General features: G+C 64.7%; 51 protein-coding genes, 2 tRNA genes and 1 pseudogene (1 of these 54 running past the window's edge). 24 read left to right on the forward strand and 30 right to left on the reverse strand.

The genetic code is table 11. The features are described 5' to 3' along the window. Positions 1–109: 109 nt before the first annotated feature. The 4 genes from aroQ to accC all read left to right on the forward strand — a co-directional run bounded on the left by aroQ (position 110) and on the right by accC (position 2961). Positions 110–556 carry a type II 3-dehydroquinate dehydratase gene (gene aroQ, locus NYR97_RS05090; RefSeq protein WP_104592407.1) on the forward strand — a complete coding sequence of 149 codons (447 nt, stop codon included), beginning with the start codon at positions 110–112 and terminating at the stop codon, positions 554–556. Between the two features lie 103 nt (positions 557–659). Beyond that, positions 660–1145 carry an acetyl-CoA carboxylase biotin carboxyl carrier protein gene (gene accB, locus NYR97_RS05095; protein ID WP_205393555.1) on the forward strand — a complete coding sequence of 162 codons (486 nt, stop codon included), beginning with the start codon at positions 660–662 and terminating at the stop codon, positions 1143–1145. Positions 1146–1221: 76 nt separating this feature from the next. Next, positions 1222–1551, forward strand: a complete 330-nt coding sequence (locus NYR97_RS05100) for a four helix bundle protein (RefSeq protein WP_316696958.1) — start codon at positions 1222–1224, stop codon at positions 1549–1551. Between the two features lie 42 nt (positions 1552–1593). Continuing rightward, the gene (gene accC / locus NYR97_RS05105) at positions 1594–2961 is read left to right on the forward strand and encodes an acetyl-CoA carboxylase biotin carboxylase subunit (RefSeq protein WP_006451537.1); all 1368 of its coding nucleotides are present in this window, start codon (positions 1594–1596) and stop codon (positions 2959–2961) included. Between the two features lie 80 nt (positions 2962–3041). On the opposite strand, the gene NYR97_RS05110 is transcribed toward accC, so the two are convergent. After that, positions 3042–3410, reverse strand: a complete 369-nt coding sequence (locus NYR97_RS05110) for a hypothetical protein (protein ID WP_205393553.1) — start codon at positions 3408–3410, stop codon at positions 3042–3044. Further along, entirely contained in the window at positions 3407–4333 is a 927-nt protein-coding gene (locus NYR97_RS05115; protein ID WP_316696959.1) for a hypothetical protein, read from the reverse strand. Before NYR97_RS05115 ends, NYR97_RS05110 begins: the two co-directional genes overlap by 4 nt. A gap of 430 nt (positions 4334–4763) precedes the next feature. Between NYR97_RS05115 and prmA the strand changes: the two genes are divergently transcribed. Further along, on the forward strand, positions 4764–5684 hold the full coding sequence (prmA, locus tag NYR97_RS05120) for a 50S ribosomal protein L11 methyltransferase (protein ID WP_316696960.1): 921 nt from the start codon (positions 4764–4766) through the stop codon (positions 5682–5684). Positions 5685–5691: 7 nt separating this feature from the next. Here prmA and NYR97_RS05125 read toward each other — a convergent pair whose 3' ends face one another. After that, entirely contained in the window at positions 5692–6204 is a 513-nt protein-coding gene (locus NYR97_RS05125) for a hypothetical protein (RefSeq protein ID WP_316696961.1), read from the reverse strand. 143 nt (positions 6205–6347) lie between these two features. On the opposite strand from NYR97_RS05125, the gene NYR97_RS05130 reads away from it, so the two are divergent. The 3 genes from NYR97_RS05130 to fis all read left to right on the forward strand — a co-directional run bounded on the left by NYR97_RS05130 (position 6348) and on the right by fis (position 8598). Further along, a complete protein-coding gene (locus tag NYR97_RS05130) occupies positions 6348–6725 on the forward strand; it encodes a helix-turn-helix domain-containing protein (protein ID WP_104549727.1) in 378 nt (125 codons plus the stop codon). A gap of 298 nt (positions 6726–7023) precedes the next feature. Continuing rightward, entirely contained in the window at positions 7024–8208 is a 1185-nt protein-coding gene (locus NYR97_RS05135) for a DUF3426 domain-containing protein (RefSeq protein WP_316696962.1), read from the forward strand. A 117-nt stretch (positions 8209–8325) separates the two neighbouring features. Continuing rightward, positions 8326–8598, forward strand: coding sequence for a DNA-binding transcriptional regulator Fis (gene fis / locus NYR97_RS05140; protein WP_043908547.1), 273 nt, complete (start codon positions 8326–8328; stop codon positions 8596–8598). A gap of 352 nt (positions 8599–8950) precedes the next feature. Here fis and NYR97_RS22400 read toward each other — a convergent pair whose 3' ends face one another. Then, a complete protein-coding gene (locus tag NYR97_RS22400; protein ID WP_425613038.1) occupies positions 8951–13282 on the reverse strand; it encodes a beta strand repeat-containing protein in 4332 nt (1443 codons plus the stop codon). Positions 13283–14371: 1089 nt separating this feature from the next. Here NYR97_RS22400 and purH point away from each other — a divergent pair. The 3 genes from purH to yccS all read left to right on the forward strand — a co-directional run bounded on the left by purH (position 14372) and on the right by yccS (position 19845). Next, positions 14372–15955: a bifunctional phosphoribosylaminoimidazolecarboxamide formyltransferase/IMP cyclohydrolase gene (purH, locus tag NYR97_RS05150; protein WP_316696963.1), complete on the forward strand. Its 1584-nt coding sequence runs from the start codon at positions 14372–14374 to the stop codon at positions 15953–15955. Positions 15956–16093: 138 nt separating this feature from the next. Next, entirely contained in the window at positions 16094–17389 is a 1296-nt protein-coding gene (purD, locus tag NYR97_RS05155) for a phosphoribosylamine--glycine ligase (protein ID WP_316696964.1), read from the forward strand. Positions 17390–17631: 242 nt separating this feature from the next. After that, a complete protein-coding gene (gene yccS / locus NYR97_RS05165; protein ID WP_316696965.1) occupies positions 17632–19845 on the forward strand; it encodes a YccS family putative transporter in 2214 nt (737 codons plus the stop codon). A 136-nt stretch (positions 19846–19981) separates the two neighbouring features. Here the strand turns inward: yccS and NYR97_RS05170 are convergent, their stop codons facing one another. Next, on the reverse strand, positions 19982–21172 hold the full coding sequence (locus tag NYR97_RS05170) for an MFS transporter (protein WP_316696966.1): 1191 nt from the start codon (positions 21170–21172) through the stop codon (positions 19982–19984). 126 nt (positions 21173–21298) lie between these two features. Here NYR97_RS05170 and NYR97_RS05175 point away from each other — a divergent pair, with 126 nt between their 5' ends. From NYR97_RS05175 to NYR97_RS05185, 3 genes are all read left to right on the forward strand, one after another. Continuing rightward, positions 21299–23221 carry an MFS transporter gene (locus tag NYR97_RS05175; RefSeq protein WP_316696967.1) on the forward strand — a complete coding sequence of 641 codons (1923 nt, stop codon included), beginning with the start codon at positions 21299–21301 and terminating at the stop codon, positions 23219–23221. A 318-nt stretch (positions 23222–23539) separates the two neighbouring features. Then, a complete protein-coding gene (locus NYR97_RS05180; RefSeq protein ID WP_006450995.1) occupies positions 23540–23884 on the forward strand; it encodes a CD225/dispanin family protein in 345 nt (114 codons plus the stop codon). Next, complete coding sequence (locus tag NYR97_RS05185; protein WP_316696968.1) at positions 23884–24294, forward strand: DUF2752 domain-containing protein; 411 nt, start codon at positions 23884–23886, stop codon at positions 24292–24294. The genes NYR97_RS05180 and NYR97_RS05185 overlap by 1 nt, the downstream gene beginning before the upstream one ends. A gap of 41 nt (positions 24295–24335) precedes the next feature. On the opposite strand, the gene NYR97_RS05190 is transcribed toward NYR97_RS05185, so the two are convergent. The 6 genes from NYR97_RS05190 to NYR97_RS05215 all read right to left on the reverse strand — a co-directional run bounded on the left by NYR97_RS05190 (position 24336) and on the right by NYR97_RS05215 (position 29927). Then, the gene (locus NYR97_RS05190) at positions 24336–25229 is read right to left on the reverse strand and encodes a hypothetical protein (protein ID WP_316696969.1); all 894 of its coding nucleotides are present in this window, start codon (positions 25227–25229) and stop codon (positions 24336–24338) included. A gap of 79 nt (positions 25230–25308) precedes the next feature. Then, on the reverse strand, positions 25309–26199 hold the full coding sequence (nudC, locus tag NYR97_RS05195; protein ID WP_316696971.1) for an NAD(+) diphosphatase: 891 nt from the start codon (positions 26197–26199) through the stop codon (positions 25309–25311). A gap of 324 nt (positions 26200–26523) precedes the next feature. After that, positions 26524–27786 (reverse strand): lipase family protein, encoded by a 1263-nt coding sequence (locus NYR97_RS05200; RefSeq protein ID WP_316696973.1) that lies wholly within the window; start codon positions 27784–27786, stop codon positions 26524–26526. 480 nt (positions 27787–28266) lie between these two features. Further along, complete coding sequence (erpA, locus tag NYR97_RS05205) at positions 28267–28653, reverse strand: iron-sulfur cluster insertion protein ErpA (protein ID WP_006451000.1); 387 nt, start codon at positions 28651–28653, stop codon at positions 28267–28269. Positions 28654–28736: 83 nt separating this feature from the next. After that, positions 28737–29186: a bactofilin family protein gene (locus NYR97_RS05210; RefSeq protein WP_205393539.1), complete on the reverse strand. Its 450-nt coding sequence runs from the start codon at positions 29184–29186 to the stop codon at positions 28737–28739. 3 nt (positions 29187–29189) lie between these two features. Then, complete coding sequence (locus NYR97_RS05215; protein ID WP_316696974.1) at positions 29190–29927, reverse strand: DUF6776 family protein; 738 nt, start codon at positions 29925–29927, stop codon at positions 29190–29192. Between the two features lie 143 nt (positions 29928–30070). Between NYR97_RS05215 and NYR97_RS05220 the strand changes: the two genes are divergently transcribed. The 3 genes from NYR97_RS05220 to NYR97_RS05230 are packed head-to-tail and all read left to right on the forward strand — an operon-like array spanning position 30071 to position 34984. After that, a complete protein-coding gene (locus tag NYR97_RS05220; protein WP_316696975.1) occupies positions 30071–30697 on the forward strand; it encodes a DUF4126 domain-containing protein in 627 nt (208 codons plus the stop codon). 38 nt (positions 30698–30735) lie between these two features. Continuing rightward, on the forward strand, positions 30736–32676 hold the full coding sequence (locus NYR97_RS05225) for an EAL domain-containing protein (protein WP_316696976.1): 1941 nt from the start codon (positions 30736–30738) through the stop codon (positions 32674–32676). A gap of 46 nt (positions 32677–32722) precedes the next feature. Continuing rightward, positions 32723–34984 carry an ATP-binding protein gene (locus tag NYR97_RS05230; RefSeq protein ID WP_316696978.1) on the forward strand — a complete coding sequence of 754 codons (2262 nt, stop codon included), beginning with the start codon at positions 32723–32725 and terminating at the stop codon, positions 34982–34984. Positions 34985–35069: 85 nt separating this feature from the next. On the opposite strand, the gene bfr is transcribed toward NYR97_RS05230, so the two are convergent. The 3 genes from bfr to NYR97_RS05245 all read right to left on the reverse strand — a co-directional run bounded on the left by bfr (position 35070) and on the right by NYR97_RS05245 (position 36692). Continuing rightward, entirely contained in the window at positions 35070–35540 is a 471-nt protein-coding gene (gene bfr / locus NYR97_RS05235; RefSeq protein WP_316696979.1) for a bacterioferritin, read from the reverse strand. Between the two features lie 244 nt (positions 35541–35784). Further along, on the reverse strand, positions 35785–35994 hold the full coding sequence (locus NYR97_RS05240) for a (2Fe-2S)-binding protein (protein ID WP_006451006.1): 210 nt from the start codon (positions 35992–35994) through the stop codon (positions 35785–35787). Positions 35995–36074: 80 nt separating this feature from the next. Next, a complete protein-coding gene (locus NYR97_RS05245) occupies positions 36075–36692 on the reverse strand; it encodes an RNA pyrophosphohydrolase (protein WP_104549712.1) in 618 nt (205 codons plus the stop codon). A 118-nt stretch (positions 36693–36810) separates the two neighbouring features. Between NYR97_RS05245 and NYR97_RS05250 the strand changes: the two genes are divergently transcribed. Then, positions 36811–36887 (forward strand) — tRNA-Met (locus NYR97_RS05250). 52 nt (positions 36888–36939) lie between these two features. Further along, a tRNA-Gln gene (locus NYR97_RS05255) sits at positions 36940–37013 on the forward strand. A 155-nt stretch (positions 37014–37168) separates the two neighbouring features. Here NYR97_RS05255 and rpsI read toward each other — a convergent pair. Continuing rightward, positions 37169–37561 (reverse strand): 30S ribosomal protein S9, encoded by a 393-nt coding sequence (rpsI, locus tag NYR97_RS05260; protein ID WP_006451008.1) that lies wholly within the window; start codon positions 37559–37561, stop codon positions 37169–37171. A 2-nt stretch (positions 37562–37563) separates the two neighbouring features. Then, the gene (gene rplM / locus NYR97_RS05265) at positions 37564–37992 is read right to left on the reverse strand and encodes a 50S ribosomal protein L13 (protein ID WP_006451009.1); all 429 of its coding nucleotides are present in this window, start codon (positions 37990–37992) and stop codon (positions 37564–37566) included. A 181-nt stretch (positions 37993–38173) separates the two neighbouring features. Here rplM and coq7 point away from each other — a divergent pair, with 181 nt between their 5' ends. Next, positions 38174–38827 carry a 2-polyprenyl-3-methyl-6-methoxy-1,4-benzoquinone monooxygenase gene (gene coq7 / locus NYR97_RS05270; protein ID WP_316696980.1) on the forward strand — a complete coding sequence of 218 codons (654 nt, stop codon included), beginning with the start codon at positions 38174–38176 and terminating at the stop codon, positions 38825–38827. 10 nt (positions 38828–38837) lie between these two features. On the opposite strand, the gene NYR97_RS05275 is transcribed toward coq7, so the two are convergent. Next, a complete protein-coding gene (locus NYR97_RS05275) occupies positions 38838–39149 on the reverse strand; it encodes a DMT family transporter (RefSeq protein ID WP_023902394.1) in 312 nt (103 codons plus the stop codon). Positions 39150–39311: 162 nt separating this feature from the next. Then, positions 39312–40106 (reverse strand): adenosylmethionine decarboxylase, encoded by a 795-nt coding sequence (gene speD, locus NYR97_RS05280; protein ID WP_006451012.1) that lies wholly within the window; start codon positions 40104–40106, stop codon positions 39312–39314. A gap of 137 nt (positions 40107–40243) precedes the next feature. Here speD and crp point away from each other — a divergent pair, with 137 nt between their 5' ends. Then, positions 40244–40936: a cAMP-activated global transcriptional regulator CRP gene (gene crp / locus NYR97_RS05285; RefSeq protein ID WP_316696983.1), complete on the forward strand. Its 693-nt coding sequence runs from the start codon at positions 40244–40246 to the stop codon at positions 40934–40936. A 352-nt stretch (positions 40937–41288) separates the two neighbouring features. Here the strand turns inward: crp and NYR97_RS05290 are convergent, their stop codons facing one another. The 6 genes from NYR97_RS05290 to NYR97_RS05315 all read right to left on the reverse strand — a co-directional run bounded on the left by NYR97_RS05290 (position 41289) and on the right by NYR97_RS05315 (position 47652). Next, on the reverse strand, positions 41289–42005 hold the full coding sequence (locus NYR97_RS05290; protein WP_104549709.1) for a haloacid dehalogenase-like hydrolase: 717 nt from the start codon (positions 42003–42005) through the stop codon (positions 41289–41291). Then, the gene (trpC, locus tag NYR97_RS05295) at positions 41998–42795 is read right to left on the reverse strand and encodes an indole-3-glycerol phosphate synthase TrpC (protein WP_006451015.1); all 798 of its coding nucleotides are present in this window, start codon (positions 42793–42795) and stop codon (positions 41998–42000) included. Before trpC ends, NYR97_RS05290 begins: the two co-directional genes overlap by 8 nt. Positions 42796–42977: 182 nt before the next feature. Continuing rightward, positions 42978–44015, reverse strand: coding sequence for an anthranilate phosphoribosyltransferase (gene trpD / locus NYR97_RS05300; protein WP_316696984.1), 1038 nt, complete (start codon positions 44013–44015; stop codon positions 42978–42980). Positions 44016–44135: 120 nt separating this feature from the next. Continuing rightward, complete coding sequence (locus NYR97_RS05305) at positions 44136–44768, reverse strand: flavin reductase family protein (RefSeq protein ID WP_316696985.1); 633 nt, start codon at positions 44766–44768, stop codon at positions 44136–44138. 169 nt (positions 44769–44937) lie between these two features. Beyond that, positions 44938–45516 carry an anthranilate synthase component II gene (locus NYR97_RS05310; RefSeq protein ID WP_316696986.1) on the reverse strand — a complete coding sequence of 193 codons (579 nt, stop codon included), beginning with the start codon at positions 45514–45516 and terminating at the stop codon, positions 44938–44940. A gap of 342 nt (positions 45517–45858) precedes the next feature. Further along, positions 45859–47652, reverse strand: coding sequence for a methyl-accepting chemotaxis protein (locus tag NYR97_RS05315; protein ID WP_316696987.1), 1794 nt, complete (start codon positions 47650–47652; stop codon positions 45859–45861). Positions 47653–48079: 427 nt separating this feature from the next. Between NYR97_RS05315 and NYR97_RS05320 the strand changes: the two are divergent. Both NYR97_RS05320 and NYR97_RS05325 read left to right on the forward strand, forming a co-directional pair. Continuing rightward, positions 48080–49670, forward strand: a pseudogene (locus tag NYR97_RS05320) (thioredoxin family protein). A gap of 980 nt (positions 49671–50650) precedes the next feature. Further along, on the forward strand, positions 50651–51895 hold the full coding sequence (locus NYR97_RS05325; RefSeq protein ID WP_316696988.1) for a hypothetical protein: 1245 nt from the start codon (positions 50651–50653) through the stop codon (positions 51893–51895). 96 nt (positions 51896–51991) lie between these two features. On the opposite strand, the gene NYR97_RS05330 is transcribed toward NYR97_RS05325, so the two are convergent. Continuing rightward, positions 51992–52567, reverse strand: a complete 576-nt coding sequence (locus NYR97_RS05330) for a lytic transglycosylase domain-containing protein (RefSeq protein WP_316698045.1) — start codon at positions 52565–52567, stop codon at positions 51992–51994. A 133-nt stretch (positions 52568–52700) separates the two neighbouring features. After that, on the reverse strand, positions 52701–52928 hold the full coding sequence (locus NYR97_RS05335; RefSeq protein ID WP_316696989.1) for a hypothetical protein: 228 nt from the start codon (positions 52926–52928) through the stop codon (positions 52701–52703). Between the two features lie 15 nt (positions 52929–52943). On the opposite strand from NYR97_RS05335, the gene xopA reads away from it, so the two are divergent. Continuing rightward, positions 52944–53336 carry a XopA/Hpa1 family type III secretion system protein gene (gene xopA, locus NYR97_RS05340; protein WP_316696990.1) on the forward strand — a complete coding sequence of 131 codons (393 nt, stop codon included), beginning with the start codon at positions 52944–52946 and terminating at the stop codon, positions 53334–53336. A gap of 78 nt (positions 53337–53414) precedes the next feature. Here xopA and sctC read toward each other — a convergent pair whose 3' ends face one another. The 4 genes from sctC to sctN all read right to left on the reverse strand — a co-directional run. Next, entirely contained in the window at positions 53415–55235 is a 1821-nt protein-coding gene (sctC, locus tag NYR97_RS05345) for a type III secretion system outer membrane ring subunit SctC (protein ID WP_205393528.1), read from the reverse strand. Between the two features lie 180 nt (positions 55236–55415). Then, positions 55416–56246, reverse strand: a complete 831-nt coding sequence (sctT, locus tag NYR97_RS05350) for a type III secretion system export apparatus subunit SctT (protein WP_316696991.1) — start codon at positions 56244–56246, stop codon at positions 55416–55418. Next, positions 56243–56752 (reverse strand): type III secretion protein HrpB7, encoded by a 510-nt coding sequence (locus NYR97_RS05355; protein ID WP_316696992.1) that lies wholly within the window; start codon positions 56750–56752, stop codon positions 56243–56245. The genes sctT and NYR97_RS05355 overlap by 4 nt, the downstream gene beginning before the upstream one ends. Then, on the reverse strand, positions 56745–57671 hold the 3' portion of the coding sequence (sctN, locus tag NYR97_RS05360) for a type III secretion system ATPase SctN (RefSeq protein ID WP_316696993.1). 402 nt of this gene lie beyond the right edge of the window; 927 of the gene's 1329 nt are visible here — the last part of the coding sequence; the start codon falls outside the window, past its right edge; the stop codon is at positions 56745–56747. The genes NYR97_RS05355 and sctN overlap by 8 nt, the downstream gene beginning before the upstream one ends.

Below are 57671 nucleotides of genomic sequence, written 5' to 3' on the forward strand. Positions count from 1 at the left end.
GATGACCCGGAAATTTCAATCATCCGTTTAAAACAAGGCTAACTTCGCCTATCTGGACAGCATCGGCCACATCGCGCAGACTTCCGACCTTTCCGCTCTCCCGGATGTCATGGCCCACCTGCTGCTGTTGCATGGTCCCAACCTCAACCTGCTCGGCACCCGCGAGCCGGAGGTCTACGGGCGCACCACACTGGCGCAGATCGATGCGGCCCTGGTGGACCGCGCGCAGGCGGCCGGGCACACGTTGGCCTGCCTGCAGTCCAATGCCGAGCACGTGCTGGTGGAGCGCATCCACGCCGCGCGCGAAGACGGCACCGCCTACATCCTGATCAACCCGGCCGCCTTCACCCACACCTCGGTGGCGCTGCGCGATGCGCTGCTGGGCGTGGGCTTGCCGTTCGTGGAAATCCATCTGTCCAATCCGCATGCGCGCGAGCCATTCCGCCACCACAGCTATCTCAGCGACAAGGCCGACGGCGTCATCAGCGGCTTCGGCGCCGACAGTTACCGGCTGGCACTGGAAGCGGTGATCGCGCGGCTGGAGCGCGACGCATGACACCAGCATTGCCGACGCCGGCGCCCGCGTCCAGGCCGACGTTCTGACCCCATTCCGCCGGCAACCGCCGGCACTCCCCACCGATTCACCTCATGAGGCCCGTATGGATCTCCGCAAAATCAAGAAACTGATCGACCTGCTCGAAGAATCCAATCTCGCCGAAATCGAGATCAAGGAAGGCGAAGAAAGCGTGCGTCTGGCGCGCGTGCCCAAGGGCACGACCGTGGTCAGCGCGCCGGTGCAGCAGTACGCACCCGCCCCGCTCGCGCAGGCCCCGGCCGCAGCCGCCATGCCGATGCAGTCGCCCACCGAAGCCTCCACCGGCGGTGCCAAGCAGGGCCCCGCCTTGCCGGAAGGCCACGTGCTGCGCGCGCCGATGGTCGGCACGTTCTACATCTCGCCGGCCCCGGACAAGCCGGCTTTCGTCACCGTCGGCCAGCAGGTCAAGGCCGGCGAAACGCTGGCGATCATCGAGGCGATGAAGATGTTCAACCCGATCGAAGCCGACATCTCCGGCACCATCGTGGCCATCCTCGGCGAGACCGGCCAGCCAGTGGAATTCGATCAGCCGTTGTTTGTGATCGGCTGATTGACGGGAATCGGGAGTGGAGAATCGGGAATCGGCAAAGCGGCCTCATGAACGCCTGGAGGCGTGGCGCGATTCCATGGCGCTTGTGGAAATGATCTATCGGTTCACCGAGGTCTTTCCCGAGCAGGAACGCTACGGCCTGACGGCGCAATTGCGCCGCGCGGCCGTCAGCGTCCCGTCGAATATTGCCGAAGGTGCGGCGCGACGTTCTACTCCCGATTACGCGCGGTTTTTCTCAATTGCGCGCGGCTCGCTCTCCGAACTGGATACACAGGTCCAGATCGCCGTACGACTGGGTTATAGCAACACCGAAGACGAAGACATCCTCGGCCAGCAGGTCGACCAGGTCTTCGCCAAGCTAACCGCATTGATGAATGCCTTACGCAAACGTGGAGCCGCACCATGATGCCCGCTTCTACCCATTCCCCATTCTCGACTCCCTATTCCCATGCTCGATAAAATCGTCATCGCCAACCGAGGTGAAATCGCGCTGCGCATCCTGCGCGCGTGCCACACGCTCGGCATCCGCACGGTCGCGGTGCATTCCACGGTCGACCGCAACCTCAAGCACGTGGCCATGGCCGACGAGTCGGTGTGTATCGGCCCGGCCGCCTCCAGCGACAGTTACCTCAACATCCCGGCGTTGATCGCCGCGGCCGAGGTGACCGATGCGCAGGCCATCCATCCCGGCTACGGCTTCCTGTCGGAGAACGCCGACTTTGCCGAGCGCGTGGAAGAATCCGGCTTCATCTTCATCGGCCCCAGGGCCGACACCATCCGCCTGATGGGCGACAAGGTGGAAGCGATCCGCGCGATGAAGGCCGCCGGTGTGCCGTGCGTGCCCGGTTCGGGCGGCCCGCTGGGCGATGACATCGTGGCCAACACCAAGGTGGCGCGTGAAATCGGCTACCCGGTGATCATCAAGGCCGCCGGCGGCGGCGGCGGGCGCGGCATGCGCGTGGTGCATTCGGAGGCCGCGCTGAAGGCTGCCATCGAAACCACCAAGTCCGAAGCCAAGGCCGCTTTCAGCAACGATCAGGTCTACATGGAGAAGTTCCTGGAAAATCCGCGTCACGTGGAAATCCAGGTGCTTGCCGATGGCCAGGGCGGTGCGATCCATCTGGGCGAGCGCGATTGCTCGATGCAGCGCCGCCACCAGAAAGTGGTGGAAGAAGCGCCGGCACCGGGCATCACCGAAGAACTGCGCAACGAGATCGGCAAGGTCTGCGTGGATGCCTGCATCCGCATCGGCTATCGCGGCGCCGGCACCTTCGAATTCCTGTTCGAAGACGGGCGTTTTTACTTCATCGAAATGAACACCCGCATCCAGGTGGAGCATCCGGTCACCGAGCGCATCACCGGCATCGATCTGGTCTGCGAGCAATTACGCATTGCCGCCGGGCAGAAGCTCACCATCAAGCAGAGCGACATCGTGCTGCGCGGGCATGCGATCGAATGCCGCATCAATGCCGAGGACCCGGAAACCTTCATGCCCAACCCGGGCCTGATCACCGCGTTCCATCCGCCCGGTGGCCCGGGTGTGCGTGTGGATACGCACATCTACGCCGGCTACAAGGTGCCGCCCAATTACGACTCGATGATCGGCAAGCTGATCGTGCACGGCCCGGATCGCGAAACCGCGATCGCGCGCATGCGCGTGGCGCTGAGCGAGATGGTGGTGGACGGCATCAAGACCAACATCCCGCTGCAGCAGCGCATCATGCGCGACAAGGGCTTCCAGGCCGGTGGGCAGAACATCCACTATCTGGAAAAGCGCCTGGCCGAGCGCAAGAACAAGTCGATCGCGCTGGTTTGATTGCGGCAGGCAGATAACGAAAAAGCCCGGGAAACCGGGCTTTTTCGTAGTTCACGCTGTTGACGCACAGACACCGCGCATCACTCACGCCGCGGCGCAGCCGGTTGCTGGCTACCCGGCACCGGCACGATGCCGCTGGACGAGGACGGGTCGACCACGGTCATGGTCTCGGTGGACCCATCCGGCCACACCACCTGGAAGGTCGCCCCGGCCGGCAATGCCGAAAACGGCATCGCGCTGTTGGCGCGATACACCGCTGCCACCTGGCTGGCGCCGTGCCGTCGCTGCTGTTCGTCGGCAGTGACCGTGGTCGACTTGACCGACAGCGGCTGGTAACGGTGATCGGCGGTATCGATCATCACGATGCCAACGGCCGCTGCCGAATACGCCACGAACAACGCGACCCAGAACCAGAACTTGGCGCCATGCGCCAACCGACGGTAATTCATGACTGCGCTCCCGGCTCGGACACCAGTGTATCGACCATCTCATCCACCCTGTCTGCTCCCTGCCGCGGCACCGCGGCGTCGAATACGAATGACACAAAATCCTGTGCGCTATCGCGCGAGCAGATGCCCGCGTTGGCGCAATAACTAGTAACCAGAGTGCTTTCGGCGCTGCAATCCAGGCCCAGCCGGCATGCAGCAACCTGCCAGGCGAGTTCGGCGAACTGATCGCCGGCCACGTAGCCCTGCAGACTGTCGTCGCCACTGGCACGCGCGCCCATGGCCGGAGCAAGCGCCAGATAGGCTTCCGGATCGCGCGAGGCCAGTACGCGCTGCACCAGCGCGCGCTTGTAGGTCGGCGATGTCTGCAACGGCTCGCCCAGCGCAAGCAATGCCGCCTCGGCAGCAAGATTCCCGGCGCGCGCGGCGGCCTGACGTTGCTGCGCAACCAACTGCGGGCTCACGCCATCGCTGGGCGCAAAGCCTGCGCAACGCTGCGCCACGCGCTCGCGTGCCGCGTGCATCGCCACCACGCCTGGCGTGTGTTGCGCGGCGATCCATTCGCTGTCGGCAGCGTAGCCGGCCGGGCTGGCTGCGTACGGCGCGCAGTAGTCGTAGACCCGGCTCAAGCGCCAACCGGCCTGCGCATCGCCGGCACGCACCTGCTGCTGCAATTGCTGCGCGTAGCGATACAGATCCGTCTGCGCATCCACGGTATCGCGATAGGGCGACTGCAAGACGGTGCTGCGTTCGGCAGGCGCGTGTAGCGCTGGCGCGAACAAGCTTGCCTGCGTGCTGCTCGCCGGGGCCGCTATCACTGCAGCGGGCGACTCGGTCGGTTGCGCACGCACATGCCACCACGCTGCCGCTGCCAGCGCGGCAGGAGCGAGCAACAACCAAAGATGGCGGGCACGAGCAAGCGGCATGAACAGCAGCGACCCTGGCGCGGGAAAGCCCCGCAGCGACGGCGCGGAGTCTAGCACCCGCCTTTCGCACGCCGCGGTGCGCAAGCGGGCGCTGCCTGCGCAAACTGCGGGAAGGGCAATGCATGGAGTGATGGTCTGCGCGCGAGTTCGAAGTGAGTGACGCGCTGCGGCGATTTGGTTGCCGATACGCAAGCGTGCGGCACGCCCTGCAGCGGGACACGCGCCGCCGAATGCACTGAAACGCCGAGCACCGCACCACCGGCGCTCGATGCGCTGCCTCGTCGATGCCGGTGCCACCTTTCGACATCGATCTTCAACATCAGCGTCATTGCGCACCATTGCCCAGACCGCCCCCCTCCGCGGCTTCGCGCAAGAGCCCGCCTGCACGAATGGTCTACGATGCACGCTTTCGAATTGCCCAACTGCCACGATGCCGTTTCTTGAACTGACCCTGCCCTGCTCCGATGCCACCCAGCCCCGTTACCAGAATGCGCTGGACGATATCGGCGCGCTGGCGGTGACGCTGCTCGACGCCAATGCCGATACCAGCAACGAGTGCGCCATTCTCGAACCCGGCGTTGGCGAAACGCCGATGTGGAACACGATTGTGCTGAACGCTCTGTTCGACGGCGACAGCGATGCGCTGGTGCTGCTCGCTGCACTGGAAGCGTTCGATCCCGGGCTGGACTGGAGCCAGGTCGGATTCCGCACGGTCGAAGACACCGATTGGGAACGCGCCTGGATGGATCAGTTCAAGCCGATGCAGTTCGGCGCGCGCACCTTCATCGTGCCGTGGAATCACGACCTGCCCGAGGCCGCACAAGCGCCCGACGCTGCGGTAGTGCGGCTGGATCCGGGCCTGGCCTTCGGCTCGGGCACGCACCAGACCACCGCGCTGTGTCTGCGCTGGCTGGACAGCCTGGCCGGCAGCGGCGAACTGCAGGGCCGCAGCGTGCTCGATTTCGGCTGCGGCTCGGGCATTCTCGCCGTCGCCGCGCTGAAGCTGGGTGCCGCCAGCGCGGTGGGTGTGGACTACGACCCGCAGGCGGTACTGGCCAGCGCCGACAATGCCGCGCGCAATGCCGTGGAGGCGCAGCTGGCGGTTTATCTGCCACAGGACGAGCCGGTGCAGACCTATCCGGTGGTGGTGGCCAATATCCTGGCCTCGGCGCTGGATACCCTGGCCGAGACCCTGGCCGCACGTGTGGCACCCGGCGGACGGATTGCACTGTCGGGCATCCTGCACGGCCAGGAAGACGAGCTGCTGCAACGTTACGCGCCCTGGTTCGAGCAACTGCGCTGCGAACGCGACGAAGACTGGATGCGCATCGACGGCATACGCCGCGCCTGACGCAGGTTTACCGCGGGGGCCGGCCGGCGCGGATCTGCGCGGTGGTCAGCGCGTCGGCAACGCTGATCGCGCGCAACCGGGTCACCGTCTGCCAACCATCGCGCTGCAGCGCTTCGTTGCGCCAGCGCCCGGCGTGTCTGGCCACGCGCACGCGGAGCAATGCATCGGCCAGCAACACCACCGCCCAGGCAATGGACGCTACCCACGCCTGGGCACCGATCATGGCCAGGCCGCCAGCCAGGCCCACGATCAACAGGCCCAGCGCCAGCAACCGCCATTGCCGATGACGCAGCGCCCACCCGCGCGGCGCCAGTCCGGCCGACCAGTGCACGCCTTCGCGTACTGCCACCCAGTCCGCACCGCGCTGCCAGATTCGGTAACACGGCGCGCCGCGAAAGTGCGCAACAGCTGGATCCAATGGCGAATGCGCAGGCCAGGGTGCCACCTCAGGTGGTGTCGACGGTGCTGAATACCGTCGCGCTGGATCGGATTGGGGAGCGGCTGGCTCGACCATGAACACCTTCCTTGAGTTCGCTGTGATGTCGTCGTCATCGACACATGGACAGTATCGCAAACATATGGCGATATGAAAGTTATACGAACTATCTCCCGGCGCTGCTAGAGCTATATCTCCCGGCCCTGTCTGCCATTCATCGGTGCCGTGTGAGCAAGCTGTACGAGCGAGTACGCGAAGCCCGCAGCTTCACCAAGCTGACCCAGGAAGCCCTGGCCGGCGAACTGGGGGTCACCCGCAGCGCCGTCGCTCAATGGGAAATGGCCGAAGGCACCGCGCCTTCGGTAGAGAATCTGATCGGCCTGGCCAAGCGCAGCGGCATGGCGTTCGAATACCTGGCCACCGGGCGCGGCGAGCGGACATTCGGCCCGCCGGTCTCGGCGATCGCCGAAGAACCCGCCCAATACCGTCGCCTGGACGACCAGCAACGCGTGCTGCTGTCGCGCTTCGATACGCTGGCACCGCGTCAGCGTAGTGGCTTGCTCGATCTATTGCTGGCCGAGGCCAAGACGCGTCGGCGGCGGTGATTCGGGATTCGGGATTCGGGATTCGGGATTCGGGATTCGGGATTCGGGATTCGGGATTCGGGATTCGTCAGGAGCTTGCTTGACATGCTGTCGTGCAGCGCAGGCTGCGCTGGCAGAAACCACTGCGCGTTGAGGCTGCGATTCGAGATTGGGGACTGGGAACTCGCGGTCAGCCCGCTTGGTACGTGGATGCCGCGCGCCTTGATGCGTGCATGCGAGGCACACCTGCTGCAGCACTCCGGTTCGCCCATTGGCGTGCGCGTGGTTGAATAGGGGTCTTCCCGCTGCACGTCTGCCGATGTCCGAGACTCCGCCACCGCGCCGCCCCCTGGCCACGTTCCTGCGTGCGACGCCGGCTGCCCCATCACTGATTCCCACGCCGGCCGTGCCACCTGCCGAGCCGCCCGAGCAGCCGCTGCCGGTACCGACGAGCCAGTTGCCGCCCGCGCCATTGGCAGAGCCGGCCGCTGCGCCGCCGGCAGCGGTCGTTCCGCCGCCGGTGGCGCCGCTGGTGACAGCGCCGCGCATCGACACGGCACGCGCGGACACCACCACCCCACGCAGCGATGACCGCCAAACGGCAGCAGGCGACGCCAATCCGGATCCACTGGGGTGGAGCACCTCTAGCACGCGCGACGTACCCGGCGATACCGAGGAAGACACAACGCTCGGCGCTGATGACAATCGCGATCCGGCTTCCCGCTACACCGGCACGCATCCGACTGGCGCGGTTGTCGGCAGCATCGCGGACGCAGGCCGGGAGACCGATCTCGATGCAGATGCAGATGCAGATGCAGATGCAGAGCAAAATCTCAAGTTCGATGTTGATCGCGATCCCGCACCCGACACCGCCGCCACCCCGACATCCGAGACCGCTCCGCAACCAGCCACCAAAGCAACCCTCAGCGATGCGGACCAAGCTGGCAACGTCGCCGCCGCACACTTCCAGCCACTCCCAGCCACAGCACAACCCGCACCTGCCTTCGCACGCCGCAGCTTCGCCCGGCCGCGTCTGCGCGCCAGCGGGCGGCAATGGGCGCTGTTGATCGGCTTGGTCGGTTTGTTAGCGCTGCAGATCGTCATCGCCGACCGCGCGCACCTGGCCGCGGACGCGCGCTGGCGGCCGCTGGTCGGCGCGGCCTGCGAGGTGCTGCGGTGCACGCTACCGGCCTGGCGCGAACCGGCCGCGCTGACGCTGCTCAACCGCGACGTGCGGCCGCTGCCGGCCAATCCCGGCGTGCTGCAGATCCAGGCCAGTTTCCGTAACGACGCGCGCTGGGCGCAGGCCTGGCCGTGGCTGCAGTTGTCGCTGTCGGATGCAGACGGCCGGGTGATCGGCACGCGCGTGCTGGCGCCGCAGGAGTATCTGGGCCAACGCCCGGGCGCGCAGGACACGCTCGCGCCAGGCCAGGCGGTGCAGGTGGCCTTCCGCGTGCGCGAACCGGCCGCCAGCACCGCCGCCTTCAGTTTCGATTTCCATTGAACGGACGCGACCGGCCGCCGATGGCCACACGGGCGTGGCGAGCGATGAGGTCACGCGCTAGACTCACTCCCCCTCGCCGGCCACGCATCCCGGCTTCGTGACACTGGGAAACCTCCTTTGAACGCAGCCCCCGCTCGTCCTGACACCAGTCGTGGCGCCCCGAAGTCGCCGCTGCGCGAACACGTGGCCCAGTCCGTCCGCCGTTATCTGCGCGACCTGGACGGCAGCGACGCCGATGATGTGTATGAAATCGTGCTGCGCGAGATGGAGATCCCGTTGTTCGTGGAAGTGCTCAACCACTGCGAAGGCAACCAGAGCCGCGCTGCGGCGATGCTGGGCATTCATCGGGCGACGTTGCGCAAGAAGCTGAAAGAGTACGGGCTGACCTGACGCCGGGATTAGGGATTAGGGATTAGGGATTAGGGATTAGGGAATCGTAAGAGCGGTGCTGCTTGGCTGGCCGTTAGTGCGCTCCACTTGCTCTGTTGGCGAGGGCCTAGCCGCTCTGGGCGCTGATGCATGGAGCGGCTTTCTGGATGCCTAGCTCTGCCGATGCGGATCCAGCGCTGACATGTGCGTTTCACTCTCCGTGACCCGCTTCAGGGACTGGCGACGCCAGGCGGGCGGCAGTCATCTGGGTCACTGCAATGCGTGTTTGAGCAGATCAGGCCAACTGCCGCTCATCGGGCAGTTGGCCGCAGCCGTTGATCAACGCCGCCGATCGCTTGCGTGCGTTGCTTGCTCAGTGGGGTGCATGCGCGTCAGGCGCGTGATCCGCTGCGGACGCCGCCCCGCCGCCATGCTCGAGCACGATGGTGTCGATCGTGTCGAAAGGATCGTCGAATTTTTCGACCACGTTCTTGTCGTCGTCGATCTGATAGGCGGTGTCGGCCTCGACGCCCTCCTCGCCGGTCTTGGCAATGATGTTGGTATAGCGCTTGCCGTCCCAGCATCGGAAGATCAGCACCGAGTCTTCGCCACCGGTGAGGGTGGAGCCCAGGCTACCGATCAATCGGCTGTTGGCGCCCGCGGTCAGGATGCTGTTCTTTCCGGCGGTCAACTTGCTGCGGTCGCCGGCCATCAGCGTGCAATCGTCGCCTGCGGTGAGTTTGCTGCGGTCCCCGGCGGTGAGGAAGCTGTTGCTGCCGGCCAGCAACTTGCTGCGATCGCCGGCGATCTGGGTGCTGTCGGCGCCGGCGATCAGCTTGCTGCGGTCGCCTGCGGTCTGGATGCTGCCCCTGCCGGCGATCAGCGTGCTGCGCGAACCGGCCGTCTGCGAACTCAGCTTGCCGGCGATCAACATGCTGCGATGACCGGCAATCTGGGTACTTTCGTGTCCTGCGATCAACGAGCTTCCGTAGCTTGCGATCTGGTTGCTGCCATAGCCAGCGGTCAGATAGCTGCGCACGCCACTGGTCAAGCTGCTGCCATACCCAGCGATCAGCGAGCTGTCCTGTCCTGCGGTCTCGGTGCTGCCGTAGCCTGCCGTCAGCGTGCTGTTGTCCAGGGCCATCAGGGTGCTGCCGTAGCCGGCGGTGAGCGTGCTGTCGCCACCGGCGGTCTGGCTGCTGCCGTAGCCGGCGATCAGCGTGCTGGAAAACCCGGCGATTTCGGTACTGCCGTAGCCGGCGGTGAGCGAGCTGTTTTCCAGCGCGGTCAGCGTGCTGCCGTAACCGGCGGTCAGGGTGCTTTCGTAACCGGCGGTCTGGGTGCTGCCATACCCCGCGATCAGGGTGCTTTCATAGCCGGCGGTGGAATTGCTGCCGTAACCGGCGGTCAGGATGCTGCCATGGCCAGCCGTTTGCGTGCTGCCGTAGCCGGTGGTGAGCCAACTGATTTCCTGCGCCGTCTGGGTGCTGCCATAACCGGCGGTCAAGGTACTTTCGTAGCCGGCCGTCTGCGTGCTGCCATAGCCGGCAATCAACGAACTCTGGAAGCTGGCGGTGGAGGTACTGCCGTAGCCGGTGATCAGCCAGCTGCTGCTCTGCGCGGTCTGGGTACTGCCGTAACCGGCCGTCAGGAAGCTGTCGTAACCGGCAGTCTGGGTACTGCCATAACCCGCGATCAGCGAGCTGTCCGGGCCGGCCATGGAGGAACTGCCGTAGCCTGCGATCAGCGAACTGCTTTCCTGCGCGGTCTGGGTGCTGCCATAGCCGGTGGTGAGAATGCTCTTGTAACCGGCAGTCTGGGTACTGCCATAGCCGGCAATCAGCGAACTGTCGTGGCCGGCGGTCGATGTACTGCCGTAACCGGTGGTGAGCGTGCTGCGCTCCTGCGCGGTCTGGGTGCTGCCGTAGCCGGCGGTGAGGATGCTTTTGAAGCCCGCCGTCTGGGTGCTGCCGTAGCCGGCGATCAGCGAACTGTCGGAGCCGGCAGTGGACGAACTGCCATAGCCGGCAGTGAGCAGGCTGCCTTCCTGCGCGGTCTGGGTGCTGCCGTAGCCGGTGGTCAGGATGCTCTTGAAGCCGGCCGTCTGGGTGCTGCCATAGCCGGCGATCAGCGAACTGTCAGAACCTGCGGTTGAGGTGCTGCCGTAACCGGCGGTGAGGTCACTGCCCTTACGTGCGGTTTGCGTGCTGCCATAGCCGGCAGTGAGCGAGCTGTCGCCCCCGGAGGTCTGGGTGCTGCCGTAGCCGGCGATCAGCGTGCTGTCGGCACCGGCGGTCGACGTGCTGCCATAGCCGGTGGTGAGGTCGCTGCCTTTGCGCGCGGTCTGGGTGCTGCCGTAGCCTGCAGTGAGCGAACTCTCCCCGCCGGAGGTCTGGGTACTTCCGTACCCTGCAATCAAGGTGCTGTCGGCGCCGGCCGTGGAGGTGCTGCCGTAGCCGGTGGTGAGGTCGCTGCCGCTGCGCGCCGTCTGGGTGCTGCCGTAGCCGGCGGTCAGCGAGCTGTCGCCGCCCGATGTCTGGGTGCTGCCGTAACCGGCAATCAAGGTACTGTCGGCGCCGGCCGTGGAGGTGCTGCCGTAGCCGGTGGTGAGGTCGCTGCCGCTGCGCGCCGTCTGGGTGCTGCCGTAGCCGGCGGTCAGCGAGCTGTCGCCGCCCGATGTCTGGGTGCTGCCGTAACCGGCAATCAAGGTACTGTCGGCGCCGGCCGTGGAGGTACTGCCGTAGCCGGTGGTCAGGTCGCTACCGCTGCGCGCCGTCTGGGTGCTTCCATAACCGGCAGTCAGCGAGCTTTCGCCGCCGGAGGTCTGCGTGCTGCCATAACCGGCGATCAAGGTGCTGTCGGCGCCGGCGGTGGAGGTGCTGCCGTAGCCGGTGGTGAGGTCGCTGCCCTTGCGTGCGGTTTGCGTGCTGCCATATCCGGCGGTGAGCGAACTTTCGCCACCAGCGGTTTGCGTGCTGCCGTAGCCTGCAACCAAGGTGCTGTCGGCGCCGGCCGTGGAGGTGCTGCCATAGCCGGTTGTCAGGTCGCTGCCGCTGCGTGCGGTCTGCGTGCTGCCGTAGCCGGCGGTCAGCGAACTTTCGCCGCCGGAGGTCTGGGTGCTGCCATAACCGGCAATCAAGGTGCTATCTGCACCGGCGGTTGCGGTGCTGCCATAGCCGGCGGTCAGATCGCTGCCTTTGCGCGCGGTCTGCGTGCTGCCGTAGCCGGCGGTCAGCGAACTTTCGCCGCCGGAGGTCTGGGTGCTGCCATAACCGGCAATCAAGGTGCTATCTGCACCGGCGGTTGCGGTGCTGCCATAGCCGGCGGTCAGATCGCTGCCTTTGCGCGCGGTTTGCGTACTGCCGTAGCCGGCGGTGAGCGAACTGTCCCCGCCGGAGGTCTGGGTGCTGCCATAGCCGGCGATCAGCGTGCTGTCCGCGCCGGCGGTGGAGGTGCTGCCGTAACCCGCAGTGAGGTCGCTGCCGGTGCGGGCGGTCTGGGTGCTGCCGTAGCCGGCCGTCAGCGAGCTGTCGTTGCCCGATGTCTGCGTACTGCCATAACCGGCGATCAATGAGCTATCGGCACCTGCGGTGCCCGTGCTGCCGTAGCCGGCGGTGAGATCACTGCCATCCTGCGCTGTTTGCGTGCTGCCATAGCCGGCAGTGAGCGAGCTTTCTCCGCCCGAGGTCTGGGTGCTGCCGTAGCCGGCGATCAGCGAGCTATCGGTGCCCGCCGTGCTGGTGCTGCCGTAGCCTGCGGTGAGGTCGCTGCCGCTCTGCGCGGTTTGGGTGCTGCCGTAACCGGCAGTCAACGAGCTGTCGCCGCCGGAGGTTTGCGTGCTGCCATAGCCTGCGATCAGCGAGCTGTCTGCACCGGCGGTTTCGGTACTGCCGTAACCTGCGGTGAGGTCGCTGCCCTGGCGCGCGGTCTGGGTGCTGCCATAGCCGGCAGTGAGCGTGCTCCCCCCGCCTGCGGTCTGGGAACTGCCATAGCCGGCCACGATGGTGCTGTCGGATCCGGCCACGCCGGTGCTGCCATAGCCGGCGATCAACTCGCTGCCGTTACCCGCAGTCTCGGTACTTCCATAGCCTGCGATCAGCTGACTCTGATCGGCGCCGGTGAGCGTGCTGCCATAGGTGGCGATTTCGCGGGTGCGCAAGATCGCATTCGAAGGCTGTGCGGCCTGTGGGTCGATGCCGCTAGCCGCTGCTGGACGTGGCGCGGTGGAAGGCGTGCCGCTTTCGGCTGCTGGATGTGCTGCGGTGGAAGGCGCGCCGCTTTCAACGGCCGGCGCAGTGAACTGCGCCTGCGCTGCCTTGGGAATGAAATCCGCGGCAACGACTACAGGCAGCTCCGGCTGGGGCGGGGTGTGCTGCGCAATACCCGCAGCAATGCATTGCATGGCGCCCGCACGGTTGCCGGCGTAGACCACGTCGGCCCTGGGAAACTTGATCATTCCCTCTTCGCCCAGCCAGATGATATCGGCGGTCTCCACCATGCACACCACCCAGTGCGCATCGGCATGCATGTTCAGATGCGCATTGGTTCCCTGCCCCCACAACAAGCCGGTCAAGCCATTTTCCTGTTTGACGGTAGGCTGCCAATGCCTGCATTCGACCGGACCGCTTTTCGGCCAGATCAATCCGCAATGATCGGACATGTTGTTCGTGCATGTGCGCAATGCCAAAACTTTTTCACGATTCATAAGATAATCTCATCTGAATTTTCTAAAACAGCCGCGCAAGTCAGGTTCATGCCATCGCCTTTAGAAGGATGGGAGCGTCGCCCATGCGGGCGAAACGCATCCTCCCGCTGGCAAGGACTGCGTCGGAACGGCAATGGTGGTCCTTCGGGAACGCCCTAGGGCGCGAAGTGCGCTGGGGTGTCTTGCTTGAATCGCAGGGTCATGGATCGCCGTGACGGCAAGACGCAGCTAGGGGGGAGGGCAAGGCTGGCTCCTGCGCGGCAGCCCTTGCAGCAAGTATCGGTGGACGCCTCGCCGACAGCGTCGTTGCCTTTGAACGTTAGGGAACTCAACAGATCAGCGAGTCCAGATCGTGATTCAGGAGCACGAGGCAGATGTCGCCGCAACAGAAAACATGTTTCCGATACCGAAGCGCGAAACGCGCGTTGCACCGAGATTTCCGACTTTTTTTCTAAATATGCCAACTGGTCTTGATTATGTGATTCGGCGAATCGCTCACTTTCTAACGGACTGGCAGTCCGCCGATTTTTTACAGCGAAATATTTTCGTGATTGACTCCTGATTTATTGGTGAATTGGCTCACCAAATCAATTTAAACCCGATGGTCGAATTTCGCTTTTCGGATGTGTGCTCCGTCATTTTGCGTTTGTGACGCGGACTTTATCTCCTGCATCAGCGCGCTCCTTTTCTCTGCCGGGTCGATCATGCGCGGCGGCTGCCGCATTTACGGCAAGCCGCCAGCGCGCTGCCATGACTGACATCAGCTGCACGCCAGCACACGACAACACCGCAGGCGGCCGTTCGATTGCCGGTATCTCGCCGAGTGCCAGACAGCCTTGGGTGAAGCGATCGCTTCGCGACGCGTGCGTGATCGTGTCTGGCGACCGAACAACTCGACCGAGCGGCACGTGGTCGTCACCTGCTATCGCCCTGTGCCGTTGCGCTCTGGCGCCCACCAACCCTGCTTCCGTAGCAGCGCCCGGAAGCTCCCCGCCAGCACACAGATCAAGGCCATCGCGAAGGTGTTGAGCCCATCGCACGCTGTCGCGGCCTACAATATCGGCTGCCCCGCAATGACATCCCCCACCGATGGCCTCTGATTTCCTGCCCGTGCGCCGGGCCCTGCTCTCCGTTTCCGACAAGACCGGCCTGATCGATCTGGCCCGCGCGCTGGTGGCGCGTCACGTCGAGCTGCTGTCCACCGGCGGCACCGCCAAGGCGATCCGCGAGGCCGGTTTGCCGGTCACCGACGTCGCCGAGCTGACCGGTTTCCCGGAGATGATGGACGGCCGCGTCAAGACCCTGCACCCGCTGGTGCACGGCGGCCTGCTCGGCCGCGCCGGCATCGATGAAGCGGTGATGGCCGAACACGACATCGTGCCGATCGACCTGCTGGTGCTGAACCTGTATCCGTTCGAGTCGGTGACTGCCAAGGCCGATTGCACGCTGGCCGATGCAGTGGAAAACATCGATATCGGCGGTCCGGCGATGCTGCGTTCGGCCGCAAAGAACTTCGCCCGCGTGGCGGTGGCCACCGACCCGGCGCAGTACGCCGAGTTGCTGGCCGAACTCGATGCCAACGACGGTCAATTGTCGGCGGCCAAGCGCTTTGCGTTGTCGGTGGCTGCGTTCAACCGCGTGGCGCAGTACGACGCGGCGATCAGCAACTATCTCTCGGCAGTGGCCGATAGCGCCGAAAGTGTGCCCACGCGCAGCCCGTTCCCGGCGCAGATCAATTCCAATTTCATCAAGGTGATGGACCTGCGCTACGGCGAAAACCCGCACCAGTCCGGCGCGTTCTACCGCGACCTGTATCCGGTGCCGGGCACCTTGGCCACCTTCCAGCAGTTGCAGGGCAAGGAGCTGAGCTACAACAACCTGGCCGACGCGGATGCGGCATGGGAATGCGTGCGCCAGTTCGATGCACCGGCCTGCGTGATCGTCAAGCACGCCAACCCCTGCGGCGTGGCGGTGGGCGCGGCCTGCGGCGATGCCTATGAGCTGGCCTATGCGACCGACCCGACCAGCGCCTTCGGCGGCATCCTGGCCTTCAACAAGACCCTGGATGCAGCGACGGCGAAAGCCATCCTGGACCGCCAGTTTGTCGAGGTGCTGATCGCGCCGGACTACGCGCCCGGCGCGCTCGAGTACGCGACCAAGAAAGCCAACGTGCGCGTGCTCAAGATCCCGCACGGCAACGGCCTCAACAACTACGACACCAAGCGCATCGGCTCGGGCCTGCTGATGCAGTCGTCCGACAACCGCGGCATGTCGCTGGGCGAACTGAGCGTGGTCACCCAGCGCGCGCCCAGCGAGGCCGAACTGGGCGATCTGCTGTTCGCCTGGCGCGTGGCCAAATACGTCAAATCCAACGCCATTGTGTATGCCAAGGACAGCCGCACGATTGGTGTCGGCGCCGGGCAGATGAGCCGCGTGGTGAGCGCCAAGATCGCCGCGCTCAAGGCCGAGGAAGCCAAGCTCACGGTGGCCGGCTCGGTGATGGCCTCCGATGCGTTCTTCCCGTTCCGCGACGGCATCGATGCCGCCGCTGCAGCCGGCATCAAGGCGGTGATCCAGCCCGGCGGTTCGATGCGCGATGGCGAAGTGATCGCCGCCGCAGACGAACACGGCATCGCAATGGTGTTCACCGGCGTGCGGCATTTCCGGCACTGACGTGCCGGGAATGGAGAGTGGGGAATCGGGAATCGTAAGAGCGGTTCCCTAGATACCACTCCACACCGTACGGCCCGCAGAACCAGAGACTTTGCTGTTCCTATTCCCCATTCCCCATTCCCCATTCACGGCAATCAAATGAAAATCCTCGTCATCGGCTCCGGCGGCCGTGAACATGCCCTGGCCTGGAAGATCGCGCAGTCCGCGCAGGTAAGCGAGGTGCTGGTGGCACCCGGCAATGCCGGCACCGCCACCGAGGCCAAGTGCCGCAATGTCGCGATCAAGGTCGATGACCTCGACGGCCTGCTGGCGCTGGCGCAGCGCGAAGCTGTGGCGCTCACGGTGGTCGGCCCGGAAGTGCCGCTGGTGCTGGGCGTGGTCGACCGTTTCCACGCCGCCGGACTGCGCATCTTCGGGCCTACCGCCAAAGCCGCGCAGCTGGAAGGCAGCAAGGCCTTCGCGAAAGATTTTCTCGCGCGTCATGGCATTCCCACCGCGTATTACGCCGTGCACACCGAGGTGGATGCAGCGCTGGCCTACGTTCGCGAGAAAGGCGCGCCGATCGTGGTCAAGGCCGACGGCCTGGCCGCCGGCAAGGGCGTGATCGTGGCGATGACGCTGGGCGAGGCCGAAGACGCGGTGCGCGACATGCTCTCGGGCAACGCCTTCGGCGATGCCGGCGCGCGCGTGGTGATCGAGGAATTCCTCGACGGCGAAGAGGCCAGCTTCATCTCGATGGTCGATGGCAAACATGCCTTGCCGATGGCCACCAGCCAGGACCACAAACGCGTCGGCGATGGCGACACCGGCCCCAATACCGGCGGCATGGGTGCGTACTCGCCGGCCCCGGTGGTGACGCCCGAAGTGCATGCACGCGTCATGCGCGAGGTGGTCGAGCCGACCGTGCAGGGCATGATCGCCGACGGCGTGCCGTTCACCGGATTTCTCTATGCCGGGCTGATGATCGACGCGCACGGCGCGCCCAAGGTGATCGAGTTCAACGTTCGCTTCGGCGACCCGGAAACCCAGCCGGTGATGCTGCGCCTGCAGTCGGATCTGGTCGATCTGCTCAAGGCGGCCATCGACGGCAAGCTCGACAGCGCGCAAGCACAGTGGGATCCGCGCCCCTCGCTGGGCGTAGTGATCGCGGCCAAGCCTTATCCGGAAACCCCGGTCACCGGCGAGGTCATCAGCGGCCTGGACGCAGTGCCGGCCAACGCCAAGGTCTTTCATGCCGGCACCACGTTGAATGCCGACGGTGAAGTGATCAGCGCCGGTGGCCGTGTGCTGTGCGTTGCCGCACTGGGCGACAGCGTGCTGGAAGCGCAGCGCAATGCCTACGCCGGCCTGCAGCCGATCCACTGGACCAACGCCTTTCATCGCAGCGATATCGGCTGGCGTGCGATCGCCCGCGAGCGCGACGCACAGGGCTGAGCACTCGCAACCACACGTTGCAAGGTCGTCAAGCGCGATACATGCCCGTGCAGTTGGCCGGACGCGCAGCTCACGCGGCTGCGCGCAGGCACGTGCGGCTGGGCTGCGGTGCAGGCACCGTCGTCGCGCAATCGGCTCCAATCCGCACAAACGCTGCCCTACTGACAAAGAATTAGCCGCCCTCCACACCGATGGCGCGTGCCTGCGGCAATAATGCCCGGGCACCTTGCCTTGCAGAGACTGTGGCCACTTCTTCCTTCGAAACCCGCCTGAGCCGCTTGTGGGCCCATGAAAAGGCCAGCTATGGCCTGCGCGTGTTCATCGCACTCGCAGTGGCGATGGGCGTGTGTTGGCACTGGCAGCAACTCACCGCGGTACCGGCGCTGTTCCTGGGCGCGATCGCCAGCGCCATTGCCGAGACCGACGACAACTGGCTGGGCCGCATCAAATCGGTGCTGCTCTCGCTGCTGTGTTTCGCCGCCGCTGCGGCGTCGGTGGTGCTGCTGTTTCCGTATCCGCTGGCATTCGTGATCGGCATGGCGGTGGCGACGTTTTCGCTGACCCTGCTCGGCGCATTGGGCGAGCGCTATGCCTCGATCGCGCAGGCCACCGTGGCCTTGTCGATCTACGCCATGATCGGCATGGACCAGCATGGCAGCCACGATCCGCTGGTCGCCTGGCACGGTGCGGCGCTGCTGCTGATCGGCGCCACCTGGTACGGCGTGCTATCGATCCTGTGGACCCTGCTGTTCGCCAACCGCCCGGTACGCGAGCGGCTGTCGCGGCTGTTTTTCGAGCTGGGCCGCTATCTCAGGCTCAAGGCCGATCTGTTCGAACCGGTGCGGCAAAGCGACCTGCATGCGCGCCGGCTGGCGCTGGCAGAACAAAACGCCAAAGTGGTCGGTGCGCTCAACGCCGCCAAGACCGCGATCATGAGCCGCTTCGGCCGGTCGGGGCGGCCGGGCGTGCAATCGGGCCTGTATTTCCGGCTGTACTACATGGCGCAGGAATTCCACGAACGCGCCAGTTCCTCGCACTATCCCTACGAAGCGCTGACCGATGCGTTCTTCCACAGCGATGTGCTGTATCGCTGCCAGCGCCTGCTCGCGCTGCAGGGCAAGGCTTGCGCCGCATTGGGCGAGGCGATTCGGCTGCGCCAGCCGTTCGATTACGGCGACAACAGCCGTCTGGCCACCGAAGACCTGCGGCAATCGCTGGACTACCTACACGCGCGTGCCGACCCGGCACTGGCGCGCCTGCTCGGTGCGCTGGAATTGCTGGTGACCAACCTGCAGAGCATCGAACGCAAGCTGTCGGAGGCGGCACAATCCGATTCCACCAGCGACAACCTCGATACCCGTCTGCGCGATTCATCGCCGCATACCTTGCGCGAAATGGCCGCACGCCTGGGCCAGCAACTCACGCCCGGCTCGGTGCTGTTTCGCCATGGCCTGCGTATGGCCATCGCGCTGGTGGTCGGCTACGCCATCATGCAATCCATCCATGCCGACAACGGCTACTGGATCCTGCTCACCACCGCCTTCGTGTGCCGGCCCAACTACGGCGCCACCCGCCTGCGGCTGGTGCAACGCATCGCCGGCACCTTGATCGGCCTGGTCGCCACCTGGGCGCTGATGCAGCTGTTTCCCGGCACCGAAGTGCAACTGCTGCTGGCGCTGGCCGCCGCGCTGATCTTCTTTATCACCCGCACCGATCGCTACATGCTGGCCACCGCCGGCATCACGGTGATGGCGCTGTTCTGCTTCAACCTGCTTGGCGATGGTTTCGTGCTGATCTGGCCGCGCCTGATCGACACGCTGATCGGTTGCGCGATTGCCGCGGCCGCCTCGTTCCTGATCCTGCCGGACTGGCAGGGCCGCCGCCTCAATCAGGTGATGGCCACGGTGCTGGCCAGCTGCGCGCGCTATCTCACCCAGGTGCTGGAGCAATACGCCAGCGGCATGCGCGACGACCTGCCCTACCGCATCGCGCGCCGCGACATGCACAACGCCGATGCCGCGTTGTCGGTGGCCTTGTCCAACATGCTGCGCGAGCCGGGCCGCTATCGGCGCAATCTGGACGCGGGCTTCCGCTTCCTGGCGCTGTCCAACACCTTGCTCGGCTATCTGTCTGCACTGGGCGCGCACCGCGCCGCGCTCGATGGCGAACACGACCCCAGCATCGCGCAGGCCGGCGACTACCTGCAGCGCGCACTGGGCGAAATCGCCACCGCCCTGCGCGAACGCCAGCCGCTGCCGGTGCACGACGAAACCGAAGAAGTGGCCACCGCCGAGGCGCTGGAACAACATGCCGTGCAACTGCCGCCCAAGCAGCGCCTGGTGCGCGACCAGTTGGCGTTGACCCTGCGCTTGTTGCCCAAGCTGCGTGCTGCGGCGATGGCGGTTACCACCGCACCGGCAGACAGCACCACCCGGTTGGCGATCAACAAGGCCTAACGCGTCCTTGTCGGTAGGCGCGCAGGCCTGGAACTAATGCAGCATCCATGTGGACAGCCGATGCCGGGCAATGCAATGCGATGCAAGCACAGGCCACCTCCATCCGATGGCCGCGTCGTCGCTCTATCGGCCGCACTTACTTCCACTGCTTGCGCGCCACGCTCAGCCCCACCCACCCCAACGCCGCCACAGCCAGCACCGCGCCACCGATCACCACGCCGTTCCAGCCGGCCTGCGCGTACGCCGCCGTGCCCAATGTCGAACCCACCGCGCCGCCGATGAAGTAGCAGGTGATGTAGGCCGAGGTAATGCGATTGCGCGCATTCGGATTGCGCTGATAGATCACGCTCTGGTTGGCGATATGCACACCTTGCACCGCGATATCCAGCAGCAGCACGCCGACGATCAGCAAGCCGATCGATTGCGGCGCAAACGCCAGCAATCCCCACGACAGCAGCAACATCGCCAGCCCGCCCCAACTGACCCGATCGCCATGCCCGTGATCGGACCAATGCCCGGAGCGATTGGCGGCCAACGCGCCAGCCGCACCGATCAAACCGAACAGCCCGATCACCGCCGTGCCATAGCCATAACTTGGCCCGGACAACAAGAACGCCAGCGTGGTCCAGAACATGCTGAAGCCGGCAAAGATCAGCCCGCCCAGCACCGCACGCGAACGCAGCACCGCATCGTCGCGCAACAGGGTCAGCACCGATCCCACCAGCTGCGGATACGACAGCTGCGCATTGCCCGGATGCCGCGGCAAGCCGCGCCACAGCAGCCAGGCCGTGACCAGCAATGAACCTGATGCGATCCAGTACACCGTATGCCAGCCGCCAACACCGGCCAGCACCCCGGCGGCCGTGCGCGCCAGCAGGATGCCCAGCAGCAACCCGCTCATCACCGTGCCGATCACCCGCCCGCGCTCCTTGGGCGCGGCCAGCGTGGCCGCAAACGGCACCAGAATCTGCGCCGCCACCGAGCTGGCACCGGTCACGATGGTGCCCGCCAGCAACATGCCGAAGCTGTGCGAGGCCGCGCTCACTAGCAGGCCGAGCGCGCTGAGCACGAACAGCCCGACGATCAGCCCGCGCCGCTCCAGCCGGTCGCCCAGCGGCACCAGCAACAGCAGCCCCGCCGCATAGGCCAGCTGCGCGGCAGTCACCACCGCCCCGGCACTGCGCACCTGGATCCCGAATGCCTGCGCCAACGTCTCCAGCAACGGCTGCGCGTAGTAGTTGCTCGCCACCGCCAGCCCGGTGGCGGCGGCCATCAGCAGCACCAGCCGGCGCGGCAATGGTGGATGCGCAGCGGATTCGACGGTCATGACAGAAGTCTGCTAAGGAGAGGCGCGCAGTGTGGGCGGTGACGCGGCATCTTCCAAGCGCGCAGCGGCATGCACCAGCCCACCGTGGAAGCCTGCTAGGCTGCGCGCGTTCGCAAAGGAAACTGCATGTCCGGTCACAGTCAGTTCGCCCTGCTCAGGCAGCGCCGCTTCTTGCCGTTCTTCGCCGTACAGGCGTTGGGCGCGTTCAACGACAATGTCTATCGGCAGGCCATCATCGGCCTGTTGTTCTACCTGGGCATCGATGCGGCGCAGCGCACGCTCTACACCAATCTGGCGCCGGCACTGTTCATCCTGCCGTACTTCCTGTTCTCCGCATTGGCCGGGCAGATCGCCGAGAAGCTGGAGAAGCAGAAGCTCATCGTGATCACCACCACGATGGAGATCGCGATCATGTCGCTGGCGGCGGTGGGCTTTCTCACCGAGAACATGCCGATCCTGCTGATCGCGCTGTTCTGTACCGGCCTGCAGTCCACGCTGTTCGGGCCGGTGAAGTATTCGATCCTGCCCTCGGTGCTCAAGCCCGAGGAACTTACCGGCGGCAACGGCCTGGTCGAGATGGGCACCTCGATCTCGATCCTGTGCGGCATGATCTTCGGCGGGCTGATCTTCCAGATCGCCGGCAGCCACGGCCCGGTCGCTGCGGCTACCGCAGTCATTGCCATTGCCGTCACCGGCAACCTGGTCGCGCGGCTGGTGCCCAAGGTCGATGCCGGCGCGCCCGGGCTGACCATCAACTGGAACCCCATTCCCGAATCGCGCGCCATCATGCGCCTGACCCGGCGCACGCCGGCAGTGCGCAACGCGGTGCTCGGGGTGTCGTGGTTCTGGTTCGTCGGCACCGTGCTGACCGCCCAGTTGCCCACCTACGCGCAGGTCAATCTTGGCGGCCAGCAGGATCTGTACGTGTTCGCGCTGGCGCTGTTTTCGATCGGCACCGGCGTGGGGTCGTTGCTGTGCGAACGGCTGTCCGGGCGCACCGTGGAAATCGGGTTGGTGCCGCTGGGTGCGTTCGGCATCAGCGCGTTTTTGCTGGATCTTTATTTCGCGCGTCCCGGCGTCGCGCCTACCACCGATCTGTCGATCGGCCAGTTCGTGCAGCAGCCCGGCAGCGTGCGCCTGATCGTGGATCTGGTCGGCATCGGCCTGTTCACCGGTTTGTTCGTGGTGCCGTTGTTCGCGTTGATCCAGAGCCGCACGCCCAAGGCCGAACTCTCGCGCGTGATCGCCGGGCTCAACATCCAGAACTCGTTGTTCATCGTCACTGCGGCCATCATCGGCATCGCGCTGCAGTTGCCGCAGCTGGTGCTGTTCGGGGTGCGCATTCCGCTGCCGGGCCTGAGCATTCCGCAGGTGTTCCTGGCGCTGGCGCTGGCCAATACGCTGGTGGCGCTGTGGATCTTCACCCTGGTGCCCGAGTTCCTGATGCGCTTTCTCAGCTGGGTGCTGGTGAGCGTGCTGTATCGGCTGCGCGCGCGCGACATCGACACGCACGTGCCCGATGAAGGCGCCGCGCTGCTGGTCTGCAACCACGTCAGCTACATGGACGCGCTGATCCTGTCGGCGGTGATTCCGCGCCCGGTACGCTTTGTCATGTACTACAAGATCTTCCGTATCCCGGTGATGCGCTGGATCTTCCGCACCGCCAAGGCGATTCCGATCGCGGGCGCGCGCGAAGACCCCGCGCTGATGCAGCAGGCCTTCGACCGCATCGATGCCGCGCTGGCCGACGGCGAGCTGGTGTGCATCTTCCCCGAAGGCGCGTTGACCAAGGATGGCGAGATTGCGCCGTTCAAATCGGGCGTGGAAAAGATCCTCGAGCGCCGCCAGGTGCCGGTGATTCCGATGGCGCTGCGTGGCATGTGGTCCAGCATGTGGAGCCGCCGCGATACCCGCCTGGGCCGCATGCGCGTGCCGCGCAGGATGCGCGCGCATATCGAAGTGGCCGCTGCGGCAGCGGTTCCCGGCAACGCGGCGACCGCTGCGCTGCTCGAACGGCAGGTGCGGGCGCTGCGTCAGGATCAGCCATGAGTGCGGCGAGCGCGGGCTTTGCGTCCGTCGCGCGCCGCGAGTAGCCTGTGCGCCATCACACGTTTTGCCGCCGCGCTCGCCTGGCGAACGCGACAGGTCGTATTGGGGGAAGTCGTCGTGCTCAACATCATCGCGCCTGAGGCATCTGCCGCGATCGGCTGCTGCTGCTCATTGCAGCGGCCGGCGATCGCGCCGGTAGCCATGTGCGGCCGTTGTGTGCCCGCACCTACGACCGTCGCCACTGCTGCGGCACGCGCCGGATAACCCTCCCCACTCACCCATCAGTTCGCAGTCGTTTACCACCCAAGGAGCTTCACCATGAGTGCCATCCCACCGCCGATCCATCCCTCGTCCAGCGCCGCACCCGGCCCGGTCCCCAATCACCTGATCTGGGCGATCGTCTCCACCGTGCTCGGCTTCTGCCTGTGCTGCCCGGCCCTGATCAGCGGCATCGTGGCGATCGTGTTCTCCAGCAAGGTCAACGGCCTGCTCAACCAGGGCGACATCGACGGCGCACGGCGCGCCTCCAACACCGCCAAGACCTGGTGCATCGTGACCAGCGTGCTGGCCGTCATCGGTCTGCTGATCAACATCGGCATGGTCGCCACCGGCGGCATGCAGGGCTACATGGACTACATGCAGCAGTTGCAGCACATGCAGTAATGGAGTTGCGTCCACGCTATTGGCTTGGACTCGGGGCGGCCACCAGCGTGGCCGCCTTTGGCGTGAGCTTGTTGTATCGCTTCGATCCGAACGCGAGCAACAGCCCGTTCCCGCCCTGCGTGTTCCGTGCTGTGACCGGCTGCTATTGCCCCGGTTGCGGCATGACCCGCGCGCTGTACGCGCTGGTGCACTTCGATCTCCCCGGCGCCTTCGCCATGAACCCCGCCGCCGTCCTCGGCCTGTTCACCCTGCCCGGCCTGATCGCCTGGAAAGCCGGCTGGCGCGCGCGCTGGTTCGCACCGGTCGTGACCGTGATGTCCGAACCGAAATTTTGGTTGTGGGCGTTGCCGACGTATTGGGTTGCCAGGAATTTGCCTTGGTACCCGTTTACCTTGCTGGCACCGGGTTAGCAGATCGCGAACAGCCGCTCGATCAAAATCAGTCTGCGCGGCTACCGCACCCACCCGGCAATCACCAGCAACGCCAGCACCACCATCCACAGCAGCAGCACGCGCCAGACCAGGCTCATCGCATCGCGCACCTCCGGCAGGCGACGCCACACCGGTACTAATCCGGAATCGGTGTAGTCGTGCGCTTCTTCGCGTAGCTCGGCGCTGACGCTGGCACGCGCCACCGCACCGAGAAAATGCGGCTCCAACGACCAGCGATTGCCGTGCGCTTGCCGCCAGGCGCGGAACACCGTGTCGAAATTGCCCACCAGCGCCATCGAGAATGTGATCAACTGCGCCACCGGCCATTCCAGCGCGGCCAGCAGCCAGCGCGCGCCGGCCAGATTGCGTGGCGGCAGCAGCACCGACAGCGGGCTTTCCACCGCCAATGCCGTGAGCCGGTACAGCACAGCTCCGAACGGCCCCAGCAGCAAAAACCACCACAACACCGCGAACCAGCGCCGCAGGCCGTTGACCACCACTGCTTCCACCAGCGACGGCGCATCTTCGTGCACGCTGCCGCCGGCTGCCTGCAACTGCGCAATCGCATCGCGCCGCGCGCCGGGCTCGTCGGCATCGATCACCGCTTCCACATCGCGATCCAGGTCGCGCGGCCCCCAGGTCCAGGCCAGCACCGCCACACCGAACAGCAAGGCCAAAAACCCGCGCCACACATCGTCCAGCAGCCATTGCAGCAGCAGGACAACCAGCAAGGCCGGCAACAGCGCCAGCAGCACGCCATAGCGCCCCTGCCACGCACCGCGCCCGGCCGCATGACTGTCCAGCCGGCGCAACCAGTGGGCGAACCATTCAAAACGTCGCAGCCGCACCACGTGAGCAGGCACCAGGTGCCCCAGTGCAAGTGCGACGACGACGGCAACCAGGGTGGTGAACATGGGTGGGCCTCCTCAGCCGAGTCTAGCCGAGCCGATGCCAGCGCACCTGATCTGCCCGCGTTGCACTGATCGGCCGGACTCAACCATGCGTGCGGTGCCAGTGCTCGATCAGCGCGCGCGCGATGGAAATACGTGGCGGCAAGCCGATGCTGCCCTCGTCCGCCAATGCAGCGGTGACCTCGGCATGCGTGACCCAACGCGCGTCTTCCAGCTCGCCGGTCACCTGCGGCACCTCGGTGGCTGCAGCACGCGCGGTAAAGCCCAGCATCAACGCACCCGGAAAAGGCCATGGTTGCGCGCCCAGATAGCGGCAGTCCTGCACAAGCACGCGGGTTTCCTCGAACACCTCGCGCGCCACCGTCTGCTCCAGCGATTCGCCGGGTTCGACGAAGCCGGCAATCACCGAATACCGCCCCGGCGCCCAACTTGCCTGCCGCCCCAACAACACGCGCTCGCCATCGCTGACCGCCACGATGATGGCCGGATCCACACGCGGGTAGTGCTCGGTCCGACACTGCGTGCAGTGCGCGATGAAGCCGGCACGCCGGAAGGCGATCGCCCCGCCACACACGCCGCAAAACCGCGTGCGCGACTGCCAATGCAACATTGCGCGCGCATAGGCGTAGGCAGTGGCGATGTCGGCCGGCCAATCTGCGGCGGCCTGCCGCAGATCGATGCTTTGCGGCGCCTGCACGCCGCTCTGATCGGCCGGCAAGCAAAACCAGCCGACGTCATCGCGCAGGCCCAGAAAAATCGCCGCCTCCGGCCCGTCGCCGAGCGCCGCGCCCTCCATCAGCAAGGGTTGACCCTGCGCGTCGGCGAGCGCAGCGCCCTTGGCATCGAGCAACAAGACGCGGCCCTGCGGCCACAGACGCGCCAATGCATCGGGATCGTCACGCAACAGATCGCCACGATCGAGCGGCGCGTGGGTGAAGGCACATTCGGAGGTTGAAAAGAAAGACTCGGACATCGGCGCAAGCCTGCCGATAATCGGCATCGCCTGCAACCGTCGCACACGCTCTGACGGCCTCGCTACCGGCGCGTGTTCAGACGTGGATGCCAGCAGCGCCCGCCGGTTGATTGCCGCGTGGTGACAGCAAGGCGCGCGCTGCCCGGATCGCGAGGCAGCGCGCGCAGTTGTCAAGGCACTCAGGCAACGATGTCCGACTCCGCCGTCATCCTCCGCCTCGCCGCTCGCATCGGCGCGACGGCATCACTGGGCAGGCTTGCGACAGATCCCTGACCTGCAGATCATCCGCATCCGGCAGATCGAATCGAGCCGATGACCGTCGCGTCAGCGCTGCTTGTCCAGCAACTGATGCCGCACCGCGACGATGCACGGTTCATTGGTCGTCAGATGGACGAATGCCGAGTTGTCGTTGGAGTCGCCACTGCCGATGTCGACCAGCGCTACCTGCGTGCTGCCACGACGCTTGAAGCCGGCGATCGCGGTCACCGCGTTCTTGAGCGGAATGGTCGCGTCGTTGGACGAACCGCACAGCAGCGTTGGCGTCTGCGGTTTCCACTCCAGCAGATCGTTGCGCGCCAGATCCTTGCGGAACGGGTTGTTGGGGTTGCTGGCAACATCACGGTAGAACCCGGGCTGGAAATACGCCTTGAGCTGATCGATCCCAGGCAGCGTATCGCCAAGGACCAGATCGGTCAGGCCCAGCTTGCCGGGGAACAGCGCCTCGACCCTGGCCGCCCACGGATCCTGAAACACCTGCCCCGCGGCCAGATAGATATTGCGATAGGTGTGCTGCATCGCGACGATGGCGTAGCTGCCCAAAATGATGCCGAAGCTGCTTTCGCCTACCGCATTGCTTCCGCTCCAGCTGTCCACAAAGGTCTGCTCCAGCGCGTAAGGTCCGGAAATCGGCGCGCTGGCAACCAACTGAAATTCCTTGGACAGATGCGCCTCGATCTCCCGCTGGGTGGCCAGTGCGGCATGGCCGCCTTGCGAATACCCCGACAGCATGACCTTGCCGGACAGCGGTGTGTTCAACCGCTGCAGAACGCTGCGCGCCGCGCGTAGTGCATCGACCATCGCACTCGCCTCGGACGCGCTATGCAGGTAGGGATGGAAGCCGTAGCTGGATTTGCCAAGTCCCAGATAATCGCTGCTGACCACGACATAGCCTTGGCTGGCCAGACGCGTCACCAGCGGGTCATCACCCTTGGCGTCACGGATGTCCTTGGCCTGCTCCTCATTGCGAATGGTCGCGGTCGACCGGCCCCAGCCCAGCAGCGGATAGGGCCCGCTGCAGCGCTCGCCACCCGGAATCAGCACCACGCCCGATGCGGTGGCCGGTTCGCCATTGACGCCGATCGTTGCATAGGTGAACTCGGCCACGCGCACGTTGCATTTGGGCTGTTCGGCCGCTGGCTCTGAGGCAAGCGATACGGCAATCGCATCCCGGGTGTAGCTGGTCAGAAAATTGCTGTTGAGCAAGGTGCCGCGTGCAGGCGATGCCTGGGCGCTGGGCACAAGCACCGCGCCGGCGACGCCGAGCATGGTCAACAGGCCGAACGCCGATCGGGATGCGAGTTGCAACATGCTGAGATGTTCTCTGCTGAAGGAACCGAACGGGCAACAGCGATTCACGGCACGCAGGATCGGCATCTAGCTGTCCGATCAACGCGCGGGAGCTGGCAATGTGATCGCGACGCCATGGCGTGGGATGAGTGCTGTGTGCGGCACCCTCGCGCGGCGCAATGGCGAGTGCCGCCAGCGCGCGTCAGGTCGATACAGGACGCAGGGATAAGGCGAGCATGTCGTAGCACCGGCATTGAGCATGCGGGCAGTATGGCCGCCGCCACGCGCGCGCCACCTCGCGCGCACGAAGCTTGCGCGCGCCCGGCGAAACCCGCAGCACGGAAATGTTTGCAACGCGTTAGACATGCGCTCTGCTGGCGCATCGCGCGCCACCGACACCTTGGCGATCGTCCGCGCAGTGCGTAGATCACATCATTCGGCGCTTAAAAAAACCGACCACCGCATCAGCACCACGCGCAAGCTGGAGCAAACGCGCCTGGTTTAGACGCTGAAGCTGCTACCGCACCCGCAGGTGGTCTTGGCATTGGGATTGCGGATCACGAACTGCGCACCGGTCAGGCTTTCGGTGTAGTCCACTTCGGCACCCATCAGGTATTGCAGGCTCAGCGGGTCGACCAACAGCGTCACGCCATCGGTGGCCACGGACAGGTCGTCTTCGGCACGGTTCTCATCGAACTCGAAGCCATACTGGAAGCCGGAACAGCCGCCCCCCTGGATATACACACGCAATGCCAGCTCGGCATTGCCTTCTTCCTGGATCAGCTCGCGCACCTTGGCGGCGGCGGCCACGGAAAAGTTCAGTGGCCGGTCGATGGACTGGTAGTCCGGTGCCGGGGCGGCGGTGGGAAGCGAAACGAGCGTGCTCATGGCGTCAGCATGGGGGCCAGGCGGCCCCACTTCAAGCGGTGGCTGCCGAACCCCGTGCCGCGCTTCAGCCGCGCACGAGCCACTCAGGCCTCGGCGGTTTCGGCTTGCAGCGCGTTGACCGGCCCGGCGCGGCTGGCGTCCGGCGCCGGCAACGCAGCGGTTGCGCCTGCACTGGCGGCGTGGATCAACCGTCCTGTGAGCTGCGCACCGGCGCTCATTTCCACCACTTGGTAATGCACATTGCCCTCCACGCGCGCGTTGGCGGCCAGTTCGACCCGCTCGGCGGCATGCACATCGCCGGTCAGCTGGCCGTTGATGATCACCACCGGCGCGCGCACTTCACCCTCGATGCTGCCCTGCTCGGCCACCGTCAAGGTGGCGCTGGCGCCGTCTTCGGCAATGACCTTGCCCAGGATGCGGCCTTCCACATACAGCCCGCCGCTGAACATCAGGTCGCCGCGAATGATCACTTGCGGCCCGATCAAGGTGTCGACCACGGTCTGCGCACCACGGTTGGACTTGTTTCCGAACATGAGCTACTCCCCCGCGCCATTGCCGGCGACTTTCCAGTCGAATGTCTGATTGACCGGCGCCCCATCGCCGCTCAGGGAGATTTTGACACGTTGCGGAGTGAAATCCTTCGGCAGGATCACGCTGCCGTCCAATTGCTGGAAATAGCGGAACGAATACGGCTGCCCGGCGGCCTCGGGTTTCTGGTGCAGCTCGTTCCAGCTCACCGTCACCAGCTTGCCGGCGCGCACGCCTTCCACCGCAAAGCGCAGCTGCCCCTGGCTGATTGCGCCGCGGTTGAGGTTCTGGGTCAGCACCACGCTGTAATTCCAGGTGCCGCCGGCCTCGGCGGTGAACTGCACCGAATGCGCGTTGAGCCCCTTGCGCTGCGCGGTGGAGCCAACCAGCCGCTCGTAGAAGGCCACATCGGCGCGCAGCGCGGCGATCTGCTCATCGCGCTCGGCCAGCGAGGCCTGCACCTCGGTATTGGCGGCGCGGCTGATCTTGTCGGACATCGCCAGATTGACCTGGCGCTGCTGTAGTTGCTCGATCAGCCGTCGTTGCTGGGCCTGGCTACGCTGCGCCTGCTGCAGCGCCGCCTCGGCTTCGACCAGACGCGGCGCGGCGGTGCGGCTGGCCATCCACCACACCCCGCCCAGCGATGCCAGCCACACCAGAGCGATCACCAACCACAGCCAGCGGCCGCTGGAACGGCTACCACCCGAGTCACGTTGGACGATCTGAACGCGTGCGGCTGGTCGCATGGGCATCGGGTCCGGACAGGCCGGCGCAGTCATGGGCGGCGTAGTGTGCCAGAGCGCCACCGACCGTCGCGCTAGCGCTGGACCGGCGGTTATCCCAAAGTTCTGCGATAGTTCTGCAATTGTTTGCAGAGATTGACGACGCCATGAACGAAGCCCACCTGTTCGTGATCGGCATCCTGCTGGCCTGGCTGGCCGGCATTCGTGTCTATCTCACCGTGTTCGGCGTCGGCCTGGCCGGCCTGCTCGGCTGGATCGAACTGCCGCCCGCCCTGCACCCGGCACAGTCCTGGTGGGTGCTCGGCACCTCGGGCGCACTGGCCGTGGCCGAATTCTTCGCCGACAAGATCCCCGGCGTGGATTCGGGCTGGGACCTGCTGCAGACGCTGGCCCGCGTGCCGGCCGGTGCGTTTCTGGCCGCCGCCACGCTGTCGCCCGATGGCGATCTGGGCACGGGCGCACTGGCGGCCGGCGCCGGCGTGGCGCTGACCAGCCACACGCTCAAGGCCGGCACCCGCGCCTTGCTCAACACCTCGCCGGAGCCGGCCAGCAACTGGATCGCATCGCTCACCGAAGACGCCGTCGCCACTACCGCACTGGCGCTGGCACTGGCGCATCCGTGGCTGGCACTGAGTGTTGCGGTGGGCTCCAGCGTGCTGGCCGCGCTGGTGGTGTGGTGGGTATGGCGCCTGCTGTGGCGGGGCATGCGTCGGCTGGTCGCACCCACGCGCCCGGCCACCACGCCGGCTGCACGCAGGTCCCCGCTATCGTGAAGTTCATCGCATAATCATCGCGACTGCAGGGAGTATCGATGGCCGCCCGAAATCCGGTTCCTTCCACCCGTGACGACACCGCCACGCGCAATCGTCTGCTGCGCGCAGAGACGCCGCCGGCCGACCATTGGCGCCGTTGGGTCGACGAGACGGCTGCTTCCGACAGCGCTGCGCCGGTGAGTGCGGCAATCATTCCCGCACCTGCGGGCGTGGCCGCGCCCGGAGCTCAGGCGCAAACGGTGACCTCGATCAGCGCTGCGCGCGCCACGCCGCCAGCACCGCCATCCGCAACGCAGGCGGCAACCCGCGAAGGCGACGGCAGCGTGGCTGCAGATGCGCCATATCGCGTGCTGATCGTCGAAGACGACCGCTCGCAAGCCTTGTTCGCACAAAGCGTGTTGCACGGTGCCGGCATGCATGCGCAGGTGGAAATGACCGCTGCCAGCGTGCCGCAGGCGATCCAGGACTACCACCCGGATCTGATCCTGATGGATCTGCACATGCCAGAGCTGGACGGCATCCGCTTGACCACCTTGATCCGCCAACAACCCGGCCAGCAGTTGCTGCCGATCGTGTTCCTGACCGGCGACCCGGATCCGGAGCGCCAGTTCGAAGTGCTCGACAGCGGCGCCGACGATTTCCTGACCAAGCCGATCCGCCCGCGCCACCTGATTGCCGCAGTGTCCAACCGCATTCGCCGCGCGCGCCAACAGGCGCTGCAACAGACCGGCGAACAGGTCAGCGTGCGCAGCAATCCGGAAACCGGCTTGCCGACGCGCAACCATGTGATGGGACTGCTCGCCGAGGCGCTGGAGCGCAAGCAGTCCGGCGGCTTGTTCTTTATCGAAATCGCCAGTGCGCTCGGCCTGCGTGAGCGCTACGGTTATGCCGCCTACGAGCGCCTGATGACCCAGGCCGGCCATCGCCTGGCCAGTGCTGCGCACCCGTATCCGCTGGCGCGCTTGAACGACAACAGCTTTTTGCTGCTGGGCGTGGACATGCCGGAAAACAGTCTGGAACAGCACGCGCTGGAGATCCGCCAGCGGCTGTCCGCCAATGCCTTCTCGGTGCGCGAAGAAGAATCCGTGCACGTGCGCTGCGCCATTGGCGTCGCACCGCTGGGACTAGGCTTCGACGACACCGGCAGCGCGCTGGAAGCGGTCGAACGCACCGCCTTGCAGGCACGCCTGCGCAGCGAGGGGGTGCAGGTCTATCTGGCCCCCAGCCAGGCCGAGCAACAGGAGCAACTGCGCCTGGTCGAAGGCCAGCTCGAACTGGCCTATCAGCCGATCGTGGCGGTGGCCGGCGGCGACACCGCGCAGTACCAGGTGCTGCTGCGGCTGCGCCAGGCCGATGGCACGCTGCTGTCGGCCGGCCAGGTGATTCCCGCCGCCGAAGCGGCCGGACGCATCGCCGATCTGGACCAGCAGGTCATGGATCACGCGCTCGGCCTGCTGCATCTGTACCAGCATGCCCATCCGCCGCTGCGCCTGTTCGTCTCGCAATCCCCGCGCACACTGGCGCGCGATGCCTTCGCCGACTGGCTGCTCACGGCGCTGGTCGAACGCGGCGTGGCCGGGCAATCGCTGATCGTGGATCTGCGCCTGGACGATGCCTTGATCCACGCGGTCACCGTGCAGCAGTTCTGCGCCAAGCTGATGCCGGCCGGCGTGCAGTTCTGCCTCAGCCAGTTCGAGCCCGGCGACGAAGCCAACGCACTGCTGAGCCAATTGCCGCTGAGTTTCGTGCGCATGGCCAACCGCTTTGCCGACGCCCACGGCAATGCCACAGTGCGCGATCAACTGCGCAGCGTGATCGATATCGCCCATCAGCGCGGTTTGCTGATCATCGGCCAGCGCATCGAAGATCCGCAGGCGGCCGCAGCGATGTGGATGAGCGGCGTGGACTTCATCCAGGGCAACCTGGTGCAGACGGTCGGCAAGGAACTGGACTTCGACTTCACGAACGCGGTGCTGTGAAGTGACAGCGCGGGCAGGAGGCCTTCGCGCCTGGAGCAGCCTGGCCATGCTGGCCGCCCTTGCCGCAGCGCTGGGGGCGGGCCTGCAGTGGTCTGCCATCGATGGTCCATGGCTGGCGTTGACGGCAACGTCTGCAGCGCTCGCGGTAGTACTGGGCGTATGCGCTGCCATCACCGCGTATCGCAGTGCACACGCCCAGCACGCCTTGGCGCAACGCCTCGAAGAAACCGAGGTCGCCCGCGAGCGCCTGCAGCAGGAGCTGCAACGCCAGGGCGAACTCGAGCAGGAACTGCTGCGCGCCAAACAGGCCGCCGAAGCCGCCACGCTGGCCAAGGGCGAATTTTTGGCCACCATGAGCCATGAGATCCGCACCCCGCTCAACGGCATCATTCCGATGCTGGAACTGATCTCCAGCGGCCAGCTCAGCCTGGACCAGCGCGACATGCTGCAGACCGCCACCGGCAGTTCGCTGCAGCTGCTGCGCATCGTCGACGACATCCTCGACTACTCCAAACTCGAAGCCAACAAGCTCGAACTGGAGATCACCACCTTCAACCTGCGCGAACTGCTCGACGGCGTCGTGCAGCTGTTGCAGCGCACCGCCGAAGGCCGCCAGTTGCGCATCGGTCTGGAGATCGAGCCATCGGTGCGCCTGCTGGTGCGCGGTGACCCGATCCGCCTGCGCCAGGTGCTGGGCAACCTGATCGGCAACGCAATCAAGTTCACCGAACGTGGCAGCGTGGATATCCAGCTGCGTCGTCTTGGCGAAACCCGCGCTCAGCATCTGCTGCGCTTCCAGATCCGCGACACCGGGATCGGCATTGCGCAGGACCAGCAGGCGCGTCTGTTCCGCTCCTTCGCCCAGGCCGACGCCTCCACCACCCGCCTGTACGGCGGCACCGGGCTGGGGCTGGCGATCTGCAAGCGCATCATCGACCTGATGGGCGGCCGCATCGGGGTGGAATCCGAGCCCGGGCGCGGCGCCACCTTCTGGTTCGAGATCCCGCTGCTCAAGGTCATCGGCGACCTGCAGCAGAACACCGGCGCCGACGCCGCACGCGTCATGGTGATCAGTTCCGACACGCGCCTGTCGCAGCGTCTCAAGCGCCTGCTCGACAGCTGGGGCGTGTCGAATGTGCTGATGGAAACCACCCAGGAAGCGCTGGAGCGCGTGCGCCGCCACAGCGACACCGAAGGCTTCCGCTGCGTCATCGCCGACCACGACACGCTGCGCTACAGCGCCCGCGCCGTGCATCGCGCATTGGCCCAGCCCGCAGACCTGGGCGGCTCGCGCCTGATCTGGCTCTATGGCGACGAACCGGTGCCGTCCGAACTGCAGGACCACGCCACCCTGGTGCCGCGCCAGAGTCCGGACGAGACGCTGCGCTCGCTGGTGCTGCCGCCCGATCCGAAACCGGCCCAATCGCTCACGCTGGCCTCGGCGATGATCCCCGAGCCGTTGGCGCCGCCGCTGGCCAACGCACGCGAGGTGCGCATCCTGCTGGTGGAAGACAACCCGGTGAACCTGCTGGTCGCGCAGAAGCTGCTGGCGGTGCTCGGCTTCGACGCCGACACCGCCACCGATGGCGAAGCCGCGCTAGGCAGCATGGAATCCACCCGCTACGACATGGTCTTCATGGATTGCCAGATGCCGGTACTGGACGGCTATGCCGCCACCCGGCGCTGGCGCGCGATGGAAACCGAAAGTGGCGGCCGCCCGATCCCGATCGTGGCGATGACTGCCAACGCCATGGCCGGCGATCGCGAACGCTGCCTGGCCGCCGGCATGGATGACTATCTGTCCAAGCCGGTCGCGCGCGAACAAGTGGATGCCTGCCTGCAGCGCTGGCTACCACGCCAGCCTGCGCTGCCCGGTCCGACCAGTGGCGGCGCAGCCAGTGTGGAGTCCGAAAGCGCCAGCAACGCCGCTCAGGCGCGTGCGCTGCCGATCCTGGACAACAGCGTCATCGACGAGCTGTATGAGGTGGCGGGCGCAGACACCATCACCATCCTGCAGCTGTTCCTGGAAGACGCGCCGGGCATCATCGAACAACTGGAAACCGCAGCAGCCAATCGCGACAGCATGCAGCTGCGCGATCTGGCCCACACGCTCAAGTCGTCCAGCGCCAACGTCGGCGCCCAGGCGGTCTCCAATGCAGCACGCCGCATCGAACTGGCCGCACGCACCGGCACCGTCGAACGCCCCTCGGTGATGGTGGCGCTGGTCATCGCCGAATACGCCCGCGCCCGCCTGGCACTGCTAGGCCAGGTCGCACGCCTGCAAGCAAAGACCCACGCAGCCAGCTGAGCGATCAGGAGCCTAGGCCGAGTCATACCAGCTAGCCAACAAAACGCGCCGCCCAAGAACAACCCGACAGCTGCCTCAGCAGACCTCAATCGTCCAGCTTGGTCAGCAAATAATTCGGCTCGCCAATCCGCGCCACCAGATCCAGCTGCGTCTCCAGCCAGTCGATGTGCTCTTCTTCCGACTCCAGAATGTCCACCAGCAGCTGACGGCTCACGTAGTCGTTGACGGTCTCCGCATACGCCACCGCCTCGCGCAGCACAGCCACCGCTTCGCGCTCAAGCGCCAGATCGCAACGGAACATCTCGGTCGGGTTCTCACCGATGCGCAGCTTGCCCAGCGCCTGGAAATTGGGAAGCCCCTCGAGAAACAGGATGCGGTCGGACAGCTTGTCCGCATGCTTCATCTCGTCGATGGATTCCTTGTACTCATGCTCGGCCAGTTCTTTCAGGCCCCAGTTCTTCAGCATCTTGGCGTGCAAGAAGTACTGGTTGATCGCAGTGAGTTCGTTGTAGAGCACCTTGTTGAGGCACTCGATGACTTTGGTATCGCCCTTCATGCGATGTCTCCGAGACAGTAAGCCGGCCGCACTCTAACGCGTTGGCGCGGCGCATGAAGGAACGCGAATCGTGATCAGTTGCGGGACGCGTGGGGCGACCGCTGTGTGAAGCGCCGTACCGCCCTTGGCTAGGCCGACCCGGCGCTCGATCTCGAAGAAAACCGTAGACGGCGCAATCCTGGAGAGATGTTCGAGAGACGCTGGTCGGAGCTACCGGTGGTCAAAGCACGCGGCTTTGCACGCCTCAGGCTGCGCTCGCCAGCCCCAGCATGGGCAACGGCAGCGCGCGGGTCGCGTGCGCCTGGCTCAGCAGGTCGCTGGCCATCTCCAGGCACGAACCGCAGTTGGAACCACAGCCGGTGCGCATGGTCAGCTCGGCCAGGCTGGCGCAGCCACTCTGGGCCGCTTCGCGGATCTGGTGGTCGGTGACCCCATTGCAGATGCAGACGTACACGGTATCGGTCGGGTGCTGGCGATCCGGAGAGGACCGGGGCTGATTGCACCGCAAACGAGAATAGGTGTCAATTCCAAACGTTAATCATTATTAATCCGCACCGTGCGAGCCCCGCTGCGCTTACGCGGACGCTTGCGTGGGCTGTCGTGCCCCGCTGCGCTGCTGCCTGGCAACCACGCCTCCAGCGCACGCTCGGGCATCACACCGACAGCGGCCGGCCCCGCCAGGTTCTGCGCCAGTGGCGCCAGATGGCGCAGCGCACGCGCGTAGACGCCGCGTTTGAACATCACCACATGCTCGACCGGATACCAGAAATCCACCCAGCGCCAGTGGTCGAACTCCGGGGTATCGGTCTGGTCGAGCTTGAGGTGGGATTCTTCGCCAGTGAATTGCAACAGGAACCAGACCTGCTTCTGGCCGATGCATACCTGGCGCTCGTTGCGGCGCACCGCCCGGCTGGGCAGGCGATAGCGTAGCCATCCAGGGGTGGCGCCGAGCACGGACACATGCTCGGGCAACAACCCGGTTTCTTCGCGCAACTCGCGGTACATGGCTTCGACGGGTGTCTCATCGGTATTCATGCCACCTTGCGGAAACTGCCAGCCGTCCCTGCGCACACGTCGTGCCCAGAACACCTGACCGTCTTGCCGCATCAGCACGATGCCAACGTTTGGCCGGAAGCCGTCCGGATCGATCACGATGCGGACTCCTGAAAATCTACTGTCACCGACTCTGCCACGGCGACGGCCAGCTCACAAGCTGAAAACGAAATACTTGACAACACACGGGCACGTAGTGAGAATTGCCGGCTCCCTAGGCTATGTAGCTCAGCCGGTTAGAGCACAGCACTCATAATGCTGGGGTCGGTGGTTCGAGTCCACCCATAGCCACCAAGGTATTCATGCGCACACTGGCATGCGATAATCTTGGCCCAACACGTTTTATTGCCCCGTCGCCAAGCGGTAAGGCACCTGACTCTGACTCAGGCATCGGTGGTTCGAATCCATCCGGGGCAGCCAAACACGAAAGGTCCGATCGAAAGATCGGGCCTTTTTTGTTGCCTGATGGTTTTGAGCCAAGCGCAGTCCCACATCCCAGAAACGACAAAAGCCCGGCATAACCGGGCTTTTGAAGCAGGCGCCCCGACGAGCCGGGACGCAGCAAACGCGATGGATCAGCGCTTGGAGAACTGGGTAGCGCGACGGGCCTTGTGCAGACCGACCTTCTTACGCTCGACTTCGCGGGCGTCACGGGTCATGAAGCCAGCCTTGCGCAGCTCGGACTTCAGGGTTTCGTCGTATTCGACCAGCGCACGGGCGATGCCCAGACGGATCGCACCGGCCTGGCCGGTGGTGCCGCCGCCCGAAGCGGTGACCAGGATGTCGAAGCTTTCGGTGTTCTTGGTCAGCTCAAGCGGCTGACGCACGATCATGCGCGCAGTTTCGCGACCGAAGAACTTGTCCAACGGCAGGCCGTTGACCGAAATGTTGCCGGTACCCTTGCGCAGAAACACGCGAGCGGTGGAGGACTTGCGGCGACCGGTGCCGTAGTTTTGCGTGATAGCCATGATTAGATATCCAGAACTTGCGGCTGCTGAGCGGCGTGCGGATGCTCGGCACCCGAATAGACCTTGAGCTTGCGGTACATGGTGCGGCCCAGGGGACCCTTCGGCAGCATGCCCTTGACGGCGATTTCGATCACGCGCTCCGGGTGGCGCTGCAGCGCCTGCTCCAGGCTCTCGGTCTTCAAGTTACCGATGTAGCCGGTGAAGCGGTGATACTTCTTGTCTTTCAGCTTGTTGCCCGTGACCACGATCTTTTCTGCATTGATCACCACGAGGTAATCGCCAGTATCGACGTGAGGGGTATAGATCGGCTTGTGCTTACCGCGCAGGCGGCTAGCCAGTTCGGTGCAGAGACGGCCAAGCGTCTTGCCGGCGGCGTCAACGAGATACCAGTCGCGCTGGACGGTCTCGGACTTGGCGGTGAACGTAGTCATGAGGAAGCTCTTGAGTAGTCGGGCGGATTGCAGCGGCGATGACCGCTGGAACTTTGCCACGCGTTGTGAAGGCGAAACAGAAGAGGTGGGATTGTACGGGATGCCCCGTGGCGGCGCAAGTCGCCCCACCGGCCGGCGCCGGGCGGTTGGCAGCACGCCAGCCGGGGGCCAGAATCGCCGGATGACCCAGACCTCTTCATTCCGACTGCATAGCCCGCTCGACCGGCTCCTGGTCGAAGCCCAGCGCGCGCTGGACACGGTGTTCGGCAACCCGCCTGCCGAGCGACCCAACCCAGCCGCCGACACGCCCGACATCGCGCTGGAACCAGACCAACGCCGGCATGCCGCCGGGCTGATGCGCATCAACCATGTCGGCGAGGTCTGCGCGCAAGGCCTGTACTTCGGCCAGGCGGCGGTCGCCCGCGATGCCCACACCCAGCAACACTTGCTGGAAGCGGCGCAGGAAGAAACCGACCACCTGGCCTGGTGCGCCGACCGTCTGTACGAACTGGACAGCCGCCCCAGCCTGTTCAACCCGCTCTGGTACGCCGGCAGCTACACCCTCGGCGCACTGGCCGGATTGCGCGGCGACGACTGGAGCCTGGGCTTCGTGGTCGAGACCGAGCGCCAGGTCGAAGCCCATCTGGACGAGCACCTGGAAACCCTGCCCGAGATCGACCAGCGCAGCCGCGCCATCCTGCGCGTGATGAAAATCGACGAAGCACGCCACGCCGATCAGGCCGAACAGGCCGGCGCCCGCATCTTGCCGCCGCCGATTCCCAGCGCCATGGCCCTGGCCTCCAAGCTGATGAAGACCATCGCCTACCGCTTTTAGGCGGTTCGCTTTAGGCGAGCTTCAAGCCAATCACACCGGCAACGATCAGGCCGATGCACGCCAGGCGCGGCCACGACGCGCTATCGCCGAATAACGCGATGCCAGCGATGGTGACGCCGACTGCGCCAATGCCGGTCCAGATCGCGTAACCGGTTCCCACCGGGATGGTCTTCAGTGCCTGCGTCAACAACCACAGACTGATGGCTGCCAGGCCGACCGTCAGCACGGTCGGCCACAGGCGCGTAAAACCGTCGCTGTACTTCAGGCCCATGGCAAAGCCGATTTCGAACAGGCCGGCCAACAACAGATAGATCCAGGGCATCGCATCACTCCTCACTTGGAAAACGCACAAAAAAAAGCGACCCAGTGTTTGCACACTGGGCCGCCGTCGGCTGTGGAACGCGAGGTCATCGCGTGGCGGGCCGTCCCGCCTTGCATCTTGCGCGCGCTTGCAAACAAGCACGCAACAGGTCGAATCCTGCGCTTATTCGCTCAGGTTACGCCCGTGGAACAGCTCTTCGATTTCGCGCTTCAACAGCGTTTCGATCTTCATGCGCTCCTTGAACGAGAGGTTCTTGGCGCGCTCTTCGAACAGGTACTGATCGAGATCGAAGTCCTTCAGGTGCATCTTCGTGTGGAAGATATTTTCCTGATACACATTGACGTCGAACATCTCGTAGCGCGACTTCACGTTCTTGGCCATGAAGTGCTGGATCGAGTTGATCTTGTGGTCGATGTAGTGCTTCTTGCCCTTTACATCGCGGGTAAAGCCACGGACACGGTAGTCCATGATCACGATGTCCGATTCCAGACTCTCGATCAGGTAGTTCAGCGCCTTCAACGGCGAGATCACACCGCACGTGGCGACGTCGATATCGGCGCGGAATGTCGCGATGCCTTCCTGCGGATGCGTCTCGGGATATGTATGGACAGTGATATGACTCTTGTCCATATGAGCAACCACGGCTTCAGGAATCAACTCCTTGCCGGCCTGCTTTTTGTCGATGACGGGCTCTTCCGAGATGAGGATCGTCACCGACGCGCCCTGCGGATCGTAGTCCTGACGTGCGATATTGAGGATGTTGGCGCCAATGATCTCGGCCACGTCGGTCAGGATCTGCGTCAGACGGTCCGCGTCGTATTGCTCATCGATGTACTCGATGTAGCGCTGACGCTCCTCTTCGGTACGCGCGTAACAGACGTCGTAGATGTTGAAGCTCAACGCCTTGGTGAGGTTGTTGAACCCCTGTAGCCTCAGGCGAGGCAACGGCTTGACCACGTCGGTCTGTCCTTATGGAAGGCGGGAAAGGAGTCAATTATGAGCCAAAGATCCCAGCAACGAAATGCCGACGTTGAGAATGGTTTACCTTGCATGACTCATGCCGTTAAGCTTCAGGAATTACACGCGGAACTACCATGAACCCAGGAAACACGACGGTTGTCACCACGTCGGTACGTAACGCCACCCCTTATCTGGCACTGGACGCTGGCACGATTGAGCGTTTTCTGGCGCACAGCCACCGCAGGCGCTATCCGACCCGGACCGATGTGTTCCGGCCAGGAGACCCGGCCGGCACCCTCTATTACGTTGTCAGCGGCTCGGTCAGCATCATCGCCGAGGAAGATGACGATCGTGAGTTGGTGCTGGGCTACTTCGGCAGTGGCGAGTTCGTCGGCGAGATGGGGTTGTTCATCGAATCCGATACGCGCGAGGTGATCTTGCGCACCCGCACCCAATGCGAACTGGCCGAAATCAGCTACGAGCGGTTGCAGCAACTGTTCCAGACCAGTCTGTCACCGGATGCGCCACGCATCCTGTACGCGATTGGCGTTCAACTCTCAAAGCGATTGCTCGATACCACAAGGAAAGCCAGTCGCCTGGCATTCCTGGACGTGACCGATCGCATCGTGCGTACGCTGCACGATCTGTCCAAGGAGCCTGAAGCGATGAGCCATCCGCAGGGCACCCAGCTGCGCGTTTCGCGGCAGGAGTTGGCACGCCTTGTCGGTTGCTCGCGCGAAATGGCCGGCCGCGTGCTCAAGAAACTGCAAGCCGATGGTCTGTTGCATGCGCGCGGCAAGACCGTCGTGCTGTACGGCACGCGCTAAGCGCGCGCTTAGCGGTTGTGGTCGCGGTTGGTGCAACATCGCACCGACCGCAGTTTGAGCCGCGTGTCGCAAGGCATGCGGACTGATGCAGTCAGGCGCTTTCCGCTATCGATTGCCGGGCGTGTGCTGCGCATTGCCCACCATTCCCCTGTAGCCGACTGCGTGCATTGCACCCGCTCCTTCAGCGAGCTCAGGCCCATCGCTTACTGATCGGTACTTGAGCATCAGTCCGCCAATGTGTCTGCCGGGATTGCGCTCACTGGGCGAAGCACTTTTCTTGTCTGGACTGCGCACCTGACTACGCACTGACCGCATGCCCTGCCTGAGGCGCATATGTCTCTGACAACAGGCGCTACAGCGCCTTGCCGCCGCGGTCGCGACAGCCCCAGTTGAGGATCGGTGTGCCTGCGGGCAGCACCTGACGGAACAGTGCCTCGCGATTGGCTTTGGGGTTGACCACCACCGGTGCGCGCGCGGCCTTCAACAGCGGCAGATCGGCCGTGCTGTCCGAATAGGCGATGGCGATGTCGGCATAGCCGCGCTCGCGCAGCATGCGCATCTTTTCTTCGTTGTGGCAGTGGCGCCGCGCAGTGACCGCACCCAGGCGTGGGCCGACCAGGCTGCCGATCACCGGCACGTCCTGATGCGCGACGAAGCCGAGAATCGCACGTGCCAGTTCCGGCGGTGCGCCGGTGGCGACCACGACCCGATCGCCTGCGGCGCGATGGTCGGTAAACACCTTCAACGCATGCGGCAGCAAGCGCTGCCGGATCTGCGCTTCATGCTTGAGCACGTACGCATCGATGAAGCGATTGAATTCGCGCGTGCGATGCAGGCCGAAGGTGGCGATCCACACATAGCCGGAGACACCGCGCCTGCGGGTCGGCAGCATCGCCACCATCGGGCCGAGAATTGGCGAAGCCAACAAGGCCACCAGCAGACGCAACGGGTTGCGTTTGATCAGCCAGGCAAACAGATGGCTGCCGGAATCGCCGTCGTATAGCGTGTGGTCGAAATCGAAGACCACCAGCGGGGCGTCGTCGCGCGGTGCGGGATACGACTCAGTCATGCGCAAAGAATAGCTGACGCAGCGACTCGCCGGGTTCGGGCGCGCGCATGAAGGTCTCGCCGACCAGAAACGCGTTCACATCGTGGCTGCGCATCAACTGCACGTCGGCCGGAGTGACGATGCCGCTTTCGGTGACCAGAATGCGATCGCGCGGCACGGCGGCGCGCATGTCCAGCGTGGTCTGCAACGAGACCTCGAAGGTGCGCAGGTTGCGGTTGTTGATGCCCACCAGCGGCACCGGTACCTGCACGGCGCGCTCGAGCTCGTCGATGTCGTGCACTTCCACCAATACATCCAGACCAAGTTGCATGGCCAGGCCGGACAGATCGGCCAGCTGCGCGTCTTCCAGCGCCGAAACGATCAGCAGGATGCAGTCGGCACCGAGCACGCGCGCTTCGTAGACCTGATAGGGGTCGACAGTGAAATCCTTGCGCAGCACCGGCAGCGTGCAGGCCTCGCGCGCTTGCTGAAGATACGCATCGGCGCCCTGGAAGAAATCCACGTCGGTGAGTACCGACAGGCAACTGGCCCCACCGAACTCGTAACTGACGGCGATGTCGGCCGGATGAAAGTCTGGCCGGATCACGCCTTTGGACGGGCTGGCCTTCTTCACTTCGGCGATCACGGCCGGGTCGCCGGCGGCGATGCTGGCCTGCATGGCGGCAGCAAAGCCGCGTGTGAGCGGCAGGTCGGCGCAGCGCGCGACCAGCTCGGCCAGCGGCACGCGTGCACTGCGCTCGGCGATTTCTTCGGCCTTGCGGGCAAGGATGGTGTTGAGGATATCGCTCATCGTATCGGGTCCTGGCGGGCGTGCATTATCAGTCAACACGGCCGCAACTGAGCTGGCCGCACGCCAGTGCACAGCATGCCAGCGGCACCGTGACGATGCCGGCCAGCGGTTGCCGCTTTCTCGGGGCAGGCCACACCGGCGTGGTGACATCGCAGATGTGGAGGGTGCGGACAATGCATGGATCAGGACTGCGCAGCAGCCTGACGGGTGAAGGCGACATAGGCATCCAGTTTGGCGCGCGCCGAGCCATCGGCCAGCACCGCACGCGCGCGCACCCCGCCGGCGGCGATGCTGTCGGTCACGCCGGCCACATACAGGGCCGCGCCGGCGTTGAGCGCCACGATGTCCAGCGCCGGGCCGGGCACGTTGTCCAGCACCTGCAGCAGCATCGTGCGCGATTGCGCGGCATCGGCCACCTTGAGGTTGCGGCTGGCCGACATGGCGATGCCGAAATCCTCCGGATGCACTTCGTATTCGCGCACCTGGCCATCGCGCAGCTCGCCGACCAAGGTGCCGGCACCGAGCGAGAGTTCGTCCATGCCATCGCGGCCCCACACCACCAGCGCGCGCTCGGCGCCGAGCTCCTGCAGCACGCGCGCCTGGATGCCGACCAGATCCGGATGGAACACGCCCATCAGGATGTTCGGCGAACCCGCCGGGTTGGTGAGCGGGCCGAGGATATTGAAGATGGTGCGCACGCCCATTTCGCGACGTACCGGAGCCACCATCTTCATGGCCGGGTGATGCACCGGTGCGTACATGAAGCCGATGCCGGTCTGCGCCAGCGAGGCGGCGACCTGTTCGGGCTGCAGTTCGATCACTGCGCCCAACGCCTCCAGCGCGTCGGCACTGCCGGACTTGGACGAGACGCTGCGGTTGCCGTGCTTGGCGACCTTGGCACCACCGGCGGCAGCCACGAACATCGCGCAGGTGGAGATGTTGAAGGTGTGCGAGCCATCGCCGCCGGTGCCGACGATATCCACCATGTGCTGGCGGTCGCTCACTTCCACGCGGCGCGAGAACTCGCGCATCACCGTGGCTGCACCGGCGATTTCGCCGATGGTCTCCTTCTTGACCCGCAGCCCGGTGAGGATGGCGGCAACCATCATGTCGGAGACCTCGCCGCGCATGATCTGCCGCATCAACTCGACCATTTCGTCGTGAAAGATCTCGCGGTGTTCGATGGTGCGTTGCAGGGCTTCTTGCGGCGTGATGGGCATGGGCGAGAGGACTGTGGAAAGCGTGGGAGAAGTACGAGAGGACTCTACTGTGGATCGATCAGGCGTGGAGAGACATGCCAGCGTCGGTGCAATGCCATGCAACGACGTTGCAGGCGACGCTCATTGGCCGGGACGCCGCATGCGGAAACGCGCCTGCGCCTGCACTTCGAAATAATCGGCGGCACCGCCGGCGCGCAGGATCGTCTGCACGGCAGCGGGATCGTAGATGCCGTCCTGCAGCGCCGCGTGCGCCAGATGCACACCCACCACTTCACCCAGTACCAGCCAGGTTTCGATGGTCTGCCCGCTTGCGCTCTGCAGCGGCAGCAACTGGCTGAGCCGACATTCGAAACTCACCGGGCTTGCCGCCACACGCGGCGCATCAATCAGGCGCGAAGCCGCCATCTGCAAGCCGGCCAGTGCGAACTCGTCCACCTCCGAGGGCACCATCGCCGCGCTGGCATTCATGGCCTCGGCCAACGGACGCGTGGCCAGGTTCCAGGTGAATTCGCCGGTGGCCTCGATATTGCGCAGGCTGTCCTTGCGACCGATGCTGGCAAAGCCGACGATCGGCGGCACGTAGTTAAAGGCGTTGAAGAAGCTGTACGGCGCCAGATTGGCGATGCCCTCGGCGCTGCGCGAACCGATCCAGCCGATCGGTCGTGGGCCGACGATGGCATTGAACGGATCGTGCGGTAGCCCGTGGCCCTGGCTTGGTTCGTAGAAGTGGACGTTGTCGCCAGTGGTGCTCATCGTGATCCGGATGCAGACGTTGAAGAAACGAAACGGCGAACCATCTCTGCCATGCAGGACAGATGATTGCGGGCATCGCATGCATGGGCAGCTGGTGTATCGACGTTGCTGAAGACTGCATCGACAACTGCTGTACAGGCGCGGGCGACGTGCGCTGTGCGCATTTCGCTCAGCGCTCCAGGAAGTTTTTCAGCAAGGTATGACCGTGCTGGGTCAGGATCGATTCGGGATGGAACTGCACGCCTTCGACCGGAAACTGGCGATGGCGCAGGCCCATGATCTCTTCCACCGAGCCATCCGGATTCTCGGTCCAGGCGGTGACTTCCAGCACTTCGGGCAAGGTGGTCTTGTCTACCACCAGCGAGTGATAGCGCGTGGCTTCGTAGCTGTCCGGCAGGCCGGCGAACACGCCCTTGCCCTGGTGGCGGATCGGCGAGGTCTTGCCATGCATGATGTTGCCGGCGCGGATCACATCGCCGCCATAGACCTGACCGATGCTCTGGTGGCCCAGACAGACGCCCAGGATCGGCGTGGTCTGGCCCAGCTGCTCGATCAGCTGCAGCGAGACACCGGCCTCGTTGGGCGTGCGCGGACCGGGCGAGATCACGATGCGCTCCGGCTTGAGCGCGGCGATCTGATCGACGCTCATCGCATCGTTGCGCACCACCGTGACCTCCGCGCCCAGGGCCTGCAGGTACTGCACGAGGTTGTAGGTGAAGCTGTCGTAGTTATCGAGCATGAGCAACATGTCAGGCCTATCTGATTGTTTTTAAACGGGATATACCCCGAAACCGTCCATTGATACCCGCCCTGACACCCTCGAACCTGTGTGGTACCCAAGCGACTGGGAAGCGAGCAACACCAAAGCATATCTTCGCACGGGCCCGCTGCTGCGTTCCCGGGCGATTCGCTTCCCCGCTCATAGGTGAGTTCCCGCCACGCGCCCAGCGCGGCAGGCAGCCGGCCTTGAATACGCCGATGCAGACCAGATCGTCACTCAAGCGCCGCCGTCTGACGCCCGCCTCCCAATGCACCTCCCTGCTTCGTGAAACCACCACGTCGCAGGGCGGCGCTGGGGCGACACAAGGTGTCAGGCCACCAATGCGAGCGCTGGTTTTCCATTGATGCTGCGTGAGCTGCTCTCGACACTCTCCACCAATGCGGTTGCTTGATCTTCGAGTGCACGGGCGGACGATGCCATGGTGTCAACCAGCACTGAATTCTGTTGCGTCGCTGCGTCCATCTGGGCAATGGTTTGATTGATCTGCTCGATCCCGGCACTTTGCTCGTGGCTGGCGGCCGCGATCTCACCCATGATGTCGTTGACTTGTTTCACCGACGCCAGCAGCTCCTCCATGGCTTTGCCCGCCACGTTGACCTGCTCCGCCCCCTGCCCCACCTTCGCACCGGAATCGGCGATCAGATCGCGAATCTCCTTTGCAGCCGTGGTGCAGCGCTGAGCGAGGCTGCGCACTTCGGAGGCCACCACCGCAAACCCACGCCCCTGCTCTCCCGCACGCGCCGCTTCCACGGCTGCATTCAAGGCGAGGATATTGGTCTGGAACGCGATGCCGTCGATGACGGTGATGATTTCCCCAATCTTCCGCGACGATGTCTGGATCGCTGACATCGTGCTGACGACACCATTGACCAATTGCCCACCACGCAGGGCCGTCTCTGCAGCGCTACTGGCAAGCGCATTGGCCTGGCGCGCGCCATCAGCATTCTTGCGCACGATGCTGGTCATCTCTTCCATGGAGCTTGCGGTCTCCTCGAGCGCGGCTGCCTGCTGCTCGGTGCGCCGCGACAGGTCATCGTTGCTGCGCACGATGTCTCCTGCCGCGTTGCTGAGTGTGTTTGCCACTTCGCCCAGCTGACGTCCGGCCTCCACATCCATCAACGCGCCCACCGCGCGCAGGGGGGTGCCGTCTGCCGCACGTTTGGTCAGGCCGCGTGCCCGGAACCATCGATACTGGCCGTTCTTGAGCTGCAGGCGGTACTCAATATCGAAGTTGGTGCGGCCACTGCGGTCGTTCAAATGGGCCGCGAAGGCGTTCAACGACCGTGTCTTGTCTTCCGGATGAAGCCGCGACGCCCAGCTGTCCAATACATTGGGAAATTCTTGCTCGGACTCAAAGCCCAGCAAGTGACGGAACTGCTGTGACCACCAGAACTCGTTGCTGGGATTGATCGGGTCACCCGCGATGACGCTCATGTCCCACAAGCCATCGCTCAGCATCTGCGAGCCGAGCTCAAAGCGCGTCAGTGTGATGTCGAGAAACTGCTCTCGGTCACGGCGCTCGGTGATGTCGGTGAGCGCACCCGCCACCCGAAGCGGCAAGCCTTGCGCGTCGCGCTCGGTGGTGCCGAACGCACGGAACCAGCGGTATTGCCCCGACTTCAGACGCAGGCGGTTCTCGACGTCATAAGGGGTCCGGCCACTGCTGTCCGCAAGATGCGCCGCGAAGGCGTCTAGCGTTGGCTGCTTGTCATCCGGGTGCAGGCAGGCAACCCAGCTGTCCAGCACATTCGGAAACTCCTGCTCGGAGGAGAAGCCCAACAGAGCACGCATCTGGGGCGACCACCACACCGGGCTGTCAGGATGCGTGGGGTCTCCATCGATGACGCCGATATCCCAAAGGCCGTCTGTGGTGCTGTTGGCAACCAGTTCAAAGCGTCCTTCCATTTGACGCAGTGCCGCCGCCGCATCAGCCGCCTGGATTTTCGCCAGGTCACGCTCCTGTTGGGCGGCACACAAGCGCTCTGCCATCTTCTTGAGAAGCAGGGCGGGACCGCTGCTCGGCCACTGCGCGGTGCCCCCCTGCAACGTGGCTTCAATCGCCTTGGTCAACGCCTCGACCTTGTGACCGTCGGAGAAAAACATGGCGACCTCTGCCGTTTGGTTAGGAACTGGCGCTAACGGCAGTGATCTGCATTTCTTGAGGCCAGAATTGGGTAAGGGCGATGCGGCTGCTCTGCCGTTCAGGTAAACCATCACCTTCCATGCAGCGCGTCGCTGTCACGGCATCAGCGAAAGATTGCGTGGGCCGTTCCATGGAGAAGCCTTACCCACCAGGCACAACGCCTGTCTTGGCCAGGGAATGCGTTGAAGCCGTCCGATCTTGCGCTGCCGCTCATCGGCGACATCGAGACGTTGATTCGTGCCGCTGCGCTGGCGCCAACACCATTTCGCATCCAACGATGCTGCCAGGTTGGCGGCAAGGCTACAAAGAGCGTGACGTCATCCGCCGTCGGCGCAACGCCGCGCGTTCGGTCATTCGATCCTCCTCTGCTCTTGTCCGGTGATTCCCATGCAGCTGTCGTTCCAACGCCCTGCGTCGTCCTCGATCGCGCTGTTGGCCGTGCTGGCAACCCTGACCGGCTGCGGCAAGCCGGACACACCAGCGCCGCCTGCACAGACCAAACCGGCGGCCACCCCTGCCGCCAGCGCCGGCATTGCCTGGCGCGAGGGCGACGTTGATGGCGCCTTCGCCGAGGCCAAGGCAAGCGGCAAGCGGCAAGCCGCTCATGCTGTATTGGGGCGCCGTCTGGTGCCCACCGTGCAACCAGCTTCAGGCCACCTTGTTCAAGGATCCCGCCTTTATTGAATTGACGCGCAAATTTGTGGCGGTGCATTTAAATGGGGACCTTGCAGATGCCCAGAAGTGGGGCGATCAATTCAACGTCAAGGCATATCCAACCATCATCGTGCTGCGCCCGGATCGCAGCCTGATCACACGCCTGGCCGGCTACAGCGACAATGCCCGCCTGGCCGACGCCTTGCAGGTGGCGGCCACACAGACCATGACCTTGGAGCAGTTGCTCGACCGGGCGTTGAAGACCCCGAAGGAATTGCGCGCAGACGACTGGACCTTGCTGGCCGGCTACGAGTGGTGGGGCATGGCGCGCGAGCCGTCGAAAACGCGCAGTGCAAGCGATGTGCTTGCGCATTTGGCCGCCTCGGCACCGCAGCCTGCGCTGCAGCGCAGGTTCGCGCTGCTGGCGCTGTCCATTGCAACAACGCCACCGGTTGCCAGCCCGGCGCACCTGGCATTGCTCAAGGCCGTTTTGGCCGATCCGTCGGAGGTGCGCGCAAACCGCACCGAGCTGAGTCGTTTTGCCCCACGCCTGGTGATGGCATCCACCAGCGACCCAGGCGAGCGCGCGGCGCTGTCCTTGGCGCTGAATCAGGCGCTGGACAAGGTTTATGCCGACGCCACCCTGCCGATCGTGGACCGGGTGATCACCGCCTCCACGCAGATCGAACTCGCTCGCCTGGCACAGGGCCAGACCCCGGACAGCAAGCCACAGACGCCACAACCGCCGCTGCCGGCAGCGGTGCTCGACACCGTTCGCCAGCGCGTGCAATGGGCGGTGCAGACGGCCAAGACCGATGAAGAACGACAGTCCGTCATCACCGGAGCCGCGGGGCTACTGGACGATACAGGCGATACCGCCGGTGCAGAACAACTGCTGCTGGGCGAACTGACACGTAGCAAGACGCCCTATCACTACATGCAGTTCCTCGCCGATCTGGCCGAAGAACGCAATGATCCCAAGACAGCGCTGACGTGGTTGAAAAAGTCCTACGAAGGTTCCCAAGGCCCGGTCATGCGCGTGGAGTCGGCGCTGCGGTATGCCAATGGGGTGATCCGGCTCAGCCCCCAGGACACCGCTGCCATCGAATCTGCCACTGCACAGGTGATCGGCGAGTTGGCAGGCCAGCCGGATCGATACGGTCGGCGTAACCTTCAAAACCTCAAGGCGCTTGGTACTTCGCTCAAGACCTGGAGCACGCAGCATCATCGGGAAGGCGGCGCGGTGCTGGCGCGGCTGCAGCAGAAAATGCAGGCCAGTTGCGACAGCAAGAACACCAGCGGGTGCAGCAGCTGGCTGAGCTGAAAGGAAAACGCCCGGCCGAATGGCCGGGCGTTATGTAATGTGCATCGATTGGACCTCAACCGACCAGCTTCACAACCTCATCCCCAAATCGCTGCCTGAGCTGGCTGGGCTGCTTGCCCGAACCAGGCCGCGTCTCAAGTGTGGTTGCCGCTGCGCGCACGACGGTGTCTTCGGTTAGGCGAAGATACACCCAACAGCAGGCACATTTCATCCGCACAACGACTGACATATTCCGTTGGGGAATGATCATTTCGCAACTGAAGCGTTGCGCGTCTCCGGCTTGATGGCATTTTCGAGTCACTGACGACGATGACACATGCCACACCAGGTGGCCATGAATGCCAGGGCACGCCTGAGCACTTCGATTGCACGCTGAGTAATTCGCACTGTATTTGCCCGGACCGTTGATGACGGCACGTGCGCCAGACCGTGTCTGCGTGTCGCACGTGGAGCGCGTTGTCGCGTCGATCGACGCGTCGCCACCAGCGACCCCGGCGCTGCAATCGAGGCTGGCAACGCCATGCGTCCGTCGAACGATGTGCCGGCCGTCAACGCCGCACGTCAGCAGCCTTGCAAGCCCGGGCGGCAGCACGCCGCCTTTCCCACCACAGCGAGGACATGCCGTGACGAAGATCCCTTCAGCCAGTGCTTCCCAGCCAGCGCGATCGACGAATGCAGAGTTTGTGATCGAAATGCCACCGCTACAGCAGCGCAACCAGACGCCGACACCTGCGGCGGACCCTGCACTGTCGCGCCTGGCTCCCAGACCGTCCCGACGACGCGACAACCCGGAACGCAACACAGAATCTGGCAGCCCTGCCGACAGAAACCAGCACACCGGTGAGAGCCCACTGCTGCATGCCGCGGACGCGTCGATCCTGCACGACGAAGAGAGCAGCAGCGAGCGCTTCCACAGCACCAGAAATTTCCTGGAACCATCCGATACGCCTCCAATCTTTCACGAACAACCTGCCCCGCCGGTGCACACATCTGCAACGACCACCCCACCTGCGGCAGCAGCCAGCACAAGCACAACCGCCGAGCGTCTGGGCGCGCTGGCTGCATCGATCGGAACCGGCGCAGCGCGTGGCGTACGCACCGTCCTCGGACCGACCGCCGCCGCAGTGGCGGCTGCAGCGCGCGGCGTCCTACCGATCAGTGTCGACAAGCAATACCTGGGCGCTGCGCTGGGGCATCTGGTGCACCAGGCCAGCTCGGTGGGACCGACCACCTTCGCGCGCGAGTTGCTGGGCGAAGGGTTGTTTGCCGTTCTTCGCCAGCTTCCGCCCGAAGCGGTCGTCGCCATGCAGGCAGTCTCCGGCACGCTGCAGATGGCGCTGCATACGCTGCGAAGCAACCGCGAGAACCGCAATCCAGATGCGGCTGCGCGAGGCTTCCACAATCTCAGTCTCGAACAGTGGGATGCATTGTCCGACGACGAACGCAATCACAAGAAAACCGAGCAGCAACATTACTCGGATCTGGTCACCCGCCTCGCGCTGGGCGGCATCGTGAGCAACATCGCCGTGGGTGCGGCCGGCAAATCAGCGGGCCAACCGGAGATGGCGGCCAGGCTGCTGGCCAGCGATCTGAAGATCGCCGCCTATGCCGCAGCGCGCGACACCATCCAGGCAACATTCAAGATGGTGGGCATGCGCGACCCCAACCGCTCCAATGGCGGCATCAGCGATCCGCATATCACCAGCGCCGGCAGGTTTTACGGCATGGCCAACGTCCTGACCAATCTGGCATCCAACGAGCTGGCATCGCCGGACTTTGCAGCGGCCCGGCAGCGCTGGGCCGGCCTGCACTCGCCTTTCACCCAAGGCGAGGCGACCAGCGTCATCTTGCGTCAATCGGCGGTAAACACCGCCTTGAATGTCGGCCTGGAGACGCTGGACTGGATCAACGTCACCCAGCACGAAGCCGACGAAGCCGGGACGCAGCAGATATGGGAACCCGAGTGGAAGGGCAAGCGCGAGGATTATGAGCGGGTCATGGATCATTCGGTCGCACGCACGGCCGCCATCAATTCCAATATCGCGCTTGGTACCGCCATCAACATGATTGGCGCGTGGCTCGGGTTGTCGCCCACACGCAGCGGATTGCTCTCCAATACGGTGTCCGGCGTGGTCGCCGGCATGCAATACAAGACCATCGGCGCCACCTGGCAAGCCGAGGCGGCCGTTCGCGCAGCCGAGGCGCCTCGCTCGCAGGTTGAGTAAGCACAGCGATCAAAACCACCGCGCCCGCCACCAGGCGGGCGCGGCTGGCTTGATGCCATGTGCTACACCACACGCGCTTCCGCGATCACAGCAGCGTTACTCGGCAACCACGCCGCGCTTGGTCAGAATCGCGTGGATGGCATGCGCATATTTATCGCGCTCGGCGGGCGTTTCGGAATGATAGGCGCCCACGGCGGCCCAGGTATTTCCATATTTATTGGTCATCTCGCGCAGCCGCCAGGCGGCGACATACACGCTGACGCACGGCTGCATCAACGCGTCCCTGGAGATGCCGTAACTGGAAAGACGCCGCAGATGGATCGAATTGATCTGCATCTTTCCATAATCGATCGTGCCGTTGTTGTTGCGATGGATCGCGTCGGCACGGCCACGTGATTCCTGCCATGCAATGGCACGCAGCACCCATGGATTGACATGTTGATAGCCGGCGGCTTCTTCAAAACAGTCTGCGCGTGCGAGCGGCGCGGCGCACAGCAACGCCGCCGCAATCAACACGCGTCGCCGAGGGGCGGCAGCATGCCTGGGCTTGAGCGCGCACCTCCATCGCGCGCCTACGCGCATGTTTTTCGAAAGCGTGGCACAACACAGTTGACGCCAGACATCCGTGCCGTGCACAGACGCACACGTGGTCGGCGTATCGGTCTCTTTCATGTCTGTCACCTGATCATCGTTCATTCCAGCAACGTAGCGGAGTGGACGCACACCCCCGGTTGGTCCGACGCTCCGCTCGAGCGCGACACCATAACGGTGCTGTGCATCCGCATGCACACGCTGGACGAAGCGTCTATGACGCAAACGAAATCACAACACGCAGCGTTGCAAAACAGATGTTTTCCAGGGTTTTCCCTGCGTTTTCCGCAGTCACGTTCGCAAGCAAAAGCGCACCTTCGCGTCCTGGCAGATGCACCGCCATTGCCTCTTCTACTTTGCGCTCGGGGCAGTGCAGCGTCCCCGTTGCGATCTTGCCGTTGCAGCTTTCCGGCAATCCGCGATGTATCCAGTTCAACCACATGAGACGGGAATCACCATGGACTCTATCGGAAACAACTTTTCCAATTTCAGCAACCTGCAGACGATGGGCATCGGGCCCCAGCAACACGAGAACTCCGGTCAGCAATCGCCTTCGGCTGGCTCCGAGCAGCAGCTGGATCAGTTGCTCGCCATGTTCATCATGATGATGCTGCAACAGAGCCAGGGCAGCGATGCCAATCAGGAGTGTGGCGACGAACAACCGCAGAACGGTCAACAGGAAGGCCTGAGTCCGTTGACGCAGATGCTGATGCAGATCGTGATGCAGCTGATGCAGAACCAGGGCGGCGCCGGCATGGGCGGTGGCGGTTCGGTCAACAGCAGCCTGGGCGGCAACAGCGTGGGTGGCGGTTTCAACGCCAACCTGTCGAGCATCACCGGCCAGGCCTGATTGGCAATGCGTGCAGGCTGCCGCGCCACGCGGCAGCCTGCACGTTGTCACAGCGTCGGCTACACCCCGAAGCGTTGCTCAGGGCGAGACGATATGCGGGGTCAGCAAGAACAACCGCTGCAGCCGCGAGCCGCTCTTTTGGCGATGCTTGAACAGGTTGCCGACCAGTGGAATCTTGGACAGCCCGGGGACCTTGTTCAGATCGGTCTGATCGGTATCCTGGGCATACCCGGCGATCAGCAGGCTCTGGCCCTCGTTGACGAACGCCTGCGTGGTGATCTCGCTGGAGGTGATGACGGGAATGCCATCAACGGTATTGGCGCCCAACTGCCCGTCTTCGATACGCACATCCAGGCGCATCTGTCCGTTTGGCGAGCCCGGCACCACACTCGGCAATACGCGTAGCGACACACCTGCAGACAGGTTGTAGAGGTCTGCGGCTGCGTAACCGCTGACACGCACGAATGCCTGCTGCTTGTGATCCATCACCGCTTCCACGTTGTCCAGCGTCGCCACCTGCGGGGTGGACACGATCTTGGCCTTGTCGGTCTGCTCGAGCGCCGAGACGCGCGTCATCAGGTAACGCCCTGCGTCGCCAAGGACAGCGGTCAACGTCCCGCCCAACGGCGCCGTTGCACCCGCTGCTGCGGCACCGCTCAAGCTGCCATCGTAGCCAAGCTGGGCACCACGCCCGTCGCCGGTCTGCACATCCACACGCCGGCTGTGGAACCGCCAGTCCACGCCGAGATCCTGCATGGCACCGTCGCGGATCTCGATGATGGTGGCATCGATCTGCAGCAGCTTGGGGCGGTTGTCGAGCTGCTGGATCAAGGTGCCATAGGCGGCCATGCGCTCGGGGCGGTCGCGGATGAGAATGGCATTGGTGCGCGGGTCGGCTTCGATCACCGGCGCGTCGGAAGCCTGCTCGCCGCCGCTGCCGGCGTCCACCGCCAGCGGCGCATCGCGGCGGGCCTGGCTCATCTCCGGCCACACGCTGGCCGGCGCATTGGCGCCACTGCCCGGCAACGGCGGGCTGACCGGCACGCGATCGGACGGCGACGCACCGCCGAACCACGACGCAGGCAATCCGAGAATACCGGTGTTGCCGCCACCGCCATTCTGACCCTGGCCACTGTTGCCGAAGGTGTTGGACGAGCCACCGCCGATCGGTTGCACCCGCCCGAAATTCGCGCCCGGCCCGGGCAGCGCCGCCGTGGGCGCGCCACGCACGCCGTACATGCTGCGCAACAGGCTGGCCATTCCCGGTACCTGGACGTCCTGCCCACCGATGCGGGTGCTGTGATCGGCCGCCTGCGCATAATGCAGCTGAAATACCTGCACTTCGGTGGCATCGCGTTGGCGTGCGCCCTGCTCGACCTGCTTGGCGATCGCGGTGACGGTATCCACATAACCCGGCGGGCCGGACACCACCGCCACGTGCGCCGCCTCGTCGTAACGGACCGGAAAGCGCGGATCGTCCAGCCGCATGCGCGCAAGCGCATCGCGCAGCGCACTGGTCGACGCGGCGCCCAGATTCAAGGTTGCATTCTTGGTTTCGTTGGCGCCCCAGATCCTGAGCACGGCGCCGTCGTAATACCAGACGAAGCCGAATGTCGCAGACAGATCGTCGAGGAATTTCTGCGGGCTGGCCTCGAACTTGCCACTGAGCGTGCCGGTCACTTCCGGTGAAATCCAGGTGGTGATGGATTGACTGGCGGACAGGTCGCGCAGCACTTCCTTGAGATCCTTGTGGTCGGCGACGTATTTGAAGCTGCGCGAATGCCACGGCACCTGCGCAGCATCGGCATGCGGCGGCAGCAGCGGCAGCAGGCTCAATAGCAACGCGGCGGCCAATGGCGCACGTCGATGGCGGTGAACTGGAGGACAGGCGTATGCCATGGCGTTCCCTCTGCGAGGCAAGTGAAAGAAGTCGATAGGGCGACGCTTGACAGGCAGGCGTCGGCCGGGAATTGCGTGCCGGATGCAGCGCCGTGCTGCGTACTGCAGCGTCGAGCAGCACATCGAGGGCGCGTGCGGTTCAGTGTAGGCAGCGCACGGCAGGCGATGTCTCAACAATGATCAATTCGCTGCGCCCCCCTTGCCGCCGGCGTTCGCGGCATCGTGCAACTGCTGCTGGAAATGGAGGAAGCCGAGGGCATCACCGGATTGCGCAATAAACACGCTGGTCAGCAATGCCAGCAGCAGCAGCGCAAGTACCCCACGGATCGGTTGACTCAGATTCGAAGGTTCCAGCTTGTCGGCGGCGCGCGCCACAAAGCCGATGGCCAGATCCACCAGCACCAGCACCAGCATCAACGGTGCGGCCAGCTTGACGATTGCGGCCATCATGCCGTCGGTCTGCTGGATGACGAAGGACTCGGCGACCGCGCCCATGTCCGGCGTGAGCTGGCTCAGCGGCCACCAGCGAAACGATTCGAACAGCGCACCCAGCAGCATCAGCATGCCGCCCAGCGCGTAGAAGGACACGATCGCCAACTGCATCAACACCGTGGAGACCGGCGTACTCTGCTCACCGCTCAGCGGGTTGGTCATCTGCACGTTGTTGTAGCCGGACACATCGTCGATGAGCAGGCCCACACTCTCGGCAACCCAGAACACCGTGGATGCGGCAAACCCGATCAGCAGACCGAGGAAGGCTTCCTTGAACACCAGCCCGACCAGGCCGGTCGCTTCGATTCTGGCCAGCGCATCGGCCGGCTGTCCGTAGGCGATGAACGAACTGAGCACATACACCACACCGTTGCGCGCCATTCCGGGAAGGCTGTCCTGCGCCGTTGCCGGCAGCACGAAGAACATCACGAACACGCGCACCCCGCATAGCGCCAGCAGGGTCAGCAGCGACACGCCCTGGGATGACAGCGCCAGCAGTGCGTTGGCGGTGTCGTTCATTGCCCCACTCCGCGCGCGGCGCGATGCAAGCGCAGCCCGAGCAAGGCGTCGATCGCATCTTCCTCTTCGGCCGCTTCGCGTTGGGCCTGCCAGGCACGCTGCGCGCGGGCGGCGTTTTCCGCGTACACATCCGCCTGCGCCTGCAGCTTGCTCACTGTCTGTTGCACCGTTGCGGCCTCATCGCGTGCGCTCTGCAACGCCTGCGTCGCTGCGACCAGCGCCTGCTCTGCGGCGCGGCAGCGCTCTTCCAGCACGGTGCGGAAGCGCTGGTGCTGCAGGATCGCCTCGATGCCGATCGGCTCACCCGCGCCGGCCTTGTCGGCCAGCGTGGTATCGAACGCGTTCAGGCGCGTGGTGCAGGCGGTGGCCTGCTGACTGCAACTGGCGCGCTCGCGGTCGCACTGCTCCAGCGCCCGCCTGCAGTCGCTCAGGCGCTCCTGCATCCGCTGGTAACGGCGCGTCTTCAACTGCTGCAACGTCGCCCAGGTGCCGGCACGCTCACGCATCGTCGATCACGCCGGCAAGCTGCTCCAGGGTGGCGTCATAGTCGCTGAGCTGATCGGTGGACTGGCTGAGGAAGTCGCGAATCGCATCGATCCTGGCGATCGCCTCGTCGGCGACCGCATCGCTGCCCTGGCGGTACTCTCCGACCTGCAGCAAGGTCTCCACCTCGTTGTACTTGGCCAGCAGGCGCCGCAGCTGGCCGGCGTACTGGCGTTGCTCGGCAGACACGATCTGGCTCATCACCCGGCTCAGGCTTCCCAGCACATCGATGGCCGGGTACTGGTTCTTGGCGGCGATCTCACGCGACAGAATCAGATGGCCATCCAGGATACCGCGCACCTCTTCGGCGATCGGATCGCTGCCGGTGTCGTCCTCTGCCAGCACGGTGTAAAACGCGGTGATCGAGCCCGTCTCGCCCATGCCGGCACGTTCGAGCAGGCGTGGCAACTCGGCAAACACCGACGGCGGGAAGCCGCGCCGCGTGGGGGGCTCGCCGGCGGCCAGGCCGATCTCGCGTTGCGCGCGGGCAAAGCGTGTCAGCGAGTCCATCATCAGCAGCACGCGCATGCCCTGATCGCGAAAATATTCGGCGATGGCGGTGCCGACATAGGCGGCCTTGGCGCGCTCGATGGAGGAGCGATCGGAAGTCGCGCACACCACCACGCTGCGTGCCAGACCGTCTGGGCCAAGAATCATCTCGATGAATTCACGCACTTCGCGCCCGCGTTCGCCGATCAGCACGATCACGTTGACGTCGCACTGCGTGCCGCGCGCGAACATCCCCATCAAGGTGCTCTTGCCGACGCCGGCTGCGGCGAAAATGCCCATGCGCTGGCCTTCGCCCAGCGTCATCAGGCCATCGACGATGCGCACACCGGTCGGTAGCGGATGTTCGATCAGGCGCCGGCGCATCGGATCCGG

Origin of the sequence: Xanthomonas hydrangeae, assembly GCF_032697525.1 — a bacterium.
Classification (GTDB): domain Bacteria; phylum Pseudomonadota; class Gammaproteobacteria; order Xanthomonadales; family Xanthomonadaceae; genus Xanthomonas; species Xanthomonas hydrangeae.

Excerpts from the sequence above, each read along its gene's own strand:
- NYR97_RS05180 (WP_006450995.1), top strand. The coding sequence starts at position 23,540 with ATGAGTGCCATCCCACCGCCGATCCATCCCTCGTCCAGCGCCGCACCC.
- rplM (WP_006451009.1), bottom strand. The coding sequence starts at position 37,992 with ATGACTACGTTCACCGCCAAGTCCGAGACCGTCCAGCGCGACTGGTAT.
- nudC (WP_316696971.1), bottom strand. The coding sequence starts at position 26,199 with ATGTCCGAGTCTTTCTTTTCAACCTCCGAATGTGCCTTCACCCACGCG.
- trpD (WP_316696984.1), bottom strand. The coding sequence starts at position 44,015 with ATGCCCATCACGCCGCAAGAAGCCCTGCAACGCACCATCGAACACCGC.
- NYR97_RS05355 (WP_316696992.1), bottom strand. The coding sequence starts at position 56,752 with ATGCGTGAGCGTGCCGGCACCTGGGCGACGTTGCAGCAGTTGAAGACG.
- accB (WP_205393555.1), top strand. The coding sequence starts at position 660 with ATGGATCTCCGCAAAATCAAGAAACTGATCGACCTGCTCGAAGAATCC.
- NYR97_RS22400 (WP_425613038.1), bottom strand. The coding sequence starts at position 13,282 with ATGAATCGTGAAAAAGTTTTGGCATTGCGCACATGCACGAACAACATG.
- NYR97_RS05290 (WP_104549709.1), bottom strand. The coding sequence starts at position 42,005 with ATGACTGAGTCGTATCCCGCACCGCGCGACGACGCCCCGCTGGTGGTC.
- purD (WP_316696964.1), top strand. The coding sequence starts at position 16,094 with ATGAAAATCCTCGTCATCGGCTCCGGCGGCCGTGAACATGCCCTGGCC.
- NYR97_RS05305 (WP_316696985.1), bottom strand. The coding sequence starts at position 44,768 with ATGAGCACCACTGGCGACAACGTCCACTTCTACGAACCAAGCCAGGGC.
- NYR97_RS05185 (WP_316696968.1), top strand. The coding sequence starts at position 23,884 with ATGGAGTTGCGTCCACGCTATTGGCTTGGACTCGGGGCGGCCACCAGC.
- NYR97_RS05225 (WP_316696976.1), top strand. The coding sequence starts at position 30,736 with ATGGCCGCCCGAAATCCGGTTCCTTCCACCCGTGACGACACCGCCACG.
- NYR97_RS05315 (WP_316696987.1), bottom strand. The coding sequence starts at position 47,652 with ATGTTTTTCTCCGACGGTCACAAGGTCGAGGCGTTGACCAAGGCGATT.
- NYR97_RS05275 (WP_023902394.1), bottom strand. The coding sequence starts at position 39,149 with ATGCCCTGGATCTATCTGTTGTTGGCCGGCCTGTTCGAAATCGGCTTT.
- NYR97_RS05330 (WP_316698045.1), bottom strand. The coding sequence starts at position 52,567 with ATGAAAGAGACCGATACGCCGACCACGTGTGCGTCTGTGCACGGCACG.
- NYR97_RS05310 (WP_316696986.1), bottom strand. The coding sequence starts at position 45,516 with ATGTTGCTCATGCTCGATAACTACGACAGCTTCACCTACAACCTCGTG.
- crp (WP_316696983.1), top strand. The coding sequence starts at position 40,244 with ATGAACCCAGGAAACACGACGGTTGTCACCACGTCGGTACGTAACGCC.
- NYR97_RS05220 (WP_316696975.1), top strand. The coding sequence starts at position 30,071 with ATGAACGAAGCCCACCTGTTCGTGATCGGCATCCTGCTGGCCTGGCTG.
- rpsI (WP_006451008.1), bottom strand. The coding sequence starts at position 37,561 with ATGGCTATCACGCAAAACTACGGCACCGGTCGCCGCAAGTCCTCCACC.
- NYR97_RS05115 (WP_316696959.1), bottom strand. The coding sequence starts at position 4,333 with ATGCCGCTTGCTCGTGCCCGCCATCTTTGGTTGTTGCTCGCTCCTGCC.
- accC (WP_006451537.1), top strand. The coding sequence starts at position 1,594 with ATGCTCGATAAAATCGTCATCGCCAACCGAGGTGAAATCGCGCTGCGC.
- NYR97_RS05100 (WP_316696958.1), top strand. The coding sequence starts at position 1,222 with ATGGCGCTTGTGGAAATGATCTATCGGTTCACCGAGGTCTTTCCCGAG.
- NYR97_RS05110 (WP_205393553.1), bottom strand. The coding sequence starts at position 3,410 with ATGAATTACCGTCGGTTGGCGCATGGCGCCAAGTTCTGGTTCTGGGTC.
- NYR97_RS05230 (WP_316696978.1), top strand. The coding sequence starts at position 32,723 with ATGCTGGCCGCCCTTGCCGCAGCGCTGGGGGCGGGCCTGCAGTGGTCT.
- xopA (WP_316696990.1), top strand. The coding sequence starts at position 52,944 with ATGGACTCTATCGGAAACAACTTTTCCAATTTCAGCAACCTGCAGACG.
- NYR97_RS05215 (WP_316696974.1), bottom strand. The coding sequence starts at position 29,927 with ATGCGACCAGCCGCACGCGTTCAGATCGTCCAACGTGACTCGGGTGGT.
- sctT (WP_316696991.1), bottom strand. The coding sequence starts at position 56,246 with ATGAACGACACCGCCAACGCACTGCTGGCGCTGTCATCCCAGGGCGTG.
- aroQ (WP_104592407.1), top strand. The coding sequence starts at position 110 with ATGGCCCACCTGCTGCTGTTGCATGGTCCCAACCTCAACCTGCTCGGC.
- purH (WP_316696963.1), top strand. The coding sequence starts at position 14,372 with ATGGCCTCTGATTTCCTGCCCGTGCGCCGGGCCCTGCTCTCCGTTTCC.
- NYR97_RS05200 (WP_316696973.1), bottom strand. The coding sequence starts at position 27,786 with ATGTTGCAACTCGCATCCCGATCGGCGTTCGGCCTGTTGACCATGCTC.
- NYR97_RS05170 (WP_316696966.1), bottom strand. The coding sequence starts at position 21,172 with ATGACCGTCGAATCCGCTGCGCATCCACCATTGCCGCGCCGGCTGGTG.
- NYR97_RS05175 (WP_316696967.1), top strand. The coding sequence starts at position 21,299 with ATGTCCGGTCACAGTCAGTTCGCCCTGCTCAGGCAGCGCCGCTTCTTG.
- sctC (WP_205393528.1), bottom strand. The coding sequence starts at position 55,235 with ATGGCATACGCCTGTCCTCCAGTTCACCGCCATCGACGTGCGCCATTG.
- NYR97_RS05335 (WP_316696989.1), bottom strand. The coding sequence starts at position 52,928 with ATGTGGTTGAACTGGATACATCGCGGATTGCCGGAAAGCTGCAACGGC.
- erpA (WP_006451000.1), bottom strand. The coding sequence starts at position 28,653 with ATGAGCACGCTCGTTTCGCTTCCCACCGCCGCCCCGGCACCGGACTAC.
- bfr (WP_316696979.1), bottom strand. The coding sequence starts at position 35,540 with ATGAAGGGCGATACCAAAGTCATCGAGTGCCTCAACAAGGTGCTCTAC.
- NYR97_RS05190 (WP_316696969.1), bottom strand. The coding sequence starts at position 25,229 with ATGTTCACCACCCTGGTTGCCGTCGTCGTCGCACTTGCACTGGGGCAC.
- NYR97_RS05210 (WP_205393539.1), bottom strand. The coding sequence starts at position 29,186 with ATGTTCGGAAACAAGTCCAACCGTGGTGCGCAGACCGTGGTCGACACC.
- NYR97_RS05135 (WP_316696962.1), top strand. The coding sequence starts at position 7,024 with ATGTCCGAGACTCCGCCACCGCGCCGCCCCCTGGCCACGTTCCTGCGT.
- trpC (WP_006451015.1), bottom strand. The coding sequence starts at position 42,795 with ATGAGCGATATCCTCAACACCATCCTTGCCCGCAAGGCCGAAGAAATC.
- prmA (WP_316696960.1), top strand. The coding sequence starts at position 4,764 with ATGCCGTTTCTTGAACTGACCCTGCCCTGCTCCGATGCCACCCAGCCC.
- coq7 (WP_316696980.1), top strand. The coding sequence starts at position 38,174 with ATGACCCAGACCTCTTCATTCCGACTGCATAGCCCGCTCGACCGGCTC.